The 57,256-nt window shown below is 60.3% G+C and carries 49 protein-coding genes, 4 tRNA genes and 1 riboswitch (2 of these 54 running past the window's edge); of the genes, 23 read left to right on the plus strand and 30 right to left on the minus strand.

Going from position 1 to position 57,256, the window contains the following annotated elements:
• On the minus strand, positions 1-376 hold the beginning of the coding sequence (locus VF684_RS14675; RefSeq protein WP_149151854.1) for an AraC family transcriptional regulator. Its footprint begins 449 nt before the window's first position; the window shows 376 of its 825 coding nt (coding positions 1-376); the start codon lies at positions 374-376; its stop codon lies beyond the left edge, outside the window.
• Between the two features lie 92 nt (positions 377-468).
• Here VF684_RS14675 and VF684_RS14680 point away from each other — a divergent pair, with 92 nt between their 5' ends.
• Positions 469-1,596 carry a multidrug effflux MFS transporter gene (locus tag VF684_RS14680; RefSeq protein WP_149151855.1) on the plus strand — a complete coding sequence of 376 codons (1,128 nt, stop codon included), beginning with the start codon at positions 469-471 and terminating at the stop codon, positions 1,594-1,596.
• A gap of 4 nt (positions 1,597-1,600) precedes the next feature.
• Here VF684_RS14680 and VF684_RS14685 read toward each other — a convergent pair whose 3' ends face one another.
• The 10 genes from VF684_RS14685 to VF684_RS14730 form a co-directional block, all read right to left on the minus strand.
• On the minus strand, positions 1,601-2,284 hold the full coding sequence (locus VF684_RS14685; RefSeq protein WP_139440382.1) for a response regulator: 684 nt from the start codon (positions 2,282-2,284) through the stop codon (positions 1,601-1,603).
• A gap of 58 nt (positions 2,285-2,342) precedes the next feature.
• Entirely contained in the window at positions 2,343-4,931 is a 2,589-nt protein-coding gene (locus VF684_RS14690) for a sensor histidine kinase (RefSeq protein ID WP_139440381.1), read from the minus strand.
• 127 nt (positions 4,932-5,058) lie between these two features.
• Positions 5,059-5,586, minus strand: coding sequence for a potassium-transporting ATPase subunit C (locus VF684_RS14695; RefSeq protein ID WP_113740560.1), 528 nt, complete (start codon positions 5,584-5,586; stop codon positions 5,059-5,061).
• Positions 5,587-5,648: 62 nt separating this feature from the next.
• Positions 5,649-7,706, minus strand: coding sequence for a potassium-transporting ATPase subunit KdpB (kdpB, locus tag VF684_RS14700; protein WP_047439857.1), 2,058 nt, complete (start codon positions 7,704-7,706; stop codon positions 5,649-5,651).
• Positions 7,707-7,773: 67 nt separating this feature from the next.
• The gene (kdpA, locus tag VF684_RS14705; RefSeq protein WP_139440380.1) at positions 7,774-9,468 is read right to left on the minus strand and encodes a potassium-transporting ATPase subunit KdpA; all 1,695 of its coding nucleotides are present in this window, start codon (positions 9,466-9,468) and stop codon (positions 7,774-7,776) included.
• Positions 9,469-10,030: 562 nt separating this feature from the next.
• Entirely contained in the window at positions 10,031-11,380 is a 1,350-nt protein-coding gene (gorA, locus tag VF684_RS14710; RefSeq protein ID WP_139440379.1) for a glutathione-disulfide reductase, read from the minus strand.
• A 76-nt stretch (positions 11,381-11,456) separates the two neighbouring features.
• Positions 11,457-13,424, minus strand: coding sequence for an ATP-binding protein (locus VF684_RS14715; RefSeq protein ID WP_139440378.1), 1,968 nt, complete (start codon positions 13,422-13,424; stop codon positions 11,457-11,459).
• A gap of 118 nt (positions 13,425-13,542) precedes the next feature.
• The gene (locus VF684_RS14720) at positions 13,543-16,623 is read right to left on the minus strand and encodes a multidrug efflux RND transporter permease subunit (RefSeq protein ID WP_139440377.1); all 3,081 of its coding nucleotides are present in this window, start codon (positions 16,621-16,623) and stop codon (positions 13,543-13,545) included.
• A gap of 15 nt (positions 16,624-16,638) precedes the next feature.
• On the minus strand, positions 16,639-17,772 hold the full coding sequence (locus VF684_RS14725; protein ID WP_005355753.1) for an efflux RND transporter periplasmic adaptor subunit: 1,134 nt from the start codon (positions 17,770-17,772) through the stop codon (positions 16,639-16,641).
• Positions 17,769-18,365, minus strand: a complete 597-nt coding sequence (locus VF684_RS14730) for a TetR/AcrR family transcriptional regulator (protein WP_005339267.1) — start codon at positions 18,363-18,365, stop codon at positions 17,769-17,771. Before VF684_RS14730 ends, VF684_RS14725 begins: the two co-directional genes overlap by 4 nt.
• A gap of 232 nt (positions 18,366-18,597) precedes the next feature.
• Between VF684_RS14730 and VF684_RS14735 the strand changes: the two genes are divergently transcribed.
• From VF684_RS14735 to VF684_RS14755, 5 genes are all read left to right on the plus strand, one after another.
• Positions 18,598-18,674, plus strand: a tRNA-Arg gene (locus VF684_RS14735).
• A 51-nt stretch (positions 18,675-18,725) separates the two neighbouring features.
• Positions 18,726-18,801 (plus strand) — tRNA-His (locus VF684_RS14740).
• A 20-nt stretch (positions 18,802-18,821) separates the two neighbouring features.
• A tRNA-Leu gene (locus tag VF684_RS14745) sits at positions 18,822-18,907 on the plus strand.
• A 76-nt stretch (positions 18,908-18,983) separates the two neighbouring features.
• Positions 18,984-19,060 (plus strand) — tRNA-Pro (locus VF684_RS14750).
• A gap of 179 nt (positions 19,061-19,239) precedes the next feature.
• Positions 19,240-19,755, plus strand: coding sequence for a ricin-type beta-trefoil lectin domain protein (locus VF684_RS14755; RefSeq protein WP_043820748.1), 516 nt, complete (start codon positions 19,240-19,242; stop codon positions 19,753-19,755).
• Between the two features lie 23 nt (positions 19,756-19,778).
• On the opposite strand, the gene pyk is transcribed toward VF684_RS14755, so the two are convergent.
• Together pyk and VF684_RS14765 are read right to left on the minus strand one after the other, a co-directional pair.
• Positions 19,779-21,257 (minus strand): pyruvate kinase, encoded by a 1,479-nt coding sequence (pyk, locus tag VF684_RS14760; protein ID WP_107683409.1) that lies wholly within the window; start codon positions 21,255-21,257, stop codon positions 19,779-19,781.
• 72 nt (positions 21,258-21,329) lie between these two features.
• Positions 21,330-22,667 carry an MFS transporter gene (locus VF684_RS14765; protein ID WP_100644745.1) on the minus strand — a complete coding sequence of 446 codons (1,338 nt, stop codon included), beginning with the start codon at positions 22,665-22,667 and terminating at the stop codon, positions 21,330-21,332.
• A gap of 314 nt (positions 22,668-22,981) precedes the next feature.
• On the opposite strand from VF684_RS14765, the gene VF684_RS14770 reads away from it, so the two are divergent.
• The 4 genes from VF684_RS14770 to VF684_RS14785 all read left to right on the plus strand — a co-directional run bounded on the left by VF684_RS14770 (position 22,982) and on the right by VF684_RS14785 (position 28,294).
• Positions 22,982-24,241: an ABC transporter substrate-binding protein gene (locus tag VF684_RS14770; RefSeq protein ID WP_162516113.1), complete on the plus strand. Its 1,260-nt coding sequence runs from the start codon at positions 22,982-22,984 to the stop codon at positions 24,239-24,241.
• Positions 24,238-26,646: an ATP-binding protein gene (locus VF684_RS14775; protein ID WP_139440376.1), complete on the plus strand. Its 2,409-nt coding sequence runs from the start codon at positions 24,238-24,240 to the stop codon at positions 26,644-26,646. The genes VF684_RS14770 and VF684_RS14775 overlap by 4 nt, the downstream gene beginning before the upstream one ends.
• The gene (locus VF684_RS14780) at positions 26,630-27,907 is read left to right on the plus strand and encodes a sigma-54-dependent transcriptional regulator (protein ID WP_139440375.1); all 1,278 of its coding nucleotides are present in this window, start codon (positions 26,630-26,632) and stop codon (positions 27,905-27,907) included. The genes VF684_RS14775 and VF684_RS14780 overlap by 17 nt, the downstream gene beginning before the upstream one ends.
• Positions 27,908-27,979: 72 nt before the next feature.
• On the plus strand, positions 27,980-28,294 hold the full coding sequence (locus VF684_RS14785; protein ID WP_107683453.1) for a hypothetical protein: 315 nt from the start codon (positions 27,980-27,982) through the stop codon (positions 28,292-28,294).
• 75 nt (positions 28,295-28,369) lie between these two features.
• On the opposite strand, the gene VF684_RS14790 is transcribed toward VF684_RS14785, so the two are convergent.
• From VF684_RS14790 to VF684_RS14825, 8 genes are all read right to left on the minus strand, one after another.
• Positions 28,370-29,185 (minus strand): Cof-type HAD-IIB family hydrolase, encoded by an 816-nt coding sequence (locus VF684_RS14790; RefSeq protein ID WP_005339262.1) that lies wholly within the window; start codon positions 29,183-29,185, stop codon positions 28,370-28,372.
• Between the two features lie 89 nt (positions 29,186-29,274).
• A complete protein-coding gene (locus VF684_RS14795) occupies positions 29,275-30,315 on the minus strand; it encodes an alpha/beta fold hydrolase (RefSeq protein ID WP_139440374.1) in 1,041 nt (346 codons plus the stop codon).
• Complete coding sequence (locus VF684_RS14800; protein WP_139440373.1) at positions 30,315-30,974, minus strand: CatB-related O-acetyltransferase; 660 nt, start codon at positions 30,972-30,974, stop codon at positions 30,315-30,317. The genes VF684_RS14795 and VF684_RS14800 overlap by 1 nt, the downstream gene beginning before the upstream one ends.
• Complete coding sequence (trmH, locus tag VF684_RS14805; protein ID WP_139440372.1) at positions 30,974-31,705, minus strand: tRNA (guanosine(18)-2'-O)-methyltransferase TrmH; 732 nt, start codon at positions 31,703-31,705, stop codon at positions 30,974-30,976. Before trmH ends, VF684_RS14800 begins: the two co-directional genes overlap by 1 nt.
• Positions 31,706-31,749: 44 nt before the next feature.
• Complete coding sequence (spoT, locus tag VF684_RS14810) at positions 31,750-33,867, minus strand: bifunctional GTP diphosphokinase/guanosine-3',5'-bis pyrophosphate 3'-pyrophosphohydrolase (RefSeq protein ID WP_005339255.1); 2,118 nt, start codon at positions 33,865-33,867, stop codon at positions 31,750-31,752.
• A gap of 131 nt (positions 33,868-33,998) precedes the next feature.
• Positions 33,999-34,274: a DNA-directed RNA polymerase subunit omega gene (gene rpoZ, locus VF684_RS14815; RefSeq protein ID WP_005307060.1), complete on the minus strand. Its 276-nt coding sequence runs from the start codon at positions 34,272-34,274 to the stop codon at positions 33,999-34,001.
• A 79-nt stretch (positions 34,275-34,353) separates the two neighbouring features.
• A complete protein-coding gene (gene gmk / locus VF684_RS14820) occupies positions 34,354-34,980 on the minus strand; it encodes a guanylate kinase (protein WP_440174323.1) in 627 nt (208 codons plus the stop codon).
• Between the two features lie 300 nt (positions 34,981-35,280).
• Positions 35,281-36,336, minus strand: a complete 1,056-nt coding sequence (locus VF684_RS14825; RefSeq protein ID WP_201998723.1) for a glycosyltransferase family 9 protein — start codon at positions 36,334-36,336, stop codon at positions 35,281-35,283.
• A gap of 222 nt (positions 36,337-36,558) precedes the next feature.
• On the opposite strand from VF684_RS14825, the gene VF684_RS14830 reads away from it, so the two are divergent.
• Positions 36,559-37,272 carry a 3-deoxy-D-manno-octulosonic acid kinase gene (locus tag VF684_RS14830; RefSeq protein ID WP_005339249.1) on the plus strand — a complete coding sequence of 238 codons (714 nt, stop codon included), beginning with the start codon at positions 36,559-36,561 and terminating at the stop codon, positions 37,270-37,272.
• 70 nt (positions 37,273-37,342) lie between these two features.
• Entirely contained in the window at positions 37,343-38,206 is an 864-nt protein-coding gene (locus tag VF684_RS14835) for a GGDEF domain-containing protein (protein ID WP_201998725.1), read from the plus strand.
• A gap of 6 nt (positions 38,207-38,212) precedes the next feature.
• Here VF684_RS14835 and VF684_RS14840 read toward each other — a convergent pair whose 3' ends face one another.
• Positions 38,213-39,067 carry a carboxylate/amino acid/amine transporter gene (locus tag VF684_RS14840; protein WP_139440370.1) on the minus strand — a complete coding sequence of 285 codons (855 nt, stop codon included), beginning with the start codon at positions 39,065-39,067 and terminating at the stop codon, positions 38,213-38,215.
• Between the two features lie 39 nt (positions 39,068-39,106).
• On the opposite strand from VF684_RS14840, the gene VF684_RS14845 reads away from it, so the two are divergent.
• Positions 39,107-39,568 (plus strand): DUF6314 family protein, encoded by a 462-nt coding sequence (locus tag VF684_RS14845; RefSeq protein ID WP_139440369.1) that lies wholly within the window; start codon positions 39,107-39,109, stop codon positions 39,566-39,568.
• A 124-nt stretch (positions 39,569-39,692) separates the two neighbouring features.
• Here VF684_RS14845 and VF684_RS14850 read toward each other — a convergent pair whose 3' ends face one another.
• Together VF684_RS14850 and VF684_RS14855 are read right to left on the minus strand one after the other, a co-directional pair.
• Positions 39,693-39,854, minus strand: a complete 162-nt coding sequence (locus VF684_RS14850; RefSeq protein WP_106844426.1) for a hypothetical protein — start codon at positions 39,852-39,854, stop codon at positions 39,693-39,695.
• A complete protein-coding gene (locus tag VF684_RS14855) occupies positions 39,839-40,738 on the minus strand; it encodes a DMT family transporter (protein WP_005357113.1) in 900 nt (299 codons plus the stop codon). Before VF684_RS14855 ends, VF684_RS14850 begins: the two co-directional genes overlap by 16 nt.
• Before the next feature lie 91 nt (positions 40,739-40,829).
• On the opposite strand from VF684_RS14855, the gene VF684_RS14860 reads away from it, so the two are divergent.
• Entirely contained in the window at positions 40,830-41,789 is a 960-nt protein-coding gene (locus tag VF684_RS14860; RefSeq protein WP_440174324.1) for a LysR substrate-binding domain-containing protein, read from the plus strand.
• On the opposite strand, the gene trpS is transcribed toward VF684_RS14860, so the two are convergent.
• The gene (gene trpS / locus VF684_RS14865) at positions 41,768-42,781 is read right to left on the minus strand and encodes a tryptophan--tRNA ligase (RefSeq protein ID WP_139440368.1); all 1,014 of its coding nucleotides are present in this window, start codon (positions 42,779-42,781) and stop codon (positions 41,768-41,770) included. The two genes, VF684_RS14860 and trpS, sit on opposite strands and share 22 nt — an antisense overlap.
• 192 nt (positions 42,782-42,973) lie before the next feature.
• Entirely contained in the window at positions 42,974-43,411 is a 438-nt protein-coding gene (locus VF684_RS14870) for a universal stress protein (protein WP_005339229.1), read from the minus strand.
• Positions 43,412-43,823: 412 nt separating this feature from the next.
• Here VF684_RS14870 and fabV point away from each other — a divergent pair, with 412 nt between their 5' ends.
• The 6 genes from fabV (at position 43,824) to VF684_RS14900 (ending at position 50,807) form a co-directional block, all read left to right on the plus strand.
• The gene (gene fabV, locus VF684_RS14875; RefSeq protein WP_139440367.1) at positions 43,824-45,011 is read left to right on the plus strand and encodes an enoyl-ACP reductase FabV; all 1,188 of its coding nucleotides are present in this window, start codon (positions 43,824-43,826) and stop codon (positions 45,009-45,011) included.
• Positions 45,012-45,103: 92 nt separating this feature from the next.
• Positions 45,104-45,628, plus strand: coding sequence for a non-heme ferritin (gene ftnA, locus VF684_RS14880; RefSeq protein WP_005339225.1), 525 nt, complete (start codon positions 45,104-45,106; stop codon positions 45,626-45,628).
• Positions 45,629-45,777: 149 nt separating this feature from the next.
• Positions 45,778-46,962: an NAD(P)/FAD-dependent oxidoreductase gene (locus tag VF684_RS14885; RefSeq protein WP_162516116.1), complete on the plus strand. Its 1,185-nt coding sequence runs from the start codon at positions 45,778-45,780 to the stop codon at positions 46,960-46,962.
• 81 nt (positions 46,963-47,043) lie between these two features.
• Complete coding sequence (locus tag VF684_RS14890) at positions 47,044-48,717, plus strand: sensor histidine kinase (RefSeq protein WP_160880862.1); 1,674 nt, start codon at positions 47,044-47,046, stop codon at positions 48,715-48,717.
• 46 nt (positions 48,718-48,763) lie between these two features.
• On the plus strand, positions 48,764-49,507 hold the full coding sequence (locus tag VF684_RS14895) for a LytR/AlgR family response regulator transcription factor (protein ID WP_201998727.1): 744 nt from the start codon (positions 48,764-48,766) through the stop codon (positions 49,505-49,507).
• 109 nt (positions 49,508-49,616) lie between these two features.
• Positions 49,617-50,807, plus strand: a complete 1,191-nt coding sequence (locus tag VF684_RS14900) for an L-lactate MFS transporter (RefSeq protein ID WP_440174325.1) — start codon at positions 49,617-49,619, stop codon at positions 50,805-50,807.
• Between the two features lie 73 nt (positions 50,808-50,880).
• Here VF684_RS14900 and VF684_RS14905 read toward each other — a convergent pair whose 3' ends face one another.
• The 4 genes from VF684_RS14905 to VF684_RS14920 form a co-directional block, all read right to left on the minus strand.
• Positions 50,881-52,005, minus strand: a complete 1,125-nt coding sequence (locus tag VF684_RS14905) for a 5-(carboxyamino)imidazole ribonucleotide synthase (protein ID WP_201998729.1) — start codon at positions 52,003-52,005, stop codon at positions 50,881-50,883.
• A complete protein-coding gene (gene purE, locus VF684_RS14910) occupies positions 52,002-52,511 on the minus strand; it encodes a 5-(carboxyamino)imidazole ribonucleotide mutase (protein ID WP_201998731.1) in 510 nt (169 codons plus the stop codon). Before purE ends, VF684_RS14905 begins: the two co-directional genes overlap by 4 nt.
• Before the next feature lie 63 nt (positions 52,512-52,574).
• Positions 52,575-52,877, minus strand: coding sequence for a P-II family nitrogen regulator (locus VF684_RS14915; protein WP_005321666.1), 303 nt, complete (start codon positions 52,875-52,877; stop codon positions 52,575-52,577).
• Positions 52,878-52,881: 4 nt separating this feature from the next.
• Positions 52,882-53,808, minus strand: a complete 927-nt coding sequence (locus VF684_RS14920; RefSeq protein WP_440174326.1) for a sodium-dependent bicarbonate transport family permease — start codon at positions 53,806-53,808, stop codon at positions 52,882-52,884.
• Positions 53,809-53,917: 109 nt separating this feature from the next.
• Here VF684_RS14920 and VF684_RS14925 point away from each other — a divergent pair, with 109 nt between their 5' ends.
• The 3 genes from VF684_RS14925 to murI all read left to right on the plus strand — a co-directional run.
• Positions 53,918-54,820 (plus strand): LysR family transcriptional regulator, encoded by a 903-nt coding sequence (locus VF684_RS14925; protein ID WP_201998734.1) that lies wholly within the window; start codon positions 53,918-53,920, stop codon positions 54,818-54,820.
• A gap of 35 nt (positions 54,821-54,855) precedes the next feature.
• Positions 54,856-55,033: riboswitch (cobalamin riboswitch) on the plus strand.
• Between the two features lie 52 nt (positions 55,034-55,085).
• Positions 55,086-56,951 carry a TonB-dependent receptor domain-containing protein gene (locus tag VF684_RS14930; RefSeq protein ID WP_139440362.1) on the plus strand — a complete coding sequence of 622 codons (1,866 nt, stop codon included), beginning with the start codon at positions 55,086-55,088 and terminating at the stop codon, positions 56,949-56,951.
• Positions 56,952-57,059: 108 nt separating this feature from the next.
• Positions 57,060-57,256 carry the beginning of a glutamate racemase gene (gene murI, locus VF684_RS14935; RefSeq protein WP_103252018.1) on the plus strand. It continues 607 nt past the right edge of the window, so the window shows 197 of its 804 coding nt (coding positions 1-197); the start codon lies at positions 57,060-57,062; its stop codon lies beyond the right edge, outside the window.

Genomic DNA, 57,256 nt, shown 5'->3' on the forward strand with positions numbered 1-57,256 from the left:
GCTCTTGCGGTTTGTCCCACGGCCAGAGCGCCATCCGTTCGATCAGTTCGTGCAGCAACGGATTGACCGCCAGCACTTCGACCGTGCCGGGCAACTCGGGGTGCGGCTGGAAGTAGAGGGAGCGGTAGGCAACGACACCGCGCATCAAGATCCTGTGTGCGGTGCCTGCTGGCAGCCAGGCAGCGCGGGTGGGCGGCAGCAGGCAGACCCGACCTTCCAGCTCCATGGTCATGCAGCCGGATTGGGCGAACAGCAGTTGATGGCGCTGATGTTGATGCAGACCCGAGTCGTGCCAGCCGAGGGCGGAGGCAATGCCGATCACGCTGCCGGTCAGCTGGTCGGGGTCAAAAGGGTGATCGGGAAGAATAAAGGCCATATGTCCGATTTTTGATGTTTATAGTCCTGCTTATTGTAATCAGACAATCGGCATCTCTCTAGAATGGCGACCTCTTGTGAAGGAGGTTTGTCATGAACAACAAGTTGCCACCGCTCTGGCTGGTGGTGGGATTGATGATGTTTCCCCAGATTGTGGAGACCATCTACAGCCCGGTCCTGACCCACATCGCCAGCCAGTTTCAGGTGAGCGAAGGGCAGGCATCCCAGACCCTGTCGGTCTATTTTTTGGCGTTTGCGGTGGGCGTGGTCTGCTGGGGGCGGCTATGCGATCTGATTGGGCGGCGTCCCGCCATGCTGGCGGGTCTGCTCACCTATGGCGTCGGCACCTTGCTGGCGCTGCTGGCCAACCAGTTTGAAACCCTGCTGCTGGCCCGGGTCATCTCGGCTTTTGGCGCCGCCGTGGGCTCCGTGGTGACCCAGACCATGCTGCGCGACAGCTATCAGGGCAGCGATCTGGTACGGGTCTTCTCAGCGATGGGCATAGCGCTCTCCTTGAGCCCGGTGCTGGGGCTGCTCAGTGGCGGCCAGCTGGCGAGCGGGTTCGGCTATCTCGGGGTGTTCAGCGGTCTGCTGGTACTGGCGGTAGGTTTGCTGCTGGTGACCTGCTGGCAGCTGCCGGAAACCCGTCCGGTTACTACCCAGCGAGTCGCACTCTGGCCGCTGGCATGCCGGATGATGAAGGATGGCGGGCTCTGGCGCAGTGCCATGCTGGTCGCCCTGTTCAACACCATGCTGTTTGGTTACTACAGTCTGGCGCCGTTCCTGTTTGCCGGATTGGAATTGAGCACCGGCGAGTTTGGCTATTCGGGGATCTTGCTGGCGCTGGCGACTCTGCTCGGCAGCCTGCTCAACAAGCATCTGCTGGGGAGGGGGTGGCTGCCGTCCTCTCTGGTCAGACTGGCTTGCGCTCTGGCGCTGGTCGCCGGGCTGCTGGTCTGGGCGAGTCAGTCCAGCCTCTGGTTCCTGTTGCCCATGATGGGTGTGGTGGTGGCCTTCGGGCTGGCAATCCCCAACGTGCTGAGTCAGGCGCTGTTGGCCTATCGCGAGGTAGCAGGCAGTGCTGGCGCCCTGTTCGGGCTTGGCTACTACCTGCTGCTCAGTCTGGGGTTGGCGGTGGCGGCCGGATTGCAGGTTCTCGGCCTGTTGCTGAGTGGCTGCGGTCTGCTGGCACTGCTTTGCTGCGGGCGTCGTTCCACGTGAAACGTCAGTTGCCGATAAAGCGGTAGCCGATACCTGATTCGGTCTCGATAAGCGTCGGTTGCTGGGGGTTATCCCCCAGCTTCTTGCGCAGGCTGGCGATGACGATGCGCAGGTAGTGGGTGTCTTCCTTGTGGCTCGGCCCCCAGATGTCGTTGAGCAGCTGGGTCTGCATCACCAGCTTGCCGGGGTGGCACACCAGCGCCTGCAACAGGGCGAACTCCTTGCGGGAGAGGGGGATCTCCTCCTCCTTCATGGTCACCTTGTGGCTGCTGACATCAAGCGTCAGGCCGCATTGGGGGAAGTAGCGCCGCTCGCCGCTGCTGACGCCAGCACGTTGGCGCAACAGCACGCGGATGCGGGCCATCATCTCGCCGATGCCGAACGGCTTGCTCATGTAGTCGTTGGCGCCGGCATCCAGCAGCCGCACCTTCTCCTGCTCAGAATCGCGGGCCGACAACACCAGCACAGGATTGGGGTGGTGCTCGCGAATAGCCTGCAATACCTGAATACCATCGCCATCCGGCAGACCGAGATCGAGGATCACCAGATCGGGGTTGAGGTGGCGATACTGCTCCAGCCCTTCATTGACCCCCACCGCCTCACTCACCTGATGCCCCTCGGCAATCAGGCTGATCCGCAGAAAGCGACGGATCGCCGCTTCATCATCTATGACCAGAATGTGCGCCATCGAACCTCCAGAGGCGAATGGTGGGAGGGGCTGAGTGACCCGATCTGGCGGTCAGCCATCAGACCTCCGGTGAATTGAGCGCGAGCGGCAGGGAGATGCGCATGCAGGTTCCGTTGCCATTGGGACCGGAGAAGGCCCAAATCTTGCCGCCGTGGGCCTCTATCATAGCGCGGGAAATGGCGAGGCCAAGCCCGGTGCCACGGCTGCCGCAATCGCCCACCGGCTGGGTGTAGAAGAGATTGAAGATCTTCTCCCGATCCGACTCGGCGATACCGACCCCGATATCGATGATATCGATGATGAGGTCGGGCTCGGCCACCATCACCTTGAACTCGATAGGGGTGCCTGCCGGCGAGTAGCGGGAGGCGTTGTCGAGGATATTGACCAGCACCTGCTCGATCAGGGCGCCGTGCACATAGAGCTGGGGCACATGCTGATCGAAATGGACCCGCAGCTTGTGCTGGCGCCAGGAGGAGTCGAGCCGCTTGCGGGCGCTCTCCACCAGATCCGCCAGATCGACCCAGTCCCGTTTCAGCTGGAAGTCGGGGGAGCCGATGCGGGTCATATCCAGCAGATTCTGCACATAGCTGTGCAGGCGGCGCGCCTCCTCCTGCACCGAGTGGAGCAGTTCGTCACGGTCTTCGGCGGGGATCCGGTCACCATATTCCAGCAGAGTGCTGCCTGCCCCCATGATGGTCGCCAGTGGCGTCTTCAAATCGTGGGAGACCGAGGAGAGCAGGGCGGCGCGCATCCGGTCGGTCTCCGCCTGTAGCTGACTGTCGGCCAGCCGCTCGTTGAGGTCGATCCGCGCCAGCGCGGCGCGAATGTCGGTGAGCAGGGCCTGCAGCTGGTGTTCGGCAGAGGAGGAGAGCGGATTGGCAAGCATTATGCCGATCACCAGATCATCGCTGAGGTGGTGATACTGGGCCTCGGCGGCATTGAGGGTGGCGGTGTGGGCCCCGGCGCTCTGCTTCTGGGCCAGACACCAGTCGATAGCCGCCTTGTCGGTCTGGCCGGGCCTGTGCTTCTCGTTGCCGAGCCGATCGTTGAACTCCTTGTCGATCACCACGGTCGGCTGGCCGAGCGCCAGTGAAATGGCCTGGGCACCTTGTCTGAGCACCTCCTCCGGGCTGCTGGCGGTGGCCAGCCCCTGACTGAGGGAGAGCAGAGCATTGCCCAACTGCTGGGTCTCGCGCAGACCGATCAGCTGTTGCCGCTGGCGGGAGGCGAGGCGCCCCGCGGTCATGCCGACGATAAGCAGCACAAACAGGGTGAGCAGGTCGCTGTGGTTGGCGACGCTCAGGGAGAAGTAGGGGGCGGTGAAGAGCAGATTGTGGGCGATAAAGCCCAGCACCGCCGCCAGCGTGGCGGGTACCAGACTGGTGGTGAGGGCCGTCGCCAGCACCCCCAGCACGAAGATGAGCGGCAACGCTGCGGGGGGCAGCCAGTAGGAGAGCCCCCAGGCGGCGGCCGAGGTGATCCCCATGATCACCACTGCCAGCAGGCTGTGGTGTATATCCTTCGGGGTCGGGACGCGCATCCCCACTTCGGGCTTCTGCTTCTCGGTATCGACCAGCGTGATTTCGAGCCCCTGCGCCTGCTTGAGCAGGTGCTGCACCAGCGAGCGGCGCCATGGCGCCTTGTGAGGTTTGCCGAGCAGCAGCTGGGAGACCTGCTGCTGTTCGGCGGTCTCCAGCAGGGTGTTGGCGACCGCCGGACTGGAGAGGGTCAGCACCTTGGCACCGAGGTGGGAGGCGAGCGCCAGCGCCTGCTCCACATCGGCAGAGCGGCGGCCATTGCTGTCGACATGCACCACCAGCCACGGAAGCTGGCGGCGCTGGGCAAAGCGGTGGCCGTAGCGCACCAGCGCCGAGCCGTGCAGGTCACCGAGGCAAACCATCAGCTTGCCCCGCAGCGGCAAGGTGCTCTTGCCTGCTGCTTGCCACTGCAGTTGCAGATCGCCCTCCACATGGCTGGCTGCGGTCTGCATCGCCAGCTCCCGTAATGCGGTGAGGTTGTTGAGGGAGAAGAAGGATTGCAGGGCTGCTTTGGCCTGATGAGGGACATAAACCTTCCCCTCGCGCAGGCGGCCGAGCAGCTCCTTGGGGGGGAGGTCGATAAGGATAATGCTGTCTGCATCGAGCAGAACCTGATCGGGCAGGGTCTCTTTTACCCTGACCCCGGTCAGCTGCCACACCAGATCGTTGAGGCTCTCCAGATGCTGGACGTTGAGGGTGCTGTAGACGTCGATACCGGCGTTGAGCAGCTCCTCGACATCCTGCCAGCGCTTCTCGTGGCGGCTGCCGGGGGCGTTGCTGTGGGCCAGCTCGTCCACCACGGCGATGGCCGGCTTCCGTGCCAGCAGGCCGTCGAGGTCCATCTCCTCCAGCCGCTGCTGGCGGTGCATGTGGATCTTGCGCGGCTGGATGGCGAGTTTGTCGAGCAGGGCCAGCGTCTCCTGCCGGCCGTGGGTCTCCACCACGCCGATCAGGATGTCGACCCCCTCCTTGGCCTGTTCCCGCACCGCCTGCAACATGGCGTAGGTCTTGCCCACGCCGGGGGCGGCCCCGAGAAAGACTTTCAGCTTGCCCTTGTGCTCTTGCTCCAGACTTGCCAGCAGGGCGTCAGCCCTTACCTCATCACGCATCCCCATGCTCCTGCATCAGACTCGTCAGCAGGGCGTCAGCGCTTGCTACATCAGCCATTGTTATCCCTATCGAGCCAACTGCCCGTTTCGAAAATGGAGGTCAACGCCAGATCGGCAAGGAGCGCCCTCAGGCGCCCTTTTGATGATCCAGTTGCAGGTTCAGCTGGAGAATGTTGACCACCTGCGGGCCAAGGATACCAGCTTGTGTGGCCGACATGACCTGCTCCGTCAGTTGGGCGGGATCCAGTCCACGTTCTTTGGCGACGCGGTCGACCTGAGCCAGTACCGCATCCAGCGGCAGGTGGGGATCGAGGCCGGAGGCGGAGCGGGTCAGCATGGCGGGGGAGCTGGTTCCCGGCTGTGCCTTGGCGGCCTGTTCGGCAAACTCTGCCCGCAGCGGTGAGCTCATCCCCAGATTGCTGGCGCTGCCGCCTATGGTGTTGAAATCGCTGGCGGAGGGACGGGGATGGAAATAGTCGGCCCGCTCGAATTTCTGCCCCAGCAGGGCGCTACCAATGAGTTGCTGCTTGCTGTCGGTGAGCTGGCTGCCGTTGGCCTGCCAGGGGAACAGCAGTTGGGCCAGCCCGGTCACCGCCAGAGGATAACCCACGCCCAGCAGCAGGGTGAGGGTCAACAGGGTTCTGATTGCTATCATGATTCTCTTGCTCCAAAAGGATGGCTGGGGATGCGGGTCTGACCCGCATCCCGGTTATGTCGTTACACCAGACCCAGGCCGGTAATAACCAGATCGATCAGCTTGATGCCGATAAAAGGCACCAGCAGACCACCGACCCCGTAGATCAACAGGTTGCGGCGCAGCAGACTGGCGGCCGAGCCTTTCAGGTCGACACCACGCAGGGCCAGCGGCACCAGCGCCACAATGATCAGGGCGTTGAAGATGATGGCCGACAGGATGGCGCTCTGCGGGCTGCCCAGCTGCATCAGGTTCAGTGCCCCCAGTTGCGGGTAGGCGGCGATGAACAGGGCTGGCAGGATGGCAAAGTACTTGGCGACGTCGTTGGCGATGGAGAAGGTGGTCAGGGCACCACGGGTCACCAGCAGCTGTTTGCCGACCAGCACCACGTCCAGCAGCTTGGTGGGGTTGGAGTCGAGATCCACCAGGTTGCCCGCCTCCTTGGCGGCCTGGGTACCCTCGTTCATGGCCAGACCCACGTCAGCCTGCGCCAGTGCGGGCGCATCGTTGGCACCGTCGCCGCACATGGCAACCAGACGACCATCGGCCTGCTCCTGCCGGATATAGGCCAGCTTTTTCTCCGGTGTCGCCTCGGCGATGAAGTCATCCACCCCGGCTTCGGCGGCGATGGCGGCGGCGGTTTTCGGGTTGTCACCGGTGATCATCACGGTACGGATCCCCATATGGCGCAGGATCTGGAAGCGAGCCTTGATACCGGGCTTGATGATGTCCTTGAGGTAGACCACCCCCAGCAGTTTCTCCTGAGTGCAGACCAGCAGCGGAGTACCACCCTGACGGGCGATGCTGTCGACTGACTTGAGCACCAGCTCCGGCACCGCCTTGCGGTCGAGGCTGAGGTAGTTCAGCACGGCATCTACCGCCCCCTTGCGATATTGATGACCGTTGCGATCCAGTCCGCTCAGCCGGGTTTCGGCGCTGAAGGGGATCACCTTGTCGCTCTCCAGTTGGCTCGGCTTGGCCATGCTCTTGCTGGCCAGAGTCAGGATGGATTTGCCCTCCGGGGTGTTGTCACCCAGCGAGGCCAGCATAGCCGCTTGTGCCAGCAGGGCCGGGTCGACGCCGGGGGCCGGGATCAGTTCGTCAGCCATCCGGTTGCCGAAGGTGATGGTGCCGGTCTTGTCCAGCAGCAGGGTGCGCACGTCACCGGCCGCTTCGACGGCCCGGCCCGACTTGGCGATGACGTTCAGCTTCACCAGTCGATCCATGCCGGCAATGCCGATGGCGGAGAGCAGGCCGCCGATGGTGGTCGGGATCAGGGTTATGAAGAGGGCAATCAGGTAGAGACGCGGGACCTGGGTGCCGTTGTAGTCGAGGAACCAGGGCAGGGTGGCGACCACCAACAGGAAGATCAGGGTCAGGCCCACCAGCAGGGCGTCGAGCGCCATCTCGTTGGGGGTCTTCTGGCGCTTGGCCCCTTCCACCAGTGCGATCATCCGATCCAGCGTGCTCTCGCCCGGATTGTTGCTGACGCGCACCCAGATCTCGTCGGAGACGACCGTCGTGTTGCCGGTCACGCCGCTGCGGTCGGTGCCCGACTCGCGGATGACGGGGGCGGATTCGCCAGTGATGGCGGCCTCGTTGACCGAGGCGATACCGGCGACCACTTCGCCGTCGGCCGGGATCATCTCGCCGCTGCGTACCAGCACCAGGTCCCCCTTCATCAGGCTGGTGGCGGGTACCCACTCGCCCTGACCATCTTTGGCATTCGCCACCCGACGGGCCTTGAGCTGGCTCATGCCCGCCTTCAGGCTGTCGGCTCGGGCCTTGCCGCGCCCCTCGGCCAGGGTTTCCGCGAAGTTGGCAAACCAGAGGGTGAGCCAGAGCCAGGCGGTCAGCTGCCAGGCAAGCGAGGGGGCGACGCCGGAGAAAGGCTGCCCCAGCAGGGACTCCACGGTCGCCATGACTGCGGCCAGCCAGAGGGTGAACAGGATGGGGCTGCCAAACAGCGCTTTGGGATTGAAGCGATAGAGGGCCTCAACCATTGCCTGGATGATCTGTGATTTCTGTTTTTTGCCCTTCACCAACATGGTGTCGGTGCTCATTGCAGTGGACTTGCTCATTGGAAAGCTCCCAGCATCAGATAGTTGGCCATTGGCATCCGGATGGTGATCGACAGGGTCAGGTTCATCAGAATGCACCTCCGATCAGACTCAGATGTTCGGCCACCGGGCCTAGTGCCAGCACCGGCAGGAAGGAGAGGCCACCAATCAGCAATACGGTGATGATCAGCAGGGTAACGAACAGCGGGCCGCTGATGGGGAAGTCCCCTTCGCTCGTCTCCTGACGGGGCGCACGGGCCAGCTGACCGGCGATGGCCAGTACCGGAATGATGTAGCCGAAGCGACCGAGCAGCATGGCCAGACCGATGGCGATGCACTGCCAGTTGTCACCGGCGGCAAAACCGGCGAAGGCGGAGCCGTTGTTGCCGGCAGCCGAGGCGTAGGCATAGATGAGGCGTGACAGACCGTGCGGGCCATCATGGCCGATGATGGTGCTGGCATTCGGCATCAGCAGGGTGACACCACCGATCACCAAAACCCCCACCGGCATGACCAGCATGCTGGCAACCACCCACTTCATCTCGGTGATGCCGAGCCGTTTGCCCAGATAGGTCGGGGTGCGACCCACCATCAGACCGCACAGGAATACGGTCAGCAGCACGAACAGCATCATGCCGTAGATACCGGAGCCGACCCCGCCGAAGATGACCTCGCCCAGCAGCATGTTGATCATGCCCACCATGCCGCCGAGCGGAGTAAAGCTGTCGTGCATGGCGTTGACGGCACCGTTGGAGGCGGCAGTAGTCGCCACTTCCCAGATGCTGGAGAGCACAGGGCCGAAGCGGCTCTCCTTGCCTTCCCAGTTGCCAGTCATGTTGCTGGCGTCGGTGGTGAGCTGGGCGAGGGCGTGATCCGGTTTCAGCTCCTGGGAGAGGGAGACGAAGAGCCCCAGCACCAGCATGAGGGTCATTGCGCCGAGAATGGCGCGACTGTGGGCCATGTCTTTCACATAGCGGCCCAGAGTAAAGACCATGGCGGCGGCGATGGTGAGCAGGGCGACCATCTCCAGCCAGTTGGAGAGGGCGGTCGGGTTCTCGAACGGATGTGCCGAGTTGATGCCGAAGAAGCCGCCGCCGTTGGAGCCAAGCTGCTTGATGGCGATCTGCGAGGCCGCCGGGCCGAGGGGCAGCAGTTGCTCCTGACCCTCCACACCGTGGAACGGCAGATAGGCGGAGAGGCTTTGCGGCACCCCTTGCCATACCAGCACCAGCGCCATGATCAACGCGATGGGCAGCAGCACATAGAGGCAGAAACGCACCAGATCCTGCCAGAAGTTGCCAAGGTTGATGGTCTGCTGACGAGCGATACCGCGGAACAGGGCAATGGCGACGGCGGCGCCCGTCCCTGCGGAGACGAAGTTCTGGGTGGTCAGGCCCACCATCTGGCTGAAGTAGGAGAGACTGGCCTCACCGGAATAGGCTTGCCAGTTGGTGTTGGTCATAAAGCTGACCGCGGTGTTGAATGCCAGTTGCCAGCTCAGACCCGGCAGTTGTTGCGGGTTGAGGGGCAGCAACCCCTGCGCCATCAGGATCAGGAACAGCAGACCGAAACCGGCGCCGTTGAAGGCCAGCAAGCTGAGGGCGTAGGACTTCCAGTCCTGCTCCCGTCCATCGGTGCCACAGCAAGCCAGTGTGGCGCGCTCGACCGGTGCCAACCAGCGGATTTTGCCTTCAAATACCCGGTAGATGTAGTTGCCCAGCAGCGGTGCCGGCAGCAGAACCAGCAGCACGAAGGCCACCGGATAGATTATTTCTTGCCACATGTTCTAGTTCCTCACTCGTGGTCACGGTGCGTCAGGGCACGCATTGGATTGCTCACGAGGCTCGGCAGTTTGCTGGCCACCGGATAGATAATTTCTTGCTGCATATAGGTAGTCCCTCACTCGTGACTGCGCGTGAGTGCGCGCATCAGATAGGCCATCAAGGCGAAGACGAGCAGCAGATATAGCCAATTCATATCGACTCCATTGAGATAATTAGCTGCGAGAGCCGATGTAAGACCATATCGACTCTGTTGGTGTCATTGACGCTGAAAAGGGTATGTAAAACAGGCGTAAAGGCGCCATAAAGCGCCATGTGGCAGGCGTAAAATCGGCGTAAAGAACGATGGATCTGCGAGAGAAATGGCGAGGAGGGATCAAAAAACCCGGCCTGAGCCGGGTTTGGGAGAAGGGGTTAGATGGTTGTCGAAGCCGGCTCCTCGTGAAAGGTCAACTTCAAACGTACCTATCGCATTGTCACGAACTCTTCCGCGCTGGTGGAGTGAGGCGTGGGAACGCAGTTGTTGAAGTTGGCCTGATAATGACAGGCCAACTTCAAACGTACCTATCGCATTGTCACGAACTCTTCTGCACTGGTCGGATGGATAGCCACGCAGTTGTCGAAGTCCGCCTTGGTGGCACCCATCTTCATGGCGACGCCGAAGCCTTGCAGGATCTCGTCCATCGCAAAGCCGATACCGTGCAAACCGACCACCTTCTCTTCCGGGCCGACACAGACCAGCTTCATCCGGGTGGGCTGGCGATGCTGGGTCAGTGCTGAGTACATGGCGGTGAACTGGCTGCGGTAGACCTTCACCTGGTCCTCGCCGTATTCGGCGATGGCTTCCGGTTCGGTCATGCCTATGGTGCCGATGGGCGGGTGGCTGAACACCACGGTCGGCACCAGATCGTAGTTGAGGTGCTCGTTCGGCTTGTTGTTGAACAGCCGCTCGGAGAGGCGACGGCCCGCAGCGACAGCCACCGGGGTGAGCTGGATGCGACCCGTGTTGTCACCCACCGCATAGATGTTGGCGACGGAAGTGTTCTGGAACTTGTCGGTCGGGATAAAGCCCTTCTCGTCCAGCGCGATGCCTGCGGCGGCCAGATTGAGGTTGTCGGTAGCCGGTATCCGGCCGATGGCCCAGATCAGGCAGTCAACGGTGAGGTGGCGACCATCTTCCAGTTGCAGGGTCAGGCTGTTGTCAGCGTTTTTGAGCACGGCTTTGGGAATGGCGTGGGTGTGCAGCTTGGGCCCTTCCTGCGCCATGATTTCGACCAGTGTCTCGTGGATCATGGGGTCGAAGTTGCGCAGCGGCGCGTGCTTGCGCACCACCAGATGGGTCTCGGAGCCGAGCGCCTGCATCACCCCGGCGATCTCGACTGCGATGTAGCCAGCACCCACTACGGCAACCCGCTTCGGTTGTGCCTGCAATTCGAAGAAACCGTCGGAGTCGATACCCAGCTCGGCACCCGGGATAGCCGGAATTTCCGGGCGGCCACCGGTAGCGATCAGAATGTGATCGGCCGTGTAGTGCTCGCCATTGACCTCGATGGTGTTGCTGCTGACGAAGCGGGCGAAGCCCTTGATGACGGTGATGTGGTTCTTGCCCAACACGTTCTGATAGGACTGGTGAATGCGGCCGATGTAGGCCTGGCGGGACTCGACCAGCTTGGCCCAGTTGAAGTGGTTGAGGGTGGTGTCAAAGCCGTAGTCGGCGCCATATTTCAGGGCATCGGCGATCTGGCCTGCATACCACATGGCCTTCTTCGGTACGCAGCCTACGTTGACGCAGGTTCCACCCAACTCTTTGGCTTCAATCAGGGCAACTTTCTTACCGTACATGGCAGCCCGGTTGGCAGAAGCAATACCGCCGCTGCCGCCGCCGATGGCGATATAGTCAAAATGCTGTGCCATTGCGAGGTTCTCCGCTCATTAAGAATGCAATCACAGCATGATGGGGATAAAGCGGCTGGCTCACAAGAGCCAGCGCTCAGTTATGTTGGATCGGCAGGCGAATATGGAACTGGGCGCCCTGGCCCGGTTCGCTGGTACAGCTGATACGGCCTTTTAGCAGTTGTACTACCAGGTTGTAGATGATGTGAGTACCCAGACCGCTGCCCCCCTGACCCCGCTTGGAGGTGACGAAGGGATCGAAGATGCGCGGCAAGATTTCGGGCGGGATGCCGCGGCCGTTGTCCGAGTAGTCGATAAACAGCTCTTCTCCCTGCTGTTCCACCTTGATGGTGATCTTCTTCGGTTTGTCCCAGCTGTCGAACCCGTGGTTGATGGAGTTGAGGATCAGGTTAGAGTAGATCTGGGTAAAACTGCCCGGGAAAGAGAAGATCGACAGCTTGGGATCGCATTGGATATCCACTTCGCACTGGTTCTTCTTCAGTTTATGGCCAAGCGAGACCACTACCTGATGGAGGTTGTCGGCGAGGCTGAAGTTGTAGCGTGCTTCCGATGACTGGTCGACCGCCACCTGTTTGAAGCTGGCAATCAGCTCTGAGGCGCGCCGCAGGTTGCTCTGCAGCAGCTGCATCGACTCGTCGAGATTGACGGTAAACTCGTTGAGATAGGAGCGCGACAGCTGCTTGGAGTCGATATGGGACTTGAAGTCGGCGACCCGCTCCTGCAGGTAGGAGGAGGCGGTTACGCTGATGCCGATCGGAGTGTTGATCTCGTGTGCCACCCCGGCCACCAGCGAGCCGAGGGAGGCCATCTTCTCCGACTCCACCAGGGTCTGCTGGGCCTGTTTCAGGTCGTCGTACGCCTTGCCGAGCTGGTTGTTGGCTTCGCTCAGGCTGCGGGTGCGCTCCACCACCTTGCCCTCCAGCTGCTCGTTGAGCTGGATTATCTCCCGCTCGACCTTTTTCAGCTGGGTGATGTCGTAGCCGAAGCCGATCTGGTACTTGAGGTTGGGACCATCGTAGAAGGGTACGAAGGTCCATTGCAGTACCAGCTCATGAGCCTGCTGGTCATGCATGATGACCTCTTTGTCTGACAGTGAACCTTCCGCCGCCAGAATATCGTTCAGCTCTTCCCGTTGCGCCGGGCTGACAAAGAGATCCAGCCAGTTGTGCTGCAACAGCTCCTGCTGGTGGTAGCCGGTCAGCAGTATGGCAGCTGGGTTGATGCTGGCGATGGTCAAATCCGGCTCCATGCAGCAGATGACCATGTTGGCCGAGTTGATCAGGGTGGCGGAGAAATCCCGCTCCTGTTGCAGCTGTTCCACCGCCTGATGGCGGGCAACCAGCTCGTCACGTAGTCGGGTTCGCATCTGGTTGAGGGTGGAGACCAGGGTATCCAGTTCGTCGGGTTTCTTGCGCGGCTGCGGGCGGCCTTCCAGCTCCAGCTCCATGTCGAGCCGATCGAGGTTGAACTTCTGGGCGTAGTTGGCGATGCGGTTGATGTGCCTGACCACCAGATAGTAAATGATGATCAGGATGCAAAATGAGACTACCAGGGTCTTGATGGTCTGGCTGACCATGATCAGCACCGATTTTTCGATGAGGCGCTGGTAGATCTGCTCGAGAGAGGCGGCAACGAACAGCTTGCCGACAATCTCCCCCTGATAGGTGAGGTTGAATTCTCGGGAGATATCATAGCTTTCCCGCTCGACCCCCTGGGTCAGCAGCGGGACTTCGGAGTTGCCGAGCATCTCCTTGACCATCACGAACTGCATATTGGGCAGGTTCATGATCCCTTCAATTTGCACTTTGACCTGCTCTTCATCCAGGTTCCACAAGCTGGCGGCGATGGGTTGCAGGAACGAGGCCTCGATCTGGCCGATGCTGTCTTCGATGACGGCAACATCCTTGCGGTAATCCCAGGCGAGTTGCAGCGCCGTAATGATCATCGCCAATACGGTACTGCAGACCAGAATGTAGGAGAGCAGGCGATATGAGAGTCCGTTGCGGCCTACGGCCCTGGCGGTCTTGGAGAAGAGTCCTGACATGGCGTCCTTGCGGTCTGGATGTGGTGTTTTTTAGTTTAACTGCTTCATGCACTTATGTCGTCTTTCCTGCGAAGCATAAAAAAGGCCCCGTATCGGGGCCTTTGCATGTCATTGATGATTAATGTCCGCCGTTTGCTTTGGGCGGAATGGTTTCATCGAATACCGGCAAGGGTTTGTGCTCGGAAGCCAGATAGGTGTAGATCACCGGCAGCACGAACAGGGTGAACAGGGTACCGATGGCAAGACCTGCCACGATGACGATACCGATACTGAAACGCTGTGCCGCACCGGCACCTGTGGCGTAGAGCAGCGGGATCAGACCGGCAATCATGGCAGCCGTGGTCATCAGGATCGGACGCAGACGCACCTTGGCGGCTTGCATTACTGCTTCCATCCGGTTCATGCCACGCAGTAGCTGCTCTTCCTTCGCTACTTCACAGATCAGGATACCGTGCTTGGTAATCAGACCCACCAGGGTGATGAGGCCCACCTGGGAGTAGATGTTCATGGTCGCCATACCCCATGCCAGGGCAATCAAGGCCCCGCTGATGGCGAGCGGTACAGAGACCATGATGACCAGCGGGTCACGCACCGACTCGAACTGGATTGCCAGCACCAGGAAGATGATCGCCAGTGCCAGCGCGAAGGTGGCATAGAGCGCATTGCCTTCGGTGACAAACTGACGGGCTTCCCCCATGAAGTCGTAACGATAGCCTTGCGGCAGCTTCTCGTCGGCGGTGGTCTGGAACCAATTGATCGCATCACCCATGGCCACGCTCGGAGCCGGAACGGCACCGATAGTGGCAGAGTTCAGCTGGTTGAAGTGGGGTAGGGCACGGGGCTCGCCAACCACTTCAATGCTGATCAGGCTGCCGAGCGGGATCGACTTGCCGTCTGCGGCCCGCACGTAATAGCCCTTGATGGACTCCGGATTGAGACGGTATTTGCGCTCGACCTGCGGGATCACCTCGTAGGAGCGGCCATCCAGGTCGATACGGTTGACGTAACCGTCCGCCATCATGGTGCCCATGGTGATTCCGATATCCTGCATGGTGATGCCGTAGGCACCCGCCTTGTCCTTGTCGATGCGGATCTTCATGGTGGCGGAGTCGTAGTTCAGATCGAGATCCGAATAGACGAACTGACCGTTACTCTGCGCCGCTGCCAGAATTTCACCGGCCACCAGGAACAGGCTTTCGAAGCTGTTCGGGGTGGTGATGACGAACTGGATCGGCAGACCACTCGATGCGCCCGGCAGTTCCGGGAACTGGAAGGTGGTGATGGCCATACCCGGGATGTCTTTCACCAGATTGGCGACCCGATCCAGCACCTCTTTCTGGCTCGCTTCACGCTGACTCCAGGGCACCATGGAGGCGATACCGAACGCCTGGTTGGCGTTGAACACCCCTGAGAAGACCTGGGAGAAGGCGATCTCGGGCTGGTCGTCCAGGATCTTGTTCACATCCGCCATGGTGTTTTCGATGTAGTCCAGGTTGGCGTTGGACGGTGCGGTACCCAGCACGGCCATTACCCCCTTGTCCTCTGACGGTGCCAGTTCGCTCGGGATGAACTTGAACAGCAGCGGCAGGCTGGCGAACACGATGACGGCGAACACCACGATAACGGGGCGTTTTTTCATCACGGCGTGCAGCATGCTGTCGTAGCGATCGGTCATCCGCTCCAGCAGGTGGTGGACTGTGCTCTCGAACTTGCCCGGCTGCTCGTTGGCCTTGAGCATCTTGGAACACATCATCGGTGACAGAGTCAGGGCGATGATGCCCGAGACGAACACGGCGCCAGCCAGCGTCAGGGCAAACTCCTTGAACAGAGAGCCGGTGATACCCCCCATCAGGGCGATAGGCGCGTATACCGCCGCCAGGGTGACCGTCATGGCGATAACCGGCACCGCAATTTCACGGGTACCGATAATGGCGGCCCGGAACGGTTCTTCCCCCTCCTTGATATGGCGGTCGACGTTCTCCAGCACCACGATGGCGTCATCCACCACCAGACCGATCGCCAGCACCATCGCCAGCAGGGTCATCAGGTTTATCGAGAAGCCGAACATATCCATCATCATCACTACGCCGATAAGACTGAGCGGAATGGTGATGATCGGGATGATGACCGCGCGGAACGAACCGAGGAACAGGGTGATGACCACCAGAACGATGGCGGCTGCCTCCAGGATGGTCTTGATAACCTCGTGGATGGACTCGTTGATCGCCACGGTGGAGTCATACATCACGTTGAGACGCATGGTGCTCGGCATATTGCGCTCAAGGCTCGGCAGCAACGCCAGCACATCGTGGGCGATGTTGATGGGGTTGGCTGTCGGCGCGGCGTTGACCGCCATGACCACGGCTTCGCGGCCGTTGGCGCTGGCTCGATAGATGTCGTGGCTCTTCTCGAGGGTCACCTTGGCAATGTCGGAAAGGCGGATCACCTTGCCGTCACGGGTAGCAACAACCAGACGCTTCAGCTCGTCGACATCCTTGACCTGGGTCTCGGCGTTGCCGTTGAACAGGGTGAAGTAACCGGTCGCCTGACCTGTCGCGGACTGATAGTTGTTGCTGTTGAGCACCGTCATCACGTCACTGGCAGTCAGGTTGAAGGCCGCCATCTTGGCCGGATCCAGCCATACCCGCAGGGCAAACTCGACACCGCCGTAGAGGTCAACCTTGGAGACCCCGCCCACGGTAAAGAGCTGCGGTTTGATAACCCGCTCCAGATAGTCGGTGATCTGGCTGGAGTTGAGCTCCGGGCTGGTAAAACCGAGGTAGAGCACCGCCGTGGTTGAACCTGTGGAGGAGGTGACCGACGGGTCTTCCGCCTCTTTCGGCAACTGGGATCGCACCGAGTTCACCTTCGCCAGGATGTCGGACAGCGCGGCGTTGGGGTCGGTGTTGAGCTTCATGTACGCAGTGATGGTGGAGCTGCCCAGCTGGCTGGAGGAGGTCATGAAGTCGATGTTGTCGGCTTGCGCGACCGCCTGTTCCAGCGGTTGGGTGATGAACCCCTGGATCAGATCAGAACTGGCGCCATAGTAGCCAGTGCTGACGGTGATCACCGTGTTGGTCACCTCGGGGTATTCCCGTACCTGCATCTTGAAGATGGCCTGAAAGCCCAGCAAGGCGATCAGGAAACTGAGCGAGATCGCCAGCACAGGCCGTTTTATAAATATGTCAGTAAATCGCATCGCAGATCTCCGCGCTTACAGCATCGGGGTTTGTGCCGGAACGGCCAGGGCATCGTTCTCGACCACATGCACCTTGGTGTCGTTGCTCAGGCGAACCTGACCCGACAGTACGATCTGGTCACCGGCCTGGATGCCGGAGAGCACATGCACATCGTTGCCACGGCGCTCACCCGCCTTGACCACAACCTGCTTGGCTCGCAGTACTTTCACCTTGTTACCCTCTTTGTCGGTCTCTTCGCCCTCTTTGAGCACATAGACGTTCTGACCGTAAAGGGTGAAGGAGATAGCGGTTTGCGGGATCACGATCTGATCTTTCACCGTCGGCAGAATGATGCTGGCGCGGGCGAACATACCGGAACGCAGCTGACCGTCGTTGTTCGGAATGTCTGCCTGTACCTGGATCAGGCCGCTCTGGAAGTTGACCGCAGGCTCGATGGCGGTGATATGACCGTCAAACTGGGTTTGCGGATAGGCATCCACATTGATCTTGATGGTCTGGCCCAGCTTGATTTTGGAGATATCGGTCTGGGGCACGGTGAAGCGCAGGCGCATCACGCTGGTATCCTCCAGGCGCACGATATCTGTGCCTGGCTGCAGATACTGACCGAGGAACACATTGCGCAGGCCGACCACGCCGCTAAAGGGCGCGCGCACTTCACGACGGGCAATGGTCGCCTTCAGACTCTCGATATCCGCTTCCAGCGAACGATAGGCCGCTTCGGCTTCATCCAGCTGCTCTTTGGAGATGGAGCTGGTCTTGTAGAGGTTCTGGAAACGATCGAACTTGGCTTTTGCCGCCGGCAGCTTGGCCTGGGAGGCGCGCAGATTGGCCCGCTCCACGGTGGAGTCCAGGCTCAGCAGCAGCTGGTCAGCCTTGACCGGTTTGCCCGACTCGAAGGTGATGGCGTCAATGGTACCTGCCAGTTCGGTGGAGAGGGTCACCCCCTGATTCGGCTCGATGAAGCCGATCGCTTCGATGGTCGGTACCCAATCCTGCGCCTTGGTCACCATGGCGGTGACAGGGAACTCGGGCTCCGGCCGGTTGGCCATATATTGGGCAATCATCTTCTGTTTGAACAAATTGAAGCCGATGACGCTGCCAAACAAGGCGATCGCTATCAGCAACATAATGGCCATCCACTTTTTCATGAACAGGCTCCTGAGGTGGAAAGATTGGGGGATAAAATGGCATTCCAGCTGGCCCGGATCGCGGTTTCCAACTGCGATTCGGTCAGCGTGATGTTGTGAACCCTGCACTGCAGGGCCAGATGCATGACACTGTCCAGACTCAACACCTGGAGTGCACGTATCGGTAAATCAATAAACAGTCCTTGTTCAACGCCCTGTTCAAAAAATCGGTCCAGAGGCTCCCAGGCAGCCAGAATGACAGGATTGGTCTCCAATTCTGCCCCTAGCGGAGAGCTCTCGTACTGCAATTTGCACCGGATAGCGTTGGGTTCGTTAACAAAAATGGCATGAATATTGAGCCATAATTGGCGAAATTGTTGAAATGAAACTTTATCGATTGCTACATCGGCCATGACCATGGGCACACACTGCAAGATAGTGTGCTGGTGCAGTTGCCGGATCAGATCATCCTTGTCGCCGAAGTAGCGATAGATGGTGCCGGTGGCAACATTGGCTTTCTTGGCGACTTCCGCAATCGACAGACCATGAAAACCCCGTTCACCCAGCACCTCATGGGCCGCGTTGAAGATGCTCTCTTTTTTATCCAGAATCATCAGTGTGACTTTCGATTGAATGAACGTTCATTCATTCTAGATGGGCATCAAATCAAGTCAAGGCAGCAAGGCGATTTGCGACTGCGATCTGCCCCTTTTCGGTTGTCAGCAGGGGAATAGTGGAAGAAAAGTGCGCAATGTGCTTGAAAAAACAACGAACAGTGCTTCGGTGACAGAAAAGTGTAGACAAACCAGCAACCATCATTAATAATGCGCCCCGTTCGACAGCGTAGCGCCCGTAGCTCAGCTGGATAGAGCGCTGCCCTCCGGAGGCAGAGGTCACAGGTTCGAATCCTGTCGGGCGCACCATCAAAAGTGCGTCGGTTAAACGGGCGTTGTTGTGGAACGAAAACAGCTGTGGTGGCTGTAGCTCAGTTGGTAGAGTCCCGGATTGTGATTCCGGTTGTCGTGGGTTCGAGCCCCATCAGCCACCCCATTTTACAGCTTGTCAGGTACGCGAAGGTGGCGGAATTGGTAGACGCGCTAGCTTCAGGTGTTAGTGCCCCCCGGGTGTGAGGGTTCGAGTCCCTCTCTTCGCACCATACTTGCTGTATGACGAGGATGACCATGAGGTCGTCTTTGTTTTTTTGAAGTAAACTATTTTGAAAGAAATAGCCTCGGTGATTAGCGCAGTCCGGTAGCGCATCTGGTTTGGGACCAGAGGGTCAAAGGTTCGAATCCTTTATCACCGACCACATTTAGAAAAACCTCGCTTCGGCGGGGTTTTTTGCTTTCCGGCCTCCGCTGGGCCAGCACTCTCTCCCTGTTACGTCTGTTTACACTCTATTTGGGCAGCGCGCCCCGCCTTTCGGTTATGCTTCAGCCTCGAGTCACTGACAACCGGATGTCATCGGCCCATTTCAGGCATTTTTCCATGAATAACAAAATTTCCTTTGCTTGCTCTCCTGCCCTGCTGGCGGCCTTGCTGCTGGGTGGCTGTACCATCAAGCCGCCATCCACCGATGTGATGATGGGCTCCATTGCTTCACAACCGCAGGAGGAGCATGCGCGCTCCCCCTTGCTGACCAGCGGTGATTTTTGCGTTGCGGTGTCCCAACAGAAGGTGCTGGCACAACCCTGCAGCGGAAAAGACGATCAACTGTTCGAGTGGGATCTGGGTGAGTTGCGCCTGCAGGATCTCTGTTTGCAAGCCAAAAACGACAGCGAAGTGATGCTGGCACCCTGTGACGGTCAGGCGCAGTGGGAGTGGCAGAAAGACAGGCTGTTCAACAGCAAGGTCTCCCGTTGCCTCGATGTGGCCGGGCGACGCCATACCCCCGGCACGCCGCTGCGGCTGGCTGAATGCTACGGCGGGGCGAACCAGAGCTTCAGCTGGCAGCGGCCCAATCCCTGGCTGGAAACACTGAAAAAACAAAGCCTCACATGGTGAGGCTTTGTGGTCTCTATTCGGCGTTAGAGGCAGGATAATTTCTGGCTGGACTGAACGTCGCGGTGCTTGCTGCCGAGCGGGATCAGGCGGCAGACATCCTCACTACCCGCACCCTCCAGCGAATCGAGCCGGTTAATCAGCAGAGATTGAATGCCATGTAGTTGATTGGCTTGCTCCAGCGTTGCTATCAGCTGCCGTGAGTCTCTCTCATCTTCCACTTCCTCTTCATAAAAGAGGGGGGTGACACCGCGCAGAATCGTCATCTGGTTGAGTAACATGGGTTTGTTGGACAGTGCCCAGATTGGATTGTTCAGGTTGCTGCGAGAGATAGCGGTGACTGCATCTCCCTGTGAGGTCAGCACCGCGATACCACAGGATTGATCGTGACTGAACGCAGCCGTCATTGCTGCCAGTGCCATGCAGTGGCTGGATTGATCGCTGTGATGGGACGCTTTCTGCCAGCGTGGTTGAATCGGGTCTATTTCACGTTCTGCTCCGTGTGCGATGCGAGCCATGGCTTCCACTGCCTCGACCGGATAGAGACCCGCCGCCGATTCGGCTGACAGCATGACGGCATCAGTACCGTCTATCACCGCATTTGCGATATCCAGCACCTCGGCTCGGGTTGGCATTGGGCTACTGATCATGGACTCCATCATCTGGGTGGCCGTGATGACCGGTCGGCCGAGCTGATGGCAACGTTTGATCAGCTTCTTTTGTACGCCGGGCAGTCTGGCATCGCCAATCTCTACCCCCAGATCTCCACGTGCCACCATGACGATGTCTGCGGCGCGAATAACCTCGTCCATCGCCTCGACCGAGGCCACCACTTCCGCTCGTTCTACCTTGGCGACGATGGCGGCATGACTGCCTGCGGCCCGGATCAGCGTTCTGGCCTCAACAAGATCGGCAGCACAACGAGGGAAGGAGACGGCGATAAAGTCGGCCTCGATCTGGCTGGCGGTCAATATATCGGCTCTGTCTTTGTTGGTAAGTGCCGGGGCGCTGAGCCCTCCACCCAGTACATTGATCCCCTTGCGGTCGGAGAGGGGGCCACCGATCTGCACCCGGGTGAAGATACTGTTTCCTTCGATATGCAGGACCTCAAGCTGGATCCGGCCATCATCCAGCAGCAGGATGTTGCCGCTGCGTACGTCGTTGATCAGCTCCGGGTAGTCGAGGCCGACGCGATCCTGATCGCCCGGTTGGTCACCTGGAGCCGCATCAAGGATAAAAGAGGCGCCAGGGGTCAGGGTGATGCTCCCTGTGGCAAAGCGGGCAATACGGATTTTTGGGCCTTGCAGGTCGGCCAGTATCCCGATATGGAGCCCCAGCCGGGCGGCGGTCATGCGGATCAGGCTGGCGGTGGCAATATGTTGCTCACCGCTGCCATGGGAGAAGTTCAGGCGAAACACATTGGCGCCAGCCTCCATCAGTTTTTCCACCATGTCGGCCGTTGAGCTCGCAGGGCCCAGAGTGGCAATGATTTTGGTTTTACGCATCGGAAACATCCCTTCTCGGATTTGGCAATGAAAAAAGGGTGGTCAATTGACCACCCTTTGTCTGTTACAAGATCAATATTCGACCACTTTTTTGGCGTTCCATACCGTCAAGGCGAGCAGCATGGAGACCACGGATGCGCCGAGCCAGAAATACTGGGCACTGCTGAAGTCATAGTGAGTGACACCATCGACCACGCTGGTTTTGATCAGGGCGGCGGAGACCAGCTCCTGACAGGAGGCTGCGATGTAGGAGCAGAGGCCGATAAAGCCCTTCACGGCACCCACGGCCGTTTTTGGCATCAGGTCACAGGCTGTCAGGCCCGCCAGGAACACGACCAGTCCCCCTATGGCATAACCTATCAGCGCCAGCGCAACGGCATCCATCATGCGGCTCTGCGGGCCCCAGAACATCAGGCACATACCGGCAATGTTGGCCAACCCGTAGAGCAGGGTCGGGATGTGACGGTTGGCGTTGAACATCTTGTCAGAGATGATGCCCGCCAGAATGGCGCCGAGGAAACCGGCGATGGGGTAGGCAGACATGGCAAAACCCGCATCGATCAGGTTGTACCCTTTCTGCTCTTGCAGATAGAGCACGGCCCAGGAGCTCATGGCGTAGCGAGACATATACATGCAGGCACAGGCGGCAGCGATCAGCCATACGGTCGGCTGTTTGAGCACAAACAGCTGGGCGCGACGGATCTCGGCTGGCTCGACCTTCTTGGTGATCTCCGGTTGTTCGCCGAAGGCAACGGCAGGTTCCGGCAGGGCATAGGTCTGCGGGCGATCTTTCAGCACCAGATACATACAGAGCGCGGCAGCCAGAGAGGCAAGACCGGCACCGATAAAGCCCGCTTTCCAGCCGAAGAAGCTGACGACGCTGGCGGTCAGGATCCAGGAGATGCCTTCACCGATGTTGCGCGAGCCGCCCCAGATGGAATAGACGGAGCCCCGCTGCTTGGGGGAGAACCACTGGAAGATGGAGACGCAGGATGGTGCGGAACCGACCGACTGGAACCAGCCGTTCAGACCCCACATCAGTACCAGGAAGAAGGTCGCGGTATTCATGCCCATCAGGATGGTACAGATGGAGGAGAGACCGAGCGACACCGACATGAAACGGCCAATGTTGGCGTAGTCGGAGAGGAAGCCGTTCGAGAATTTGCCTACGGCATAGGTAAACAGGAAGGCGGAGCCAATGACCCCCAGCTCTTCCAGCGTCACTATGCCGGCATCCAGCATGGGTTTCTTGACCACGTTCAAACTCATTCGAACGACGTAGAACATGGCGTAGCCGAGTACCAGGCCGAGGAATACCTGCCATTGGTACTTGCGGTAAATCGAGCGGATTTTATCGGGCGAGGCATCCATGACCGGAAGGTCTGCTCGCGTTTTGAAAAAGTTGAACATATTGTTCTCCGTGTATGTTGGGCAGCAAGGTTTCAGGGGAAGCTCTGTTAGCTGGGGCCATCATATGAAAGGAGAAAACAGGCGGGCAAAATGGCCGAAATGAGTCAACCTTGACTCAACCGTGTGGGTTTCATGGGGCGAAAATGACTTCTTTTGACTGTCCCGGTAACGAGCGATGAATAACAATAGGCTCCTGTAACAGGGAGGTGAGTCAAAACTGGCTCACCCCTGATGAAATGATTTTTACACCTTGTGTTGAATATTGGATGTACCGCACATAATCCGATAATTGCCAGCGAGCCGACAGAGAGACCATGCCCATATTTTGCCGACAGCTCCCGTTTTTGCTGGTCGCGATCCTGCTGCCTTTTACCCCTCTCCATGCCTCGACCCTGACGGTATTGACCTCCTTTTCGGAGGCGCCGGTCAAGGCGGTGATCGAGGGATTCTCCCGGCAATATCCGGCGGTCCGCGTTGAGGTCATCTATCGCCGGACGCTGCCCGCCTTGCGGCTGCTGACGGCAGATGATGCTCCCGGGGTCGACATCATCATGTCTTCATCCCCGACTTTTTTTCACTCGCTGGATCAGGCGGGTTTGCTGGCCGGTTTATCGGCTGAAACAGTGCCTCCCGATTGGCTGACTCCCCATATGTTGGGGCTGGGCAACAAGGTGGCCGTGGTTGGATACTCGGGCAGCGGCATCATGTATAACCGCCGCTATCTGGACAAGTACCACCTGCCGGTACCGACCACCTGGCAACAGCTGGCTTCGCCACAGTTCATGGGGCATGTGATGATGAGCTCCCCTTCCCAGTCAGGTACGACCCATATGATGGTGGAGAGTGTCTTGCAGCAGTATGGCTGGGAGCAGGGATGGGCACTCCTGATGAGGCTCGGCAGCAACCTGTCGGCCATTACGGCCCGCAGTTTCGGGGTTAGCGACGGGGTGACTCGTGGTCTGGCCGGAGCCGGTCTGGTGATCGACAGCTATGCCCGCAACAGTCAGGCTCGTTTCGATCACGTTGGCTTCAATATCCTGCCTGATGCAGTGATCCTGCCTACCTATCTTGGCGCTGCTCGCAGCAGCGAGCATCCGGCCAATGCGGCCCGCTTCATCAAGTATCTGTTATCAGCCAAGGGGCAGGCCATTATCGCCACCCCGGGTATGGCCAAGGTGACGCTGAATCAACCCCGCCTTGCCAGCGAGGCCAAATATGTCACCGACAAAGATCTGCTGTACCGGCGCGCCGGTCTGCTCAAGGCGTTGTTCGAGCAGACCATTACCCAGCAGTTACCGCGGTTGAAGCTCACCTGGCAGGAGATCAACGGCGCGGATACCCGGGGTAATCCTGCCCGTGAACGCCTGCTGGAACAGGCAAGAGCCAAGGCCAGCACACCCCCTTTGAGTGAGCTGGAGGCTAGTGACCCGGCCCTGCTGGCGCAGTTTGACGGACTGTATGACCGGGATCAGAGCAATCCGCAAACCGAGAAGGTGATGCACCAGTGGCGCCAGGCTATGGAAGCTCGTCTTGGCGAGGCTCGCCTGCTGGTCGATCAGGCGGTCAAGCCATGATGGGCTGGGGTCGCTTGTTGCGCTTGCCGAGAAGTCTGGGCCGTCGTCTTATTCTCGCGTTTGTTTCCATTACGGTTCTGACCTGTGTCATGGGGATGGCGGCTTACATGGTGTGGGGTCGACTGGGGCAGCAGGTAAACCGGATTGTTGAAGAGAGCCTGCCGGCCATCGGCAGCGCCTATCAGCTGGAGCGGGCCAGCTCCCGTCTGTTGCTGCTATTGGCACAGTTGCGTGATACCCGGGATCCGGTGAAATACAGCCAGCTTTCTGCGGCGGTCTCCAGCACCCTGCTTGATATCCGCAACGCATATCCTCGGGGCAGTGAGGATGAGCGCTCACAGCAGCAGGCGTTCGCCGAACTGAACTTGCTGGTGGACAATCATGGTACTTACCTCAAGCGCCAGATCGATCATCTTGAGTCGTTGCAACAGTTACAGAAGCGAATCAACTGGCTGCATCAGGATTTGGTGGACGATGTGGCGCCCTTGTTGCAAGAGGTGGAGTGGCATCTCACCGGTATGGTTGGCAGCCAGGATGACATGGGGGAGTTCGGCTCCGTCATCAAGGAGTTCTCTGCCTTGCAAGACCTTACGTTCAAGGAGAATGAGCTGTTGGCGCTGGTTAACGAGGTGATTGCCCAGCGCAATCAGCAGGATCTGGAGAGTGCATTTCTGTTTATCGGCTACAAGATCGACGAGATGGATGAGCTGATCTCCCGCCTGGCCGAGTATCCTTCGACCGTGAGTTATCGCCAGATCCTGCAGGATATCGTGACGCTGGTGAAGCCGAACGGGCACCTTTACCTGTTGTTGCAAGCCGATGCGCAAACCCACCAACAGCTAACAGCACTGCGGCCACAGCTTGATAGCGCTGTCTCCCGCTACCATCAGCGGGTCTCTCTGATCGTGACCGAGGCGAACCGCTCTCTGAGTGCGCTCGGTCGCAACAGTAGCCAGATGGTGGCAACGGGCAAGCTGGTGATCCTGGTGGTGCTCGGACTTTCCGTCTTGATCAGCATCTTTGTGCTGGTGGTGCTGATTGGGCGCAGGTTGATTGGCCGACTCGATACCCTGGGGAAGGATCTTGCCCGGGTTGCGGAAGGTCAGATGGATGCGGTGGTCAGAACGCAAGGCCGGGACGAGATCGGTCTGCTGGGGGAGAGCCTGCGCCACTTCTGTCAGCAGATGCAGCAAATGGAGAAGGCCAATGCCCTCAACCTCATCAATAACACCCAGGCCTGCTTAATTACCTGTCATCCCGATGGCACCATAGAGTCGGTCAACCCCAGTGCCTTGACCCTGTTTCAGCAGACAGTGATCAAACCGGAACAACCTCTGTGGCAGGTATTCCCCGATGATGCCAAGGCCATGCTGGCTGCCCAGTTCGAGCCTGGGCAGCAACTGCTCACGCTGGGCTACAGTGAGTGCACCATTGCCACCGGCGCTGACAGTCAGCCCCGTTTCCTGCACTTCAACCTGCGCCGGTTCGAGCAGGGGCGTGGACACAGGTTCATTATCACCATCACGGATGTGACCCGGCAGGAGATAACGGCCCGAGAGTTGGGGTCGCTGGTGGCTGAGCGTACCCGGGAGCTGACAGAAAAAAACCGGCTGCTTGCCGCAGAGGTGGTGCAGCGGCAACAGGCAGAACACAACTTGCTGCAGGCGCAGGATGAGCTGATCCAAGCGGCCAAGATGGCCGTGGTGGGGCAGGCGATGACCAGTCTGGCCCATGAACTCAATCAGCCGCTGTCAGCCATGATGACCTACCTCTATACCAGCCGTGCGGCGCTGGATGCCGGTCACTACCACTCTCTGGGCATCGATCTTGGCAAGGTCGAGAAACTGAGCCAGCGCATGCATCGCATCATTACCGCCTTGCGCAATTTTGCCCGTAAATCGCCCACCCCCGATACCCGCATCCGGCTCGATCCGAAAGAGTTGGCCGATCAGGCGCTGTTGCTGCTAGAAACCCGTGCGAAGCGCGATAGCTGCCAGTTGCACAACGAGCTGCCGGATGGCCTGTGGATTGAGGCTGATCCCGTGCTGGTTGAACAGGTATTGGTCAATCTGCTGGTCAACGGGATGGATGCCATCGCCGGACGGGATCTGCGCCAGATCCGTCTGCTGTGTCTCGCACAGGAGGGCGGGTCGCTGCGGGTCGGGATTACCGACAGTGGACCCGGATTTGGGGAGGCCATCCTGCCCAAACTTTTTACCCCCTTTACCACCTCCAAAGAGGTGGGATTGGGGCTGGGACTGACCATCTGTCGCTCCCTGCTGGCGCGCTGCGGGGCGGATATCTTGCTGGGCTCCACGTTGGAGAGGGGGGCCATGGTTATAGTGGAATTTGCCGGGGGGCGTGAGCCACCGAAGGAGATGAAAAGCGATGCTGTTACCCCATAATCGTCAGGCCAATGTGTTGCTGGTGGACGACGATGAGGACGTGTTGGAGTCCTATTGCCACCTGTTGCGCCTATCCGGCTACCAGCCTAGGGCAACCACCTCTCCCCATGAGGCGTTGGCATTGTTGTCACAGCAATGGCCGGGGGTGGTCGTGTCCGATATCTATATGCCCGCCATGAACGGCATGGAGCTGCTGGACCAGGTGCTGGAGATCGATGGCGATCTGCCGGTCATCATGATCACTGGGCACGGCGATATCCCTTTGGCGGTGCGGGCAGTCAAGCTGGGGGCCTTCGATTTTCTGGAAAAACCGCTTAATCCCCAGTCGTTGCTCGATCTGCTGGAGCGGGCCTGCGCGCAACGCAGTGCGATCATGACCCAGCGCAGTGAGATCCGGGCGACGGTTGAGGATGAGTTGATCGGTACCAGTCCGCAACTGGTCGCTATCCGCCAGCAGATCAACCAGTTGGCACAGACCGACAAGGATCTGATGCTGGAGGGGGCGCCGGGGTCCGGCCGCTACACACTGGCGCAGTTGTTACACCGGATCAGCGCACGCAAGGCGCATCCATTCCACCTTCATGATTGTACGTCAGCGTGCTCCCTGAGCGAGATCCAGGCCAGCTTGATCAAGGCGGAACAGGGGACGCTGGTGCTGCAATCACCGGCAAGGCTGACGGCAGAGTGCCAGAGCTGGCTGGGCAACCATCTGCTGGAGCAGGAGCGGCGGGGAGAGAAGTTACTGCGTACCATCGCCCTGTTTGAGGAGTCTCCCGAGGCGCTGGTTGAGCAACAACTACTGATGCCCCAGCTCTACTACTTTCTTTCCCAGGTGAGACTCAAACTGCCGAGGCTGGTTGAGCGAAGCTGCGACATCATTCCCCTTTTTCGCCATTTTTTGCGAGAAGGGTGCAAGCGGATAGGCAAGACGGTGCCAGCAGTGGATCGCGCCTATCTGGAGACTCTCAAGCGCCACCAGTGGCCCGGCAATATTCGCGAGTTGAGAAACGTGGCCGAACTCTATGCGGTCGGGATCATCAAGCTGGCGGGCTCTGAGCGGGCCATCCCCGGCGCGAATGCCAAGGAGCCGCTGGACGATTTGGTCGACGAGTTTGAACGGCGGGTGATTGAGGACACCCTGTTCCTCTTTTCTGGCCGGGTGACCGAGGCGGCCAGCTACCTTGGCATTCCCCGCAAGAAGCTCTATCTGCGGATGAAGAAGCACGGGCTCGACAAGGATCAGTTCAAGCCTGGTAGCTGATGGCGGTTGCGGGTGACGCATTCATTGATCCTGACCGATAATGATGCAGTCCTGATTGAGCGGGAGTGGATCATGAGATGTCCAAGTTGCATGAGTGAGGCGGTGGACAAGGTTGAGGATGAACGGGTCGGCAGGGCCTGTGCCATGGGATGTGGTGCTGCGGGTGGCTACGCTTGTGCCGCGACCTTTGCCAAGCTGGGAGCCGGTTGGGGGGCCTCTTTGGGCAGTCTTGGCACGCCAGTCGGCGCTATCGCCGGCGCTGTGGGTGGCGCATTGCTGGGCGGGGCGACCGGAGGCTGGCTGGGTCTGTTGCTTGGCCGTTCCATCGATCGGCAGATTTCACGGGAATATTGCTGCACGGCCTGTGATTACCGTTTCAAGCGGTGAGCACGCCAACTTCGGCACAGTGACAGTCATGGATACCACACCGGGTATCCATGTTGATCTGCTTCTGGCCTGAACTCAGGCTGCGCTGACGCTCTCCAGCTCGAACAGCTTCTCCAGATAGACGGCGACGCCATCTTCATCGGAGGTGAGGGTCTGCTCATACTCCGGCAGCGCCATTTTCAGGCGGTCATGGGCGTTGCCCATCACGATGCCGCGTCCCACCATGGTCAACATCTCGAAGTCGTTCATGCCATCGCCGAAGGCGATAGCCTCCGACATATCGAACCCGTTCTGCTCCAGCACGGCACGCACAGCATTGCCCTTATGCACCCCGGCGTGCATCACTTCGAGGCAGTCCGGCAATGAGAAGGTGACATTGAGCTGATCGCCATAGCGCTGGTTGAGGTGCGCCTCGATCTTCAGCAGCTTCTCGTGGTCGCCGATGTAGAACACCTTGTTGATCTGCTCTTTCGGTTCCTGTTTCAGGTCATCGACCAGGCGGTAGGTGAACCCTGACTCGTCGTGGAACTGCAGCAGCCAGGGCAGCTCTTCTTCCACTACCCAATCATCACCCTGATAGACATTGAGGTGGATAGAGGGGTCGCGCTCCAGCGCAATCAGTTCGGCGGCGATCTCGGTTGGCAGCGGCTGGTTGAAAATCAGCTGATCCTGTTTGTCATGGACCACGGCGCCATTGGAAGTAATAAGGTAGATGTCCATCCCCAGCGCATCGCGGAAGCTGCGAACGTCAACATGATGACGGCCGGTGGCGACCACGAATTTCACACCTTGTTCTACCAGGCGGTGCAGGGTATCCCGGGTACGGGGAGAGATCTGGTGCTGCTTGTTGAGCAGAGTGCCATCGAGATCGGATACAACTACCTTGAACATCATTACCTCGGCATCGATTGAAAACAGGGGCAGTTTACCTTAGCCCGCACTGTCACCCCATTTATTTAGGGTTACAAAAAATAGCCAGCTCAGAAGCGGGCGAAAAAGTCGACCATCGCGGTCAGGGCGGGCTGGCGCTTGTCATCGGATTCGATAAACAGCTCGTGCCAGGCTCCCTCGATGCGCACTGGTTTGCCCCCTTCGCACCTGGCAATGGTGCAGAAGCGATCCTGCGCGGCATTGTCTACCACGCTGTCGCTGCCCGCTTGCAGCACCAGCAGCGGGGTTTTGATGGCGCCCGCATCGGCGATGGCGGCATCGGCACCGGTGATCCCCTGATAAATCCAGTGGGCGGTCGCGCCACCCAGCTTGATCTGCGGGTGCTGCTCGTAGATTTGGCGGAAGGCTTGATAGCGGGGCTGGCTGTGAGTCAGTTCGTTATCGGCAAAGCCGTGATCCTGATAGGCTCCCTGACCGGGGCCGTAGGGAGGCTCACCAATCCAACCGCCGACCGTGCCTATGGTGCTCGCCAATCCCTTGGCCAGCCACTTGGGCAGACCGCCGAGATTGATGCCCAGCATGGGGGAGGAGAGTACGGCTGCTTTGATATCATCGGGCCAGCGCTCCAGATAGCGGGCCGAGATGGCGCCGCCCATGGAGTGGGCCAGCAGGAACAGCTTTGCAGGCTGGTCCGCCATGATTATCTGGTCGTGAAACTGCTTGAGATCGACCACATAATCGTCGAACTGGTCGACATATCCCTTCTGCGGGTCATTCAGCATCCGGCCAGACATCCCTTGACCACGATGGTCGATGAGATAGAGGCTGTAGCCCTGACGCCAGAGATCCCACGCCAGCTCCTGATACTTGAGGTAGCTTTCGACCCGGCCATTGACGATGAGGATGGCGCGATCAACCTTCTCCTGCCGCAGCGCGGCATAGCGGATGGTCACCCCGTCCTTGCCCTTGAACTCTCCTTCAACCGCATGCTGGCGCCAGAAGTCGGGTAGGGTTTGCTGGTAGAGGCTGGGTACATCGGCTTCGCTGGTGAGCTGATAGGTATTGGTCACGGCAAGGGCTCCGGCAGAAAACAGGGTCAGGGCCAACAGGGAAAGAGAGAGGGGGTTCATCAGGCACACTCCTGTTGCCAATGGTGATAAAGGGAGGCGATATCCCCCGAGCAGAGCAGCGCCATGCTGGCTTGCAAGCGGGGCAGGGGCCAGTCCCACCACTGCATCTCTTGCAGCATGGCGATCTGCTCATCGCTGAAGCGGCGGCGGATCGGCTGGGCCGGGTTGCCGCCGACTATGGTGTAAGGGGCCACATCCCTAGTCACGACGGCGCGGGTGGCGATGACGGCGCCATCACCTATGGTGATGCCGGGCATGATCATCGCTTCCGAGCCGATCCAGACGTCATTGCCAATCCGGGTGTCCCCCTTGCGCTGAAAGCCGCTGCGGGCCCCTTCGCCAAAGGTGTCGGGGTTGAACGGGAAGGTGGAGACCCAATCCAGCCGGTGGCCCTGATTGCCCGCCAACATGAAGGTGGCGCCCGAGCCGATGGAGCAGAATTTGCCGATGATCAGCCGGTCCACCTCGCCCCAGAGGCCGCTCTCCCAAGTGTCGCGGGTCGAGCCATCGCCGAGCAGGTAGCGGACGCAGTGATCCTCGAACGGCTTGCCGTGGTAGTAGCCGGAGTAGTAGCTGTAGTCGCCGGCCTCTATGTTCGGGTTGGTCAGGTGATCCCGGATGATTTGCGATTCCAGCCAGCTGCCAAAAGGGTTATCCATCACTCCTCCTGCGGATCGTCCTGTTCGCTCTGCTGCGCCCACCCTTTGCGGGTCAGCTGCATCCGTTGCCACCACTCTTCGTCCGCCAGAATTTCACCGGCCGGGCCGAGCTGGGGGTAGGGCATCTCTTTCTCTTTGCAGAGTTGGGCATAGATAGGATAACCCCCCTCGAACAGGATGCTGTTTTGCTCCTCCAGCGTGAGCGGGCAGCCGCGTTGATAGCAACCGGCCAGCTCGCGCTGACGCTGGGCTTCGTAGAGGATGGCGGCAGCAGCCACCGAGACGTTGAGGGACTGCACCATGCCGACCATGGGAATGACGATATGGTGGTCGGCCAGCGCCAGCGCCTCTTCACCGATGCCGTGCTTCTCCTGACCCACCAGAATGGCGGTCGGTTTGGTGTAGTCGATGGCGCGAAAATCGACCGAGCTGTCGGAGAGGTGGGTTGCCAGGATCTGCATGCCTGAAGCTTTCAGCTCGGCAACGGCTGTGCCGATATCCGGGTGCAGTTTTACATCCACCCAGTTCTGGCTGCCGCGGGCGGTGCCTTTGCGCTTGTGGATCCAGGTTTTGGGCCAGACGGCGTGTACCCGGTGGATGCCGATGGCATCGGCGGTACGCACGATGGCGGCCAGATTGTGAGGTTTATGGACCTCTTCCATGCAGACGGTCAAATCGAGCTGACGCTGGGTCAGCATGTCGGTGATGCGCTTGAAGCGTTCGGGGGTCATGGCTTGTCTCTATAAAAGCAGCAGGCGGCTTGCGCCGCCTGTGTTCAGTTCTTCTGTCGGCTCACCTTGAGCACGTTGGGCATCACGCGGATCTTCCGCATGATGTTGGCCAGGTGGATGCGGCTCTTGGTGGTGATGAGCAGGCTGACCTGATAGACCCGGCCATCCTTCTCTTCGGTGCTGATGGCGTGAATATTGGCGCCGGTGGCGGCAATCACGTTGGCCAGCTCGGCCAGCGCACCCTGATGGTTGACGATCTCGATGCTGATGCCGGTGCGGAACTCCTGTTCCTGCTCCTTGTCCACTTCCCACTGCACCGGCAGGTACTTGTCCGGCTCCTTGCTGTAGCCCTTGATGTTGCGACAGGCTTCCTGATGGATCACCAGACCCTTACCCGGGCTGATGTGGGCGATAATGGCATCTCCCGGGATCGGACGGCAGCAGTTGGCGAAGGTGACCAGCATGCCGTCGGCACCCTTGATCGGCATCTTCTTGCTGCTGGTTTTGGGCTGCTCTTCCGGCGGTAGTTCATCCCCCAGCATGCGGCGCGCCACCATGACGCTCATGGCGTTGCCAAGGCCCACATCGGCCAGCAGCCCCTGCAGATTCTCATGCTTGGTATCGGCGAGCACCTGCTTGATGCGCGGCTCGGGGATGTCTTCGATATTCTTGGCGCCCAGCGCATGGTTGAGCAGGCGGCGACCCAGCACCACCGACTCTTCGGTGCGCAGGTTTTTGAGGAACTGGCGGATCTTGGAGCGTGCCTTGGTGGTCACCACAAAGTTGAGCCAGGCCGCGTTTGGGCGGGCGCCCGGCGCCGTGATGATCTCCACCGTCTGGCCCGAGTGCAGCGGGCTGCTGAGCGGGTAGGGGTGGCGGTCGACCCGCGAACCGACGCAGGCGTGGCCGATGTCGGTGTGCACCGTGTAGGCGAAGTCCACCGGCGTGGCGCCAGCGGGCAGCTCCATGATGCGTCCTTCCGGCGTGAACACGTAGATCTCGTCGGGGAAGAGGTCGGTCTTGACCCCTTCGATAAATTCAAAGGAGCTGCCTGCGCTCTGCTGCAATTCCAGCAGGCTCTGCATCCAGCGCTGGGCGCGGATCTGGGCAGTGGTGCCCGAACTGTCGCCATCCTGCTTGTAGGCCCAGTGGGCGGCAACCCCTTTGTCGGCCATCTGATCCATGAACTCGGTGCGAATTTGCACCTCCACCGGTACCCCGTGCGGCCCCACCAGAGAGGTGTGCAGCGACTGGTAGCCGTTGGTCTTGGGGATGGCGATGTAATCCTTGAAGCGGCCGGGGCGCGGCTTGTAGAGGCTGTGCATCTGCCCCAGCACCCGGTAACAGGTATCTATGTCCTTCACCTTGACCCGAAAGGCGTAGATATCCATTACCTCATGAAATTGCAGCTCTTTTTTCTCCATCTTGTTGTAGATGGAGAAGAGATTCTTCTCGCGGCCACTGACCTGATGCTCGATCCCCGCCTCTTTCAGGCGACCGCTGATTTCGCTCTGGATGGAGTCGATGATCTCGCGGCGATTGCCACGGGCGCGGCGCACCGATTCGCGCAACACGCGGGATCGCATCGGATAGAGCGCCTCGAAGCCCAGCTCTTCCAGCTCGTTCTTCATGGTGTGAATACCGAGGCGGTTGGCGATGGGGGCGAAGATTTCGAGGGTTTCCCGAGCGATACGGCGGCGCTTGTCAGGGCGCAGAGAGCCCAGGGTGCGCATATTGTGGGTGCGGTCGGCCAGCTTGATCAGAATGACCCGGATATCCTGGGTCATCGCCATCACCATCTTGCGGAAGTTCTCGGCCTGCGCCTCTTTGCGATCGCGAAACTTCAGCTTGTCGAGCTTGGAGACCCCGGCCACCAGTTCTGCAACCGCATTGCCGAATTGTTCGGCCAGATCGGCCTTGGTGACAGAGGTGTCTTCAATGACGTCGTGCAGCACGGCGGCCATCAGGGTTTCATGATCGAGGCGCATGTCACCCAGGATTCGGGCAACGGCAACAGGGTGGGTGATGTAGGGTTCGCCACTGGAACGCATCTGGCCCTGGTGGGCATCACGGGCCACCACATAGGCTTGCTTGAGCTTCTCAACCTGCTCTGGCGGCAGGTAGGAACTGGCTATTTCTTTAAGGTTTTCAAATAAATACAAGACAGTCCCCGCAGCGGTGAAACGGCAATTCGTGGAATTGAGGGTATAGCCCTGAGTTTGCGAGGTTTTCGAGCGGTTGTAAATGGGGATGAACAGTCGGCACCCGGGCGGGTGCCAACCGGAGGAATAACTTAACCGCGGCCTTCGGCGATGGCAGCAACGGCAGCCAGCTCGGCGGCTTCCTGCTCTTGCTGTTCGTAGCGGTCCTGGGTGTCCATCACTTGATTGTTCACCAGACCCAGCTCGATCTCACGCAGGGCGATCACAGTCGGCTTGTCGTTCTCTTCGTCGACCAGGGGATCTTTGCCTTGTACCGCGATTTGACGAGCGCGGCGCGCGGCGACCAGCACCAGGTCAAAACGGTTACCTACCTGTTTTACAGCATCTTCTACAGTAACGCGTGCCATGCAGGACTCCAGTGTTTGGGCTTTCTGTATTTAGAAAAGCAGTGTTTAAAAATGACGCAAAAGTTTACTTGTTTTTGGCTTACTCTGCCAGTAGCTGTTGCAGCAAGTTTTTTTGAGCCTGTTGCTGGTGACGCATCTCCAGCCGTTGGCACTCAATAATGGACCTGAGCTGGAACAGCGCCTGCTCGAAGTCTTCATTGATAATGACATAGTCATACTCGTCGTAGTGCACCATTTCGGCAATGGCTTTCGCCATTCGGCCGGCAATCACTTCGGCGCTGTCCTGACCGCGCCCAATCAGGCGGCGTTCCAGCTCTTCGCGGCTGGGGGGCAGGATGAAAATGGATTTGGTCGGCATCTGCTCGCGGATCTGGCGGGCACCTTGCCAGTCGATGTCGAGGAATACGTCGATCCCCTTGGCCAGACAGGCTTCGATGGCGGCGCGTGAGGTGCCGTAGTAGTTGCCGAACACTTCGGCCCATTCCAGAAAATCACCACGCTCGATCAGCGCCTTGAACTCTTCCACCTGAACGAAGTGGTAGTGTACGCCGTGCTCTTCGCCCGGGCGGGTGGCGCGAGTGGTGTGGGAAACCGACAGCTGCATCTTGCCCGCAGCGTTATGTTGGGTCAGCAAGGCACTGAGCAGACTGGATTTACCCGCGCCGCTCGGAGAAGAAATGATATAGAGAGTGCCTTGTTGCGCCATATTATTACCTTTAATCGAAACCGCTGTTTTGGTTGTAGCAGAGACCGCCGTCTTGTGCCCGAAAGGGAGACAGCCAAACGCGAAACGCGGAAAATTCTTGAGTCAGGAGGATGTAAAGGCGGCGAATTTTACCAGAATGCGGCGAATAAAAAAACGGCCGGAATCATATTCCAGCCGATCAAAGTATTCGTAGCTTGCTGCGGGAGCGTAACCCACATCAGCCTGCATTGTGCCTTTGGCTGAGGGCAGAGGCTATCAGGTTATCCCTGCCTGATGGCTCGGAATTCCCGAGGTGCTCTGTCAGTACGGCAGCTGGCGATCGGCGCAGAGCCGATCGAACGCGGCGATCACCTGCTCGCTGGTGATTTTTCGCATGGCCTCCGGATCCTTGAGGCGGGTGCGCCAGCTCAATTCGGCCAGCGGCTTGCCGGTCTCCTGCTCGACCAGCTCCTGATAGACGCTGACCACGTAGTCGCGGCACAGATAGGGGCCGGTGCGGGCCGGATTGTGGTGGGCATAGAGACCGATCACCGGCGTGCCCACTATGGTGGCCATATGGGTGGGGCCGGTATCGGGGGCCAGCACCAGACTCGCCTCACCAATCAGTGCCAATAACTGCTTGAGGTTGGTCTGCCCCACCAGATCGACCGGCTTGCTCTGGCTGAGTTGCCGGATCTCGGCGGCCAGATCCCGCTCCAGCTTGGCCGGCCCGCCACAGAGATAAACCTGAAAGCCCTTGCTGGCGGCGTGATCCGCCAGCGCGGCATAGCCTGCGGCCGTCCAGTTCTTGAAGGCCTTGCTGGCGGCAGCGCAGATAAGCAAGGTCGGTTTACCGCCAATCTTCTCCCTTGCCCACGCCTGATGTTCGGCGCTGATGGGCAGTTGCCAGTCCGGGGTCAGATCCTTGATGCCGAGCTCTTTGGCGAAAGCGAGGAAACCGTCCAGCACATGGGGAGAGGCAGGCGAAGGCACCTTGTGGTTGGTGAACAGCCACTGGCCGTCGTTGGCCCGTTCCCGATCAAACCCGAGTTTGACCTTGGCGCTGATGCCGAGGGTGGCGATGCTGGCTCGCATCGCTGCCTGCAGGTGGAGCAGGGCATCGAATTTGCGCCCCTTGAGGGTATGCCAGAGATCGCGATAGCCGCGCCACCCCTTGCTCTTGTCGAAGGGGATTACTTCGACGCCGGGCAGATCAGCAAACAGGGTTGCCTCGATTTTGCCGGTGATCCAGGTGATGCGGGTTTGTGGCCACTCCCGCTGGATGACGCGCACCAGCGCCAGTGCGTGGCAGCAATCCCCGATGGCGGAGAGCCGCAGGATGCAGATGGAGGAGGGGGGCGTTTGAAATAGCGGCATGTTGTGGCGCACGGCTGGCAAAAAGGGTGGATGGCATTATGCAAACTCCCCTCTGGATTGTAAAATTGCGCACAATCGTCAGCCGGGATAGGCCGGGCCCAGCGCCATGACCTGTCTCTGCACGTTGTTGATTAAAGGCCACTATTGCGGGCATGCCAGAGCGGCAGCCTCATCGCCAATTGAAAAATTGCGATCCATGACCCACCGAGCGGGATCTCCACGATGCGAGTACAGACCGAACACAACCAGATCTGCTGGTATGCCGAAGGGGCCTTTCGCGACCCTTCTCCCCAGTTATTCGATCCTGCCTGGTGGCAGAACAACCGTCAGGTGGTGGGAACCTCCATCGGACGGGGAGTGACCTGGTTCGTCAAGGATGAGTCCCGCCATCTGGTGCTGCGCCACTACTATCGTGGCGGCATGGTGGGCAAGGTGGTGCGGGATCGTTTCTGGTTCGAAGGGGTCGAGTCGAGCCGCGCCATGGCCGAATACACCCTGCTGGCCAAGCTGTGCGAGCTGGGGCTGCCGGTGCCGCGTCCGTTTGGTGCCCGTATGGTCAAACAGGGACCCTTCTATCGTGCCGATATCCTGATCGAGCGAATTCGCGGTGCCAAGGATATGGTGGCGTTGCTCAAGCAGGGGCCGGTAGCGACCGAGGTGTGGCACAAGATAGGTCAGACAGTGCGTCAGCTGCACGATGCCGGGGTCTATCACGCCGATCTCAACAGCCACAACCTGCTGCTCGATAAAGAGGGCAAGGTGTGGGTGATCGATTTTGACAAGGGGGCGATCCGCTCCCCCGGCGAATGGCAGAAGGCCAATCTGGAACGCTTGCTCCGTTCATTCAATAAAGAGTCTCAACTGCATACCAGTTTCCACTTCGTACCGGAGAACTGGCAGACCTTGATGAACGGGTATCAGGGAAAAGCGCTCTGACCCTGTTGCTCGGCGTGAACGCCAATGTTACTTATTGAGCAGGTATTCAGATCCTGTTTCGAGGCGCCCCATGGAAATGCTCAAGACACCTTTGGTCGATGTGACTGCCCGGCTTGATCCGGGTCTGCTGTCTGATGCCATGGCGCTGCTGGAGGCGGGGATCTGGAGCTGGTCAGCCCAACATGGACTGCAGCGTGATCCCTCCTGCCTGCGCCTGTTGGGATTGGGAGAGTGCTGGCCGGATGATCTCGGCTGGCTGGATCGGGTTCATCCCGACGATGTTGCCCTGCTGGAAGATGCCCTGCTCGCCTGCCAGAGCGGCCGCAGCAGCGGTCTGCGCCTCGAATACCGCATTCTGCATCATCACGGTCACTACATCCGGCTGGAAGAGCGGATGCGTCGTGATGAGCGGGGTTATCTGCTGGGGGTTGTCCGTCACCTCGATCCCGCTGCCGTGCTGGTGGAGGAGCGACATGGCACCGATCCGCTGACCGGTCTGGAGAGCCGTGGCCGCTTCGAGCAACTGCTTGAAGAGCGGCTGGCGACCGAGAGCGGCACTTTCAGTCTGCTGCAGTTTTCGGTCGATCACATGGCCAAAATCCAGCAGTTGTTTGGTGAAGCTGCTTGCGACGCCATGCTGGCCAAGCTGGCGCGTATCGTGCGTCACGAACTGCGGCGGGAAGATCCCTTCGCCCGCTGGGATGAGGACGGTTTTATCCTGATGCTCTCCCAGACCGAGCGGATGAGTGCGCTGGAGATCGCCGAGCGGCTGCGCCTCGAGATTGCCGATGCCAGCCTGCTGTCACAGCGGCCGGTCACCGTCAGTATCGGGCTGGTGCAGAGTCAGGCTGGCGAGCAGCTCGATCATCTGCTGGCCCGGCTGGCCAGCTGTCACAGTCAGGCCAGACGGGAGCACAACACCGTCGTCGGCTGAGTGTGGTCAGGGTTGGCCGCGCTTGTCACGCTGGCAGACCCAGAGCGAGGCCAGCATCAGCAGGCCGCCGATGGTCAGTCGGGTCAGGTCGGTATCCTTGCCCCAGAGCAGCAGATTGACCAGCAAGCCGGCCGGAATGAGCGCATTGTTCATGATGGCCAGCACCCCGCTGGTGACCAGCGTCGCCCCCTTGTTCCAGAGGAAGTAGCCGAGGCCGGAGGCACCCACCCCCAGCCAGAGCAGAATGCCCCACTGCAACCCTGACGTTGGGTATTGCGGCTTGCCCAGCAGCCACCAGGCGGGCAATGCGATCACCAGCGCTCCCAGATAGAAGCAGCCGAACACCGCCAGTTGCGGCGGTTGCTCCGCCTCCCGTGCCAGCAGTACCTTGTAGCCCACCTGACCGAGCGCGAAACAGAGGTTGGCCCCCTGCACCACCATAAATCCCAGCACATAGCTTTCGGTCAGGCCGTCGAAGCGGATGACGGCAGCCCCGAGCACCGCCAGCAGGGCACCCCACAGATAAACAGGCTTGAAGCGGCGCTCCAGCAGATCGTGGAGCAGGGTGACGTAGATGGGGGTGAAGATGGTAAAGACCAGCACTTCCGGCACTGTCAGCAGCAGGAAGGAGTGGTAGTAGAAGAGATACATGATGCCGAGCTGGATGGCGCCCAGCGCCATCAGCTTGGCCGCCAGATCGGGGCGCAGCCAGCGGCGGCGCAGGAAGGGCAGAAACACCAGACTGGCGAGGGCGATTCGGGTCAGCACCGAGAAGTAGGCATCCACCTGACCGGCGAGGTAGACCCCGATCAGGCTGAAGGAGAATGACCAGAGCAGGGTGACCCCTATCAAGTAGTTCATGTGTTTGATTTATCGTCAGTTGTCAATTTTAAGGGGGCTATGATGGCCGAGATGGAAGCGGCAATCCAGCGTTTATGGGCGCGATTGCCACAGGTCGGAGCATTTTCCTTTACCGCCAGCAATGGCGAGGGGTCGGCGACCGACTGGAATGGTCGGGGCGAGGGGCGTGTGCAGGTGACCGATCATCAGGGTGGCTGGCTGTTTAACGAGCAGGGCCGTTACATCACGCCTCATGGCAGGGAACTCGCCATGCACAACCGCTTCTGGTGGCAGCGCAGTGCGCGGGGGATCCGTCTCTCCCATCTGCGTTATCAAGCGCCGGTTGAACTGTTCGAGCTGCTGCCGCAGGGGGATGGCCGCTGGCTGACCGCCGAACCCCATCTGTGCGGGGCGGATCACTACAGCGCCGAGCTGACCGAGATCGACGGTGGTTTTCTGCTGAGCTGGCAGATCACCGGGCCGCGCAAGAACGAGCGACTCAGCTATCGCTATCTGATCTGACGCCGGCTGGCAGGCATAAAAAAACCGGCGCAGAGCGCCGGTAGCGGGGGACAAATCGGAGGTTTTTTAAAACAGTCCCAAAAACAGGAGAGATAGACTCTCGTCACACATTCAGAGATGGACTTCAGACATTCAGGGCATAACTCAGCATGGCTTGCAGCTTGCTATCGAAGAACCAGGGCAGCAGTACCATCAGCAGGCCCAGGATCCCGGCCAGCCGCTGGCGATACTGCCAGCCGGCAATCAGTACCAGACCACCGCACAGTGTGGTCAGGATGCCTGACATAGGGAGACCTCGCGCTGCATGCGACGCTGTTGCGCCCACTGGTTCATGGCGACCGAGCCGAGGATCAGGGCCAGGGCCACGCCGGTGGTGGGGTGGATCTGCTCGCCGAGGAACAGGGCACCCAGCATCACGCCGAACAGCGGCACCAGATAGTTGCTGAAGGAGGCGAACGTCGGGCCGGCCTTCTGGATCAGTGCCATGTAGAGGAAGTAGACCAGACCGGTACAGAGGGTACCCAGCACGGTAATCGCGCTCAGGGCCTGGGTGCTCGGCAGGGTCAGGCTGCCGAGATCAACCATGAAGGGGGCGACCAGCAGCAACTGGATTGCCGAGGAGATCAGGATATTGCGGGCGACCACGACCGGATGGTCCTTGGCGAAGCGCTTGATCATCAGCAGGCCGATGGCGAAGCAGCTGGCTCCCAGCAGGATGGCCATGGCACCAAGCAGACCGGCGTTCATGCCCTGGGAGAGTTTCGGCCAGAACAGGGTGAGTACACCGGCAAAGCCGATGATCACGGAAAGCAGACCGGTTTTGGTGATTCTTTCACCAGAAATAAACAGCGGTGCAGCCAGAATGGTCACAAACGGGATACAACCCATGACCACGGCGGCGATGGCGCTATCCACATACTGTTGGCCCCAGGCGACCATGATGAAGGGGATGGTGGCATCCAGCAGGGCGATCAGCATATAGGTGCGCCACGGGGTGTGCTCACTCTTGAGCCGCATGAACAGGCAGAGCAGACCCAGGGTCAGGCTGCCGCACAGGGCACGACCGGCAGCCACCAGAATGGGGGGCAACTCGGCAACGGCCTGGTGCATGAAAATGAATTGGGAACCCCACAGCAGGCCAATGGCCAGCAATAACAGATAGCTACGCATTTGAATCTCCGATGTATTAAGCCAGCGCATTCTAGGCAATCTGTTACTATGGTAAAAATGAATTGTTGGCATTTAACTATGGCTAATATCGATGGATAGCTCGCTCGCCCGTCTCGACCTCAACCTGCTCGCCGTATTCGACATGCTGATGCAGGAGCGCAATGTCACCCGTGCCGCCGAACGGCTACATCTCTCCCAATCCACCGTCAGTCACGCCTTGGGGCGGCTGCGAGTGGCGCTGGATGACCCGCTGTTCGTGATGAGTCGGCGCGAGATGATGCCGACCGAGCGAGCCAAGGCGCTGGCCGGTCCGGTGCGCCAGGCGCTGGCGATGCTGGAGCAGGGATTGCGGCAGGCCAAAGGGTTTGATCCCGCCACCGCGCGGCGGATTTTCCGCATCGCTACCCCGGGTTCGGTAGAGCATGGGCTGGTGCCGGTGCTGGTGGAGCGGCTCCATCGGCAGGCCCCTCACTGTCGGCTTGAGGTGTGCGAGCTGGCCGACAGCAACTACGAGCGGGAGTTGGAAAAGGGTGAGCTGGATCTGGTGATCGGTTTCGCCGGGGCGAATCATCTCTCACCGCGCTTGTGGCGGGAGGAGTGGTTCAACAACCCGCTGGTCTGCCTATCGCCGCTCGGCAGCGAGTTGCCCGATGTACTGACGCCGGTTGAGCTGGTGAGCCGTCCCCACATCCACACCTCCAGCTGGGGTCACAGTCAGGCGATGGTGGAGCTCTGGCTGGCCCGTTTCGGGGTGGAGCGGGAGCTGGGCGTGCGGTTGCCGAGCTTTATGGCGGTGCCGCCGCTGATGGCGACCGACCGCTATCTGGTGGTGGTGCCCGAGATGATCGGGCGCCACTTCTGCCGCTACTACCCGCTGCGGATGCACCAGCTCGACCCCGCCATCCCTATCGTCTACCTGATGGCGGGGCACCCGCTGACCGCCCATGACGAGGCGATCGGCTGGTTCAAGAGCCTGTTGCACCAGCTGGTGTTCGACCTCTACGGCGACGATGCACTCGGGACTCCCGCTCAGCGGATGTTGGCGAAGTAGTCGAGCCCCATGGCGCTTTTCACCTCCGCCAATACCTCATCGGTGATGATGCGAGCCTGCTCGGTGCCCTGATTGAGCAGCTCCAGCAGCATCTTCTTGTCGGCGATAGCCGCGGCCCGGCGCTCCCGCATCGGGGCGAGCAGGGTCTGCAGGCAGTCGTTGAGCACCTGTTTGCAGCGCATGTCCCCCAGTCCGCCGCGCCGGTAGTGCGCCTTCATCTCGGCGACCAGCGCCTTGTCGGGGTGAAAAGCATCGAGATAGGCGAACACCGTATTTCCCTCCACCTGACCCGGATCGCTCACCTTGAGGTGGTTGGGGTCGGTATACATGGCGAACACTGCCTGTTTGACCTCTTCCGCCGACATGCCGAGTTCTATGGTGTTGCCGAGGGATTTGGACATCTTGGCCTTGCCGTCGATGCCGGGTAGGCGGCCGGTGTCGCTCAGGATCGGCTGGCATTCGGTCAGCACCTCTTTGCCTACCAGCGAGTTGAAGCGGCGGACGATCTCGTTGGTCTGCTCCAGCATCGGCAGCTGATCTTCCCCGACCGGCACATGACTGGCGCGAAAGGCGGTGATGTCGGCGGCCTGACTCACCGGATAGACCAGAAAACCGGCCGGCAGCGTGCGCTCGAACCCTTTCTGCTGGATCTCCGCCTTGACGGTGGGGTTGCGCTCTAGCCGCGCGACGCTGACCAGATTGAGGTAGTAGCAGGTGAGTTCGGCGAGGGCGGGCAGGGCGCTCTGCAGGCAGAAGGTGGTCTTGGCCGGGTCGAGGCCGACCGCCAGATAGTCGGCCATCACCTCCAGCACGTTGTCGGTCACCTTGGCCGGATTGTGGCCGTTGTCGGTCAGCGCCTGCAGATCGGCGATCATCACGAATTGACGGTAGTGGTGCTGGGCTTCGACGCGCTGGCGCAGGGAGCCGACATAGTGGCCGATGTGCAGTTTGCCGGTGGGACGATCGCCAGTCAGGATAACGGGGTTGTGCATGTCACTCTCTCCAGTTGGGTGAGCCGGGAGGCGACAAAGGGATAAAAACAGTTGACCGCCTCTCGGCGGTCACGGTGTTTTCTTTGGGAAATTTACAATAGAAACGCGGTGCCGCCTGTTTAGGAGCAGCACCACCAGTAGTTGTGATTGAATGCGGTCATGTTCATAGCAAATCAAACTACGCCGGTTTCATTACTTCTGCAAGGGGACGACCAGCAGATCGCAGGGCACCGTATTCATCAGCTGGCGGGCGCTGGAGGTGAGCAGGCTCCAGAAACTCTGGCGATGGCCGCACACCAGCAGGTCGATCTCATACTCCTTGACCGCCTGATTGACCCGCTCGCTCAGATCGCCGCAGATCACCAGCTTCTTCTCGATGGGATAGTCCACCGAGGCCAGAAATGCCTCCAGCTTCTCTTTCGCTTCGGCGATCACCTGATCCTGCACGTTGTCGATGTCGATATCGATCATCTCGGTGTAGAGATCCTTGAGGTCCACATCGACATGGATAACCGACAGCTTGGCGCCGTTGGAGCGGGCTCTGTCCACCGCCTTGTCGATCACCTTGCGGTTATCTTCAGAGAGGTCGATCGCGGCCAGAATATGCTTGTAATAGGTTGTTCCACTCATGGGGGTTCTCCTTACCGATCCTTCAGCCCACTATACCAATCTCTGCTGAAACTAAAATGGTGCCTCAGGCACAGTTTTGGGATTTAAATGAGTTTAATGACGTGTGACACAGGGTCAGCCACTCAGTTATTAACCACTATTTGCCTATAAATTAAACAAGAGTTTGATGCCGGTCACACCCCTCGGCTTGCCGAGCAGGGGGGAGAGGCATAGGATGGGCCCGTGCTTCGCAATGAACACAAAACAACAAAAAGCATCTGAATACCGCTTTGGGGAGCCACGTGCTCCCTTTTGTTTTTCTGCCTCATTTCCTGCTGCTTTTCTTGCCGTTTTCTTGCTGATAGAGATCCGGCATCAAGTTAATCTCCCGCGACTTGGTTATGCTGTAGCCAGTTTCTTTGGAGGCCTTCTCATGATCATTCATCCCCAGATTCAAGGTTGTGTTGCCCGCAACTGTCACCCTATCGGCTGTCGCGCCGCCGTGCAGCAGCAGATCGAACGGATCAAGGCCGCTGGCCCGTTCAACGGCCCCAAGCGGGTGCTGGTGCTGGGTGCCTCCTCCGGGTTTGGACTGGCGTCGCGCATTGCGCTCGCCTTTGGTGCCGGTGCCGACACCATCGGTATCTCGTTTGAGCGGGGCCCTTCCGACAAAGGGCTCGGCAGCGCCGGTTGGTACAACAACATCTGGTTTCGCAAGGAGGCGGAGCAGGAGGGGCGTATCGCCATCAACCTGATTGGCGATGCCTTCTCCGACGGCATGCGTCAGCAGGCCATCGACACCATCCGCCAGCAGTTGGGGCAGGTGGATCTGGTGATCTATTCGCTCGCGAGCGGTATCCGGGTGCTGCCCGATGGCACGCAGGTGCGTTCGGTGCTCAAGACCACCGGCCAGCCGTTCAGCGGTTGGGGATTGGATCTGGAACGCGATACCCTGGTGCAGCAGTCGCTGGCGCCCGCCACGCCGGAGGAGATCCGCGACACCGTCACTGTGATGGGGGGCGAGGATTGGCAGCTCTGGATGCAGGCGTTGCAGCAGGCGGATTGTCTCGCCCCCGGTGCGCAAACCGTCGCTTACTCCTATATCGGCCCGGAATCTACCTATCCCCTCTATCGGGATGGCACCATCGGTTATGCTAAGGAGCATCTGCACGCCACCGCCGAGACCATCAACCTGCAGCTGGCCGAGATTGGTGGTCACGCCTGGGTGTCGGTCTGCAAGGCGCTGGTGACCAAGGCGAGCGCCTATATCCCGGTGCTGCCGGTCTATCTGGGCCTGCTGATGGGGGTGATGAAGGAGCGCGGCGTCCATGAGGGCTGCATCGAGCAGATGCAGCGACTGTTTGCCGCCAAGATGTATGGGGCCAATGGGGTGGTGGCCGATGGCAACCGGCTGATCCGGATGGATGACTACGAGCTCGACCCGGCCATTCAGGCCGCCGTTTCGGCGCTCTGGCCCAAGGTGACGCCGGACAATTTCCATGCGCTGGGGGACTTTGCCGGGCTGCGGCAGGATTTCATGCAGCTCAACGGCTTCGAGCTGCCGGGCGTCGATTATGCTGCGCCGGTGGATGTCGCCTCCCTTAGGGAGCTGACCCCCTGAGCTGAAAGAAACGGGATCTCCCTCTCGTTGGCGGGTTGATTCGTGACGGGAGTGTGGCGACAATCGATACCAAATCACTGAGGAGAAACAAGATGCTGGCCCAAGCCATGATCGAGAAGTTGAACGAGCAGATTAACCTGGAGTTCTACTCCTCCAATCTCTATCTGCAGATGAGCGCCTGGTGCGAAGACAAGGGCTTTGAGGGGGCTGCCACCTTCCTGCGTCAGCACGCGGTCGAGGAGCGCCAGCACATGGAGCGTCTGTTCACCTATGTGAGCGAGACCGGCGCCATGCCCAAGCTGGGTGCCATTGATGCCCCTCCCCACGAGTTCAAGTCGCTGGGCGACGTGTTCCGTACCACTCTGGAGCACGAGTATCACATCACCAAGTGCATCAATGGTTTGGCCCACGTAGCCTTCACCACCCAGGACTACTCCACCTTCAATTTCCTGCAGTGGTATGTGGCCGAGCAGCATGAAGAGGAGAAGCTGTTCAAGAGCATCGTCGACCGTCTGGGTCTGGTGGGTGAAGATGGCAAAGGCCTCTACTTCATCGACAAGGAGCTGGCCGAACTGGCCAAAGGCGCCCCTGCCAGCATCATGGACAGCAACGCCTGATAGTCGTGGACACTTAGTGTTCAGCCAGTACAATAACGGCCCTTTTAAGGGCCGTTGTTTATTCTGGTGGGCAGTCACCGTTGTGATGTCAGCCAGAGGCAATCACGGTTCTGGCCAGGTGCCGTTTCTATTTTGATAAGTGAGTGATGATGAAGCAGGTCGATGTGGTGGTGATCGGGGCCGGTGCGGCCGGATTGATGTGTGCGGCTCAGGCGGGCTACCGTGGCCGCTCCGTGCTGGTGCTCGACAATGCCAAGAAGCCGGGCCGCAAGATCCTCATCAGTGGCGGTGGCCGCTGCAACTTCACCAACCATCAGGCGGGCGCTCACGCCTACCTGTCGGAGAATCCCCACTTCAGCAAGTCGGCGCTGGCCCGCTACACCCAGCAGGATTTCATCGATCTGGTGGATCGCCACGGGGTCAACTATCACGAGCGCACCCTGGGGCAGCTGTTCTGTCTCGAGAGCGCCAAGGATATCGTCGATGTGCTGCTCATCGAGTGTGACTGGGCCGGGGTGACCCTGCAGTTCCAGACCGAGATCCTCACCGTCAGCAAGCAGGACGAGGGCTTTCTGCTGACCACCAGCAAGGGTGAGATCGGCTGCCACTCGCTGGTGGTGGCGACTGGCGGTCTCTCCATGCCCAAGCTGGGCGCGACCCCGTATGGCTTCAAGCTGGCGGAGCAGTTCGGTCTCAAGGTGCTGCCGACCCGCGCCGGTCTGGTGCCCTTTACCCTCCATCAGGCCGAGAAAGAGGCCTTCGCCGATCTGGCGGGCATCAGCCTGCCGGTGGTGGTGACCGCCGAGGATGGCACCCGCTTCAAGGAGGCGATGCTGTTCACTCATCGTGGCCTCTCCGGCCCCGTTATCCTGCAGATCTCCTCCTACTGGCATGCCGGCGAGAAGATCCACATCAACCTGCTGCCGGAGCTGGATATTCCGGCCGCCCTGCACGAGTGGGCGCAGGCTCACCCGGCGCAGGAGCTGAAAACCGTGCTGGGGCGCGAGCTGCCCAAGCGCTTCGTCGACAAGCTGGTGGAGCTGGGCCAGCTGGTCAGCAAGCCGATGCGCCAATACAACGAGCGTGAACTGGAAGCGGTGGCCAACCTGCTGGGTGACTGGCAGATCCTGCCCAACGGCACCGAGGGGTATCGCACCGCCGAAGTGACCCTGGGCGGCGTCGATACCAACGAGCTCTCCTCCAAGACCATGGAGGCACGCAAGGTGCCCGGCCTCTACTTCATCGGTGAAGTGGTGGATGTGACCGGCTGGCTCGGTGGCTACAACTTCCAGTGGGCCTGGTCCTCCGGCTGGGTGGCCGGTCAGTACTGTTGATGTCACAGGGGCTGGTTTATCCGGCCCCGATTTATTGGTCAGGGTTATGGTGATCGGTCGGGTTGCCGCAAGGGGGCGCAGATGCTTGAGAATCAGATGATGTTGTTGGCGGTGTTCGAGCGGGCGGCGCTGATGCTGATGACCCTCTTCTTCCTGACCCGCACCCGGCCGTTCCAGCGGCTGTTCCAGAAGCGGGATCACACCCCGGCCGAGCTGGTGCTGGTGGCCTCCATCTTCTGTCTGTTTGCGGTGTTCAGCACCTACACCGGCATTCCGGTGGAGGGGGCGCTGATCAACGTGCGGATCATCGCCATCATCTCCGGCGGCATCCTGTTCGGCCCCTGGGTCGGCATTCCGGCCGGGGTCATCTCCGGCCTGCACCGCTATCTCATCGATATGGACGGTCATACCTCTATCCCGTGTCTCATCGCCAGCATCATCGCCGGCCTGCTCGCCACCTGGCTGCACCTGCGCTGCCGCAAGTCGCGGCTCTGGCTCTACGGCATTCTGGCGGGGATGCTGTGCGAAGGGCTGACCATGCTGCTGATCTGGCTGCTGACCGAGCCCCACGAAGTCGGGGTGGAGATCGTTAACCACATCGCCTATCCGATGATCGCCGGGGCGCTCTGCATCGGCCTCATCATCAAGCTGGTGCAGGATCTGGATGACGAGAAGGAGTTGATTGCTGCCAAGCAGGCCAAGCTGGCGCTGGATATCGCCAACAAGACGCTGCCCTTCTTCCAGAACATCGATCGCCACTCCCTCAGTCAGGTGTGCGATGTGATCCGGCGCGACATCAGCGCCGATGCGGTGGCCATCACCGATACCCATGACGTGCTGGCCTATGTCGGGGTGGGCAAGGACTATTACGAGCTGGACGAGCACCACGCCATCAGCGGCATGACCCAGCAGGCGGTGCTGCTCGACCAGATCATCATCAACAACGATCTGCGCCAGTATCACCTCTCTGATTTCCACTCGGTCATCATTATTCCACTGCGGGAAAACGGCTCGGTGAGCGGCACCCTCAAGATCTACTACCGCCGCACCCACAGCATCACCAGCTCGCTGCGGGAGATGGCGGTGGGCCTCTCCCAGCTCATCTCCACCCAGATGGAGGTGTCGCGCATCGAGCAGCTCAAGGAGATGACCCGCAAGGCGGAGTTCACCGCCCTGCAGAGCAAGATCAACCCGCACTTCCTGTTCAATGCCCTCAACGCCATCTCGTCGCTGATCCGCATCCGGCCCCAACAGGCGCGCCAGCTGATCGCCAATCTGGCGGACTACCTGCGCTACAACCTCAACAAGGGGGATGAGCTTATCGACATTCAGGAGGAGCTGCAGCAGGTGCGCGACTACGTGGCCATCGAGCAGGCCCGCTTTGGCGACAAGCTGGAGGTGGTGTTCGAGGTGGACGATGTGCACATTCAGGTGCCGAGCCTGCTGTTGCAGCCGCTGGTGGAAAACGCCATCCTGCACGGCATCCAGCCCCGCAGCGCTCCGGGTCGGGTCACTATCGAGGTGAAACAGCTGGCGGGCGGCATCCGGGTATCGGTGCGGGACACCGGTTACGGCATCAGTCAGGCTGTAATCGACGGGGTCGCCGCCGGTCGGGTGGAGAGCCGCAGCATCGGCCTGATGAACGTGCATCAGCGGGTCAAGCTGCTTTATGGCGACGGCCTGCATCTCAAGCGGCTGGAACCGGGTACCGAGGTGAGTTTCTATCTGCCGGATCAGGAGTCGATGCCATGCTGAGAGCCATCATGGTTGAGGATAAGTGTGTGCCGCGAGAGGTGTTGTCATGCTGAAAGCGATCATTGTGGAAGACGAGTATCTGGCCCGTGAAGAGCTGGCCTATCTGGTGGGGCAGCACAGCCAGATCGAGATAGTGGCGAGCTTCGAAGATGGGCTGGAGGCGTTCAAATACCTGCAGGATCACGAGGTGGATGTGGTGTTTCTGGATATCCAGATCCCCTCCATCGATGGCCTGCTGCTGGCCAAGAACCTGCACAAGTCGAGCCATCCGCCCCACATTGTCTTCGTCACCGCCTACAAGGAGTTTGCGGTGGAAGCGTTCGAGCTGGAGGCGTTCGACTACATCCTCAAGCCCTACAACGAGCCCCGCATCATCAATCTGCTGCAAAAGCTCGAGCATGCGGGCAAGTCGCAGCCAGCCTCCACGGGGGAGGCGAGCGGTGAGGGGAGCAGCCCCCACAATCGCACCGTCAATCTGGTGAAGGGGGAGCGCATCATCGTCACCCCCTGCGAGCAGATCTACTACGCGGAAGCCGACGAGAAGCTTACCTATGTCTACACCCGTGATGACCGCTACGTGATGACCATGACCATCAGCGAGTTTGTCAGCCGGTTGCCTGCCGAGGGGTTCTTCCGTTGCCACCGCTCCTACTGCGTCAACATCAACAAAATCCGCGAAATAGTCCCCTGGTTTAACAGCACCTATCTCATCCGGCTCCATGATCTGCCGTTCGAAGTGCCGGTCAGTCGCAGCAACATCAAGGCGTTCCGTCAGCTGATGCGGCTCTGATTGTCATTCATTCCCGCCGATCTGCATTTCATGCCTTAATCGATCGGCGCGAGCTGCGTCTTGCCTATAGTGGCCTCAATTTCCTTAAGGCCATCGACCGAGACGCATCATGACCATCGATCTGAATCGCACCCGGTACCTGACACTGATCGGTACCATCATCACCCAGTTTGCACTGGGTTCTGTCTATACCTGGAGCCTGTTCAACGCCCAGCTCTCCGACAAGCTGGACGAGCCGGTGAGTCAGGTCGCATTCGCCTTTGGCCTGCTCAGCTTGTCGCTGGCGGTCGCCTCCTCCATGGCGGGCAAGCTGCAGGAGCGATTCGGGGTGCGCAACGTGACCCTGGGTGCCGGCGTGCTGCTCGGCATCGGCTTCTTCCTCACCGCCCACGCCAGCAATCTGGCGATGCTCTATCTCTGCGCGGGCATTCTGGTCGGTTTTGCCGACGGCACCGGCTACCTGATGACTCTCTCCAACTGTGTGAAGTGGTTCCCGGAGCGCAAGGGGCTGATCTCCGCCTGCTCCATCGGTGCCTATGGCCTCGGCAGTCTCGGTTTCAAATACATCAACCTGCTGCTGCTCTCCAGCTCCGGCCTTGAGACCACCTTCCAGCTGTGGGGCTTGATTGCGATGTCCATGGTGCTGGTGGGCGGTATGCTGATGAAGGATGCGCCCAAGCAGGCAGCTTCCGTACAGCAGAGTGAGAGCCGTGACTTCACTCTGGCCGAGGCGATGCGCAAGCCGCAGTACTGGATGCTGGCGCTGATGTTCCTCACCGCCTGCATGAGCGGCCTCTACGTCATCGGCGTGGCCAAGGATATCGGCGAGAAGATGGTGGGTCTGCCAGCCGTGGTCGCCGCCAATGCCGTCGCCATCATCGCCATGGCCAACCTGGGTGGCCGTCTGGTGCTGGGTATCCTCTCTGACAAGATGTCCCGCATCCGGGTCATCACCATCGCTCAGCTGATTACCCTGGCGGGCATGGCGCTGCTGCTGTTCGTGCCGCTCAATGCCAACCTGTTCTTCGTGGCGGTCGCCTGTGTGGCGTTCAGCTTCGGCGGCACCATCACCGTCTACCCCTCGCTGGTGAGCGACTTCTTCGGTCTCAACAACCTGACCAAGAACTACGGCGTCATCTATCTGGGCTTTGGTCTGGGCAGCATCATCGGCTCTATCGTGGCCTCCCTGTCTGGCGGCTTTATGGCGACCTTCCACCTGATCCTGGTGTTGCTGGTGGTGGCGCTGGTGCTCTCCCTCACCATTCGCCTGCCGGCACCGGTAGCGGTCGAGCGGGCCTGACAAGCCTCCCTGCCACCGCAAGCAAAAACAGAGACCCGGGCCATGCCCGGGTCTTTGCATTTCCGATGGTCGATCAGCGCGGCGCTAGCCCCAGCAGCTGGCGGGCCTGACGGCAGCTCTCTTCCACCGTTGACCAGTTGTCACCGGTTACCGTGATATGGCCCATCTTGCGGCCGGGGCGGGGCTCGCCCTTGCCATAGAGGTGCAGATGCAGGCCGGGCCGCGCCAGCAGGGTGGCCCAGTCGGGCGTGCCGTTTTGCCAGAGATCCCCCAGCAGGTTGATTAACAGGGCGGGACGCACGACGATCTGCTCTGGCAGCGGCAGATCGCACAGGGCCCGCACCTGCAACTCGAACTGGCTGCATGCGGCGTTGTCGAGGCTGGGGTGACCCGAGTTGTGGGGGCGGGGCGCCAGCTCGTTGACCAGCAGGCGGCCTTCCACCAGAAAGAACTCCACCGTCAGTACTCCCACGTAATCGAGGGCGGCGATCAGTCGCTCAGCGATTCCTTTGGCTTCGTTCTCCAGCGTTGGCACGTTGGCCGGGGAGCGGGTCTGATCGAGGATGCCGCCGCTGTGCCAGTTCTGTACCAGCGGCAGGGTGCTGATGGCGCCGTTCGGGCTGCGCGCCAGGGTCAGGGCAAACTCCCCCTCCAGTGCCAGCCGTTTTTCCAGCACGCAGGGCACGCCACTGGCTGCTAGCGCCGTCGCCAGCTCATCCAGATTACTCACTTGCCACTGCCCCTTGCCGTCGTACCCTTCGCGGGCAGTTTTGAGAATGGCGGGCAAGAGTTCGCTGGCCTGTGCGGGGATGGGCTCTTCCGGCAGTAGCGCCAGATAGGGGGCGATCGGGATGTTTGCTCTGCGCAGAAAGGCTTTCTCTTCACGGCGATCCTGACAGATGCGCACCGCGCTGGCGCCCGGGCGTACCGGCTTTTGTTGTTCGAGCAGCGCGAGGGTGGCGGCGGGCACGTTCTCGAACTCGCAGGTAATGGCTTCGCAGCGGCTGGCCAACTCGACCAGTGCCCCAGTGTCGTCATAGGGGGCGACAATATGGTGATCGGCGGCGGCACCGGCGATGCTGGCCGGGTCGGGATCCAGCACCACCACCTTGTAGCCGAGGCGGTGGGCGGCCATCACAAAGTAGCGGCCAAGCTGGCCGCCCCCCAGCATGCCGAGGGTGGCGGGTGGCACAATCATGTCGGCTCCCCCAGCGTGAGGGCCAGCACCCGGTCGCGCTCGCGGGTGCGGAAGTCGTCGAGCTGCTGCCGGTAGCGGGGGGCGTCGTCATCCCGGGCGACCGAGAGCAGGGAGACCGCGAACAGGGCGGCGTTGGCGGCCCCCGCCTCGCCGATGGCGAAGGTGGCGACCGGCACCCCCTTGGGCATCTGCACGATGGAGAGCAGGGAGTCCATCCCCTTGAGATGGCGAGAGGGGATAGGCACCCCCAGCACCGGCAGGGTGGTCTTGGCGGCGACCATACCCGGCAGGTGAGCGGCGCCACCGGCTCCGGCGATGATGGCGCGCAGGCCGCGCGCGCGGGCAGTGGCGGCATACTCGAACAGCAGATCCGGGGTGCGATGGGCCGAGACTACCTGCGCCTCGTAAGGCACGCCGTGCTCCTTGAGGATGCGGGCGGCAGCCTGCAGCACGGGCCAGTCGGAGTCGGAGCCCATTACCAGGCCGATCAGGGGAGGGGTGTTCATGTGTATTGGTTCCTTGCTGTTAAACGTTTGCTTTTGGTAAGCAAAAAGAGCCGGCAAGCCGGCTCAGAATTTCTCGGGTCGCACGATTTCGACCGGTTGCAGAAAGGCGATCATGGCGTAATCGGGGTAGTAGCGACTCTGCAGGTGGGCCAGCAGCCGCTCCGCCTGCTCCCGGCTGCAGATCGCCTCCAGCCGGATATTGCCGCTCTCGCTCCAGCTGGCGTTGCGTTCGCCATGATCCCCCCGGCCGCGGGCATCCGTGATGGTGTAGCCGCGCAGCCCCTCGCGGGTGAGGGTGCGCAGCAGGGTCGGCTCCAGATTGGCTTCCGTGATGACGGTCAGCAGGGTGCGGGTCTCGGTCTGCATGTGGCTACTCCGTGAAGTGGCGGGCCCAGCTGTGGTAGAGCGGGATCCCCAGCATGATGTTGAACGGGAAGGTGACCCCCAGCACTGCGCTGAGGGACAGCCCCGGGTTGGCCTGAGGCACGGCGATACGCATGGTGGCTGGCACGGCAATATAGGAGGCGCTGGCCGCCAGGGTGGCCAGCAGGGTCAGGCCGCCGAGAGAGAGGCCCATCAGCTGGCCAGCTGCCAATCCCAGTCCCGCGGAAGCGAGCGGCATCAACAGGGCGAAGCCGAGCAGGAACAGGCCGTGGTGGCGCAGATCCTGACACTGACGGGCGACGATCAGGCCCATCTCCAGCAGGAACAGCGCCAGCGCACCCTTGAACAGGTCGACAAACAGCGGTTTGAGCGGAGCAATTCTATCCGGCCCGGCCAGATAGCCGATGGCCATGCCGCCCAGCAGCAGGGTGACCCCTTTGCCGAGGAAGGTCTCGTGGGCCAGCATGCGCCAGCGGGTCTCGCGACTGATGCCGCGGGCCAGCACTATGCCTACCAGAATGGCCGGGATCTCCATCACCGCGAGGAAGATGGAGAGCTGGGATTCAAAGCTGATGCCCCGCTCGGTGAGCCGGTTCACCCCGACCGCAAAGGTGGCGACGCTGACCGAACCATAGTGGGCGGCGGTGGCAGCGGCATCGATCCGGTTCATCTTGAGGCGCAGAACGGCAAAGCCGAGCAGGGTCTGCACCACGCCGAGCAGGATCACCAGCGCCAGTTGCGGCAGCAGAGGCTGCAGGGATTGCTGGGCCAGACCGATGCCGCCCTTGAGGCCTATGGCCAGCAGCAAAAAGAGGGATAGGGTATCGTAGAGGGCAGGCGGCAGTTTGAGCTCGGAGCGCACCAGACCGGCCAGCAGACCAAACAGAAAGAAGAGTACAACAACGTCCAGCATGATGGTTCGCAGGGCAGTTCAGATAATGGTTGCATGCTAGAGCCCGCAATGTTTCGATAAAATCAGATTCTCGCTGATGGTTGTTCGGTAAAAACTGATAGGGAACGGCATGCTCAACTACAAACAGCTCTACTACTTCTGGCATGTGGCGCGCAGTGGCAGCGTGACGCAGGCCGCCGAACAGCTGCATCTCACGCCGCAGACCATCAGCGGTCAGGTTGCAGAGCTGGAGCAGTCCCTCGGGGTGGCGCTGTTCAACCGGGTGGGGCGGCGTCTGGTGCTGACTGCCGCCGGACGGCAGGCGCAGGAGCAGGCGGGGGCGATTTTCTCGCTCGGCGCCGAGCTGGAGCACACCCTGCGCCACGCCAGTCAGGAGCTGACCATGCAGGTGGGGATCGCCGACTCGGTACCCCGTACCCTGGCGTTCGAGCTGCTGGCTCCCGCCATGGCGCTGGCGACCCCGCTGCGGCTGGTGTGTCACGAGGAGCGGGCCGAGCAGCTGTTCAGCGAGCTGGCCCGTCACAAGCTGGATATGGTGCTGATCGATCGCCCGCTTCCCCCCGACAGTGGCGTGCGCGGCTACAACCACGAGCTGGGGCGCAGCCCGCTGGCGCTGTTTGCCAGCCCCGAGCTGGCTGCCCGGGCGCGGCAGGGTTTTCCTGCCTCCCTCGAAGGGCTGCCGCTGCTGATCCCGGGGGAGAAGTCGGCGACCCATGACAGCCTGCTGGCCTGGTATCGGCAGCAAGGCATTCATCCCCATCTGGTCGGTCAGTTCGATGACTCCACCCTGATGAAGTCATTCGGCAAGGCGGGGATGGGGATCTTTCCGGCGCCGCTGGCCATGGCCGACGAGATCGCGCGACTCTACGGTGTCGAACGCATTGCAACCCTGACCGAGGTGACGCTCTCCTACTATCTGGTGTCGGCCGGTCGTCACCTCTCCCATCCCGGCGTACAGGCGGTGATGGAGGGAGCGAAGCAGCGGTTGGCTGCACTGGCTGGCAAGAAATAGAAATCTGGATGGCTATACATCCACCTCCGCCCTGCCTATAATCCCTGCGCTTTGGCGCATCATGCTTAATAGGGAATCCGGTGAAAATCCGGAGCTGGCGCGCAGCGGTAAGGGGGAACGAAGCGACATCAGGGCACTGCCGTCAGGCGGGAAGCCGTCGCCGTAGGCTATCAGCCCCCGAGCCCGAAGACCTGCCAGAGTTCGTATTTCGGGCCGAGAGAAACCGGCCACGAAGTAGATACTTACGCGAACTTAAGGATCTCTCATGTCGAAGAAATTTCTGGCGGCTGCCCTGTTGCCGACGGCGGCGTTTGCCCAGCAGCTGACCATCCCCGTCAATCCCACCATGGTGGTGACCGCTACCCGCGTCGCCCAACCTGCCTCCAGCGTGCTTGCCCCGGTCAATGTGGTGACCCGGGACGAGATCGATCGCCTGCAAGCCCAGACCGTGACCGATGTGGTCAAGACCCTGCCCGGTGTGGAAGTGGTCAGCAATGGTGGCCGAGGCCAGCTTAGCTCGCTGCGGGTGCGTGGTGGCACCTCCTCCCAGACACTGGTACTGGTGGACGGGGTGCGCAGTGCCTCTTTGACCGCCGGTATGACCGAACTGAATAACCTGCCGCTCAATCAGGTCGAGCGGATCGAGTATATCCGCGGCCCGCGCGCCACCATCTACGGCTCCGACGCCATCGGCGGGGTGATCAACATCATTACCCGTCCCGACAAGGGGACAAATCAGCACAAGTTCAATATCGGTGCTGGTTCCCATCAACAGCGTCAGGCCGCTTTCAGTAGTGCCAGCCAGGTAGGTGAGGCGGGTCAGCTCAAGGTGGCTGGCGGTTTTGATGATGAAGAGGGTTACAACGTACACCCCTTGCCCGGCATCAACGATGGTGACCGTCATGGGCATCAGGGCTACAACGCCATGCTGGACTACCAGCAGGCGCTCGGCAGCAATTGGGATCTGTTCGGTACAACCCGCTGGTTCCGCAATGTCGCCCAGTACGACCGCTCTTCTGCGGCTTCCGCCTGGGGGCCTGCCACCCATCAGCGCAACGAGACCTGGACTGAAAACCAGAGCTATCAGCTGGGGTCGCGCTATCACGACGATCGCTATCTGAGTGAGTTGCGTGGCGCCTTCTCCAAACAGGATGCGTACGACTATCAGGACAACAGTGGCCGCGATCAGGCCAATAACCGGACCTACACCCGCCAGTACAGCCTGAACTGGGTCAACAGCCTCAAGCTGAACGAGCTGTGGACGCTCGGCGGCGGTGCTGACTGGCAGCGCGACATGCTGGACGATCGCTCCCGCTCCTCCGGCGCCACGTATCCAGCCGACGCCAAAGAGCGCGACAACACTGGTCTCTATGCCCTTGCCCAGTTTGACAACCAGACCTGGCAGGGCGAGCTGAGCGGCCGTAGCGACGACAACGAGCAGTTTGGCCGTCACAACACCTGGCAGACCGGCGCAGGCTGGCGCTTTGTCGAGGATTACCGCCTGAGTGCCCGCTACGGCACCGGTTTCCGCGCCCCCTCCTTTAACGACCTCTACTATCCGGGCTCTGGCAATCCCAACCTGATGCCGGAAGAGTCGAAGAGCAGCGAGCTGATGCTGGACGGTCAAACCGCTGGCGTGGAGTGGCGAGCCACCGGTTATCGCAACGACTTCGAACAGATGATCCAGTGGGCACCCAACAGTCAGGGTATGTGGACACCACAGAACGTTGGCAAGGCGCGAATTGAAGGGATCGAGCTGGAAGGGGAGTTTGATACCGGCTGGGTGAGTCATTGGGTCTCTGCCGAATACAAGGATCCCAAAGACAAGGTAAGCGACAAGCAGTTGCAGCTGATCTCCCGCAAAGGGGCCAAGTGGGTGACGCAGGCGCAGTGGCAGCAGCTTGATGGTTCATTGAGCTGGATCTATCAGGGTGAGCGCTATGGCGATGTGGCCAACACCACAACACTTGGTGGCTACAGCGTGTGGAATCTGGCGGTCGGCTACAAGGTCACTCCGGCGCTCAAGGTATCTGGCAAGATCAACAACCTGCTTGATAAGGAGTATCAGACTGCGGTGGGTTATCCGGCCGATGAGCGCGCTTACTACGTGACGATGGATTACTCACTCTAAGCCGGAGCCGGCCAAGCGGAAAAATCAGGGGCCCTGCCATTGGCAGGGCCTTTTCTATTGGCGGCAGGCGGGAGTATGATCGCCGCCTTGCACCAAAGGGGAGCTCAAGTGGCCAATATTCTCGTGTTTGATTCCGGTATGGGTGGCCTGACCATCTACCGCGAGATCCGCCGCGTTCTGCCGGCACACAACTATTTCTACTGCTTCGACAACGCCAACTTCCCCTATGGTGAATTGAGCGAGCCCGCCCTGATTGCTGCCTGCACCCGCTTGGTGACCACCATGGTGGCCCGTCATCATATAGA

Origin of the sequence: Aeromonas sp. Lyrl_2, assembly GCF_051948815.1 — a bacterium.
Lineage (GTDB): Bacteria > Pseudomonadota > Gammaproteobacteria > Enterobacterales > Aeromonadaceae > Aeromonas > Aeromonas veronii.

Excerpts from the sequence above, each read along its gene's own strand:
- VF684_RS14680 (WP_149151855.1), top strand. The coding sequence starts at position 469 with ATGAACAACAAGTTGCCACCGCTCTGGCTGGTGGTGGGATTGATGATG.
- VF684_RS14685 (WP_139440382.1), bottom strand. The coding sequence starts at position 2,284 with ATGGCGCACATTCTGGTCATAGATGATGAAGCGGCGATCCGTCGCTTT.
- VF684_RS14690 (WP_139440381.1), bottom strand. The coding sequence starts at position 4,931 with ATGCGTGATGAGGTAAGGGCTGACGCCCTGCTGGCAAGTCTGGAGCAA.
- VF684_RS14695 (WP_113740560.1), bottom strand. The coding sequence starts at position 5,586 with ATGATAGCAATCAGAACCCTGTTGACCCTCACCCTGCTGCTGGGCGTG.
- kdpB (WP_047439857.1), bottom strand. The coding sequence starts at position 7,706 with ATGAGCAAGTCCACTGCAATGAGCACCGACACCATGTTGGTGAAGGGC.
- kdpA (WP_139440380.1), bottom strand. The coding sequence starts at position 9,468 with ATGTGGCAAGAAATAATCTATCCGGTGGCCTTCGTGCTGCTGGTTCTG.
- gorA (WP_139440379.1), bottom strand. The coding sequence starts at position 11,380 with ATGGCACAGCATTTTGACTATATCGCCATCGGCGGCGGCAGCGGCGGT.
- VF684_RS14715 (WP_139440378.1), bottom strand. The coding sequence starts at position 13,424 with ATGTCAGGACTCTTCTCCAAGACCGCCAGGGCCGTAGGCCGCAACGGA.
- VF684_RS14720 (WP_139440377.1), bottom strand. The coding sequence starts at position 16,623 with ATGCGATTTACTGACATATTTATAAAACGGCCTGTGCTGGCGATCTCG.
- VF684_RS14725 (WP_005355753.1), bottom strand. The coding sequence starts at position 17,772 with ATGAAAAAGTGGATGGCCATTATGTTGCTGATAGCGATCGCCTTGTTT.
- VF684_RS14730 (WP_005339267.1), bottom strand. The coding sequence starts at position 18,365 with ATGATTCTGGATAAAAAAGAGAGCATCTTCAACGCGGCCCATGAGGTG.
- VF684_RS14755 (WP_043820748.1), top strand. The coding sequence starts at position 19,240 with ATGAATAACAAAATTTCCTTTGCTTGCTCTCCTGCCCTGCTGGCGGCC.
- pyk (WP_107683409.1), bottom strand. The coding sequence starts at position 21,257 with ATGCGTAAAACCAAAATCATTGCCACTCTGGGCCCTGCGAGCTCAACG.
- VF684_RS14765 (WP_100644745.1), bottom strand. The coding sequence starts at position 22,667 with ATGTTCAACTTTTTCAAAACGCGAGCAGACCTTCCGGTCATGGATGCC.
- VF684_RS14770 (WP_162516113.1), top strand. The coding sequence starts at position 22,982 with ATGCCCATATTTTGCCGACAGCTCCCGTTTTTGCTGGTCGCGATCCTG.
- VF684_RS14775 (WP_139440376.1), top strand. The coding sequence starts at position 24,238 with ATGATGGGCTGGGGTCGCTTGTTGCGCTTGCCGAGAAGTCTGGGCCGT.
- VF684_RS14780 (WP_139440375.1), top strand. The coding sequence starts at position 26,630 with ATGCTGTTACCCCATAATCGTCAGGCCAATGTGTTGCTGGTGGACGAC.
- VF684_RS14785 (WP_107683453.1), top strand. The coding sequence starts at position 27,980 with ATGAGATGTCCAAGTTGCATGAGTGAGGCGGTGGACAAGGTTGAGGAT.
- VF684_RS14790 (WP_005339262.1), bottom strand. The coding sequence starts at position 29,185 with ATGTTCAAGGTAGTTGTATCCGATCTCGATGGCACTCTGCTCAACAAG.
- VF684_RS14795 (WP_139440374.1), bottom strand. The coding sequence starts at position 30,315 with ATGAACCCCCTCTCTCTTTCCCTGTTGGCCCTGACCCTGTTTTCTGCC.
- VF684_RS14800 (WP_139440373.1), bottom strand. The coding sequence starts at position 30,974 with ATGGATAACCCTTTTGGCAGCTGGCTGGAATCGCAAATCATCCGGGAT.
- trmH (WP_139440372.1), bottom strand. The coding sequence starts at position 31,705 with ATGACCCCCGAACGCTTCAAGCGCATCACCGACATGCTGACCCAGCGT.
- rpoZ (WP_005307060.1), bottom strand. The coding sequence starts at position 34,274 with ATGGCACGCGTTACTGTAGAAGATGCTGTAAAACAGGTAGGTAACCGT.
- gmk (WP_440174323.1), bottom strand. The coding sequence starts at position 34,980 with ATGGCGCAACAAGGCACTCTCTATATCATTTCTTCTCCGAGCGGCGCG.
- VF684_RS14825 (WP_201998723.1), bottom strand. The coding sequence starts at position 36,336 with ATGCCGCTATTTCAAACGCCCCCCTCCTCCATCTGCATCCTGCGGCTC.
- VF684_RS14830 (WP_005339249.1), top strand. The coding sequence starts at position 36,559 with ATGCGAGTACAGACCGAACACAACCAGATCTGCTGGTATGCCGAAGGG.
- VF684_RS14835 (WP_201998725.1), top strand. The coding sequence starts at position 37,343 with ATGGAAATGCTCAAGACACCTTTGGTCGATGTGACTGCCCGGCTTGAT.
- VF684_RS14840 (WP_139440370.1), bottom strand. The coding sequence starts at position 39,067 with ATGAACTACTTGATAGGGGTCACCCTGCTCTGGTCATTCTCCTTCAGC.
- VF684_RS14845 (WP_139440369.1), top strand. The coding sequence starts at position 39,107 with ATGATGGCCGAGATGGAAGCGGCAATCCAGCGTTTATGGGCGCGATTG.
- VF684_RS14850 (WP_106844426.1), bottom strand. The coding sequence starts at position 39,854 with ATGTCAGGCATCCTGACCACACTGTGCGGTGGTCTGGTACTGATTGCC.
- VF684_RS14855 (WP_005357113.1), bottom strand. The coding sequence starts at position 40,738 with ATGCGTAGCTATCTGTTATTGCTGGCCATTGGCCTGCTGTGGGGTTCC.
- VF684_RS14860 (WP_440174324.1), top strand. The coding sequence starts at position 40,830 with ATGGATAGCTCGCTCGCCCGTCTCGACCTCAACCTGCTCGCCGTATTC.
- trpS (WP_139440368.1), bottom strand. The coding sequence starts at position 42,781 with ATGCACAACCCCGTTATCCTGACTGGCGATCGTCCCACCGGCAAACTG.
- VF684_RS14870 (WP_005339229.1), bottom strand. The coding sequence starts at position 43,411 with ATGAGTGGAACAACCTATTACAAGCATATTCTGGCCGCGATCGACCTC.
- fabV (WP_139440367.1), top strand. The coding sequence starts at position 43,824 with ATGATCATTCATCCCCAGATTCAAGGTTGTGTTGCCCGCAACTGTCAC.
- ftnA (WP_005339225.1), top strand. The coding sequence starts at position 45,104 with ATGCTGGCCCAAGCCATGATCGAGAAGTTGAACGAGCAGATTAACCTG.
- VF684_RS14885 (WP_162516116.1), top strand. The coding sequence starts at position 45,778 with ATGAAGCAGGTCGATGTGGTGGTGATCGGGGCCGGTGCGGCCGGATTG.
- VF684_RS14890 (WP_160880862.1), top strand. The coding sequence starts at position 47,044 with ATGCTTGAGAATCAGATGATGTTGTTGGCGGTGTTCGAGCGGGCGGCG.
- VF684_RS14895 (WP_201998727.1), top strand. The coding sequence starts at position 48,764 with ATGCTGAAAGCGATCATTGTGGAAGACGAGTATCTGGCCCGTGAAGAG.
- VF684_RS14900 (WP_440174325.1), top strand. The coding sequence starts at position 49,617 with ATGACCATCGATCTGAATCGCACCCGGTACCTGACACTGATCGGTACC.
- VF684_RS14905 (WP_201998729.1), bottom strand. The coding sequence starts at position 52,005 with ATGATTGTGCCACCCGCCACCCTCGGCATGCTGGGGGGCGGCCAGCTT.
- purE (WP_201998731.1), bottom strand. The coding sequence starts at position 52,511 with ATGAACACCCCTCCCCTGATCGGCCTGGTAATGGGCTCCGACTCCGAC.
- VF684_RS14915 (WP_005321666.1), bottom strand. The coding sequence starts at position 52,877 with ATGCAGACCGAGACCCGCACCCTGCTGACCGTCATCACGGAAGCCAAT.
- VF684_RS14920 (WP_440174326.1), bottom strand. The coding sequence starts at position 53,808 with ATGCTGGACGTTGTTGTACTCTTCTTTCTGTTTGGTCTGCTGGCCGGT.
- VF684_RS14925 (WP_201998734.1), top strand. The coding sequence starts at position 53,918 with ATGCTCAACTACAAACAGCTCTACTACTTCTGGCATGTGGCGCGCAGT.
- VF684_RS14930 (WP_139440362.1), top strand. The coding sequence starts at position 55,086 with ATGTCGAAGAAATTTCTGGCGGCTGCCCTGTTGCCGACGGCGGCGTTT.